General features: G+C 69.6%; 44 protein-coding genes (2 of these 44 cut by a window edge). 24 read left to right on the plus strand and 20 right to left on the minus strand.

Going from position 1 to position 57,671, the window contains the following annotated elements; all coding sequences use genetic code 11:
• The 3 genes from Q5H91_RS10055 to Q5H91_RS10065 form a co-directional block, all read right to left on the minus strand.
• A protein-coding gene (locus tag Q5H91_RS10055) for a glycoside hydrolase family 88/105 protein (RefSeq protein ID WP_305173263.1) crosses the window boundary here: on the minus strand, positions 1-408 show its 5' end (the start). The gene continues 723 nt to the left of window position 1, outside the view; 408 of the gene's 1,131 nt are visible here — the first part of the coding sequence; the start codon lies at positions 406-408; its stop codon lies off the left edge, out of view.
• Positions 405-1,685 (minus strand): MFS transporter, encoded by a 1,281-nt coding sequence (locus tag Q5H91_RS10060; RefSeq protein ID WP_305173264.1) that lies wholly within the window; start codon positions 1,683-1,685, stop codon positions 405-407. Before Q5H91_RS10060 ends, Q5H91_RS10055 begins: the two co-directional genes overlap by 4 nt.
• A 123-nt stretch (positions 1,686-1,808) precedes the next feature.
• A complete protein-coding gene (locus tag Q5H91_RS10065; protein ID WP_305173265.1) occupies positions 1,809-5,117 on the minus strand; it encodes a trifunctional glycoside hydrolase family 18/polysaccharide deacetylase/glycosyltransferase family 2 protein in 3,309 nt (1,102 codons plus the stop codon).
• A 182-nt stretch (positions 5,118-5,299) separates the two neighbouring features.
• Between Q5H91_RS10065 and Q5H91_RS10070 the strand changes: the two genes are divergently transcribed.
• The 3 genes from Q5H91_RS10070 (at position 5,300) to Q5H91_RS10080 (ending at position 9,721) form a co-directional block, all read left to right on the plus strand.
• Complete coding sequence (locus tag Q5H91_RS10070; RefSeq protein ID WP_305173266.1) at positions 5,300-5,821, plus strand: hypothetical protein; 522 nt, start codon at positions 5,300-5,302, stop codon at positions 5,819-5,821.
• Between the two features lie 2 nt (positions 5,822-5,823).
• Positions 5,824-6,918, plus strand: a complete 1,095-nt coding sequence (locus Q5H91_RS10075) for an AI-2E family transporter (protein ID WP_305173267.1) — start codon at positions 5,824-5,826, stop codon at positions 6,916-6,918.
• Positions 6,919-7,090: 172 nt separating this feature from the next.
• A complete protein-coding gene (locus Q5H91_RS10080) occupies positions 7,091-9,721 on the plus strand; it encodes a M1 family metallopeptidase (protein ID WP_305173268.1) in 2,631 nt (876 codons plus the stop codon).
• A gap of 4 nt (positions 9,722-9,725) precedes the next feature.
• On the opposite strand, the gene Q5H91_RS10085 is transcribed toward Q5H91_RS10080, so the two are convergent.
• Together Q5H91_RS10085 and Q5H91_RS10090 are read right to left on the minus strand one after the other, a co-directional pair.
• Positions 9,726-10,220 (minus strand): DUF5872 domain-containing protein, encoded by a 495-nt coding sequence (locus Q5H91_RS10085; protein WP_305173269.1) that lies wholly within the window; start codon positions 10,218-10,220, stop codon positions 9,726-9,728.
• A 104-nt stretch (positions 10,221-10,324) separates the two neighbouring features.
• On the minus strand, positions 10,325-11,059 hold the full coding sequence (locus Q5H91_RS10090; RefSeq protein ID WP_305173270.1) for a PEPxxWA-CTERM sorting domain-containing protein: 735 nt from the start codon (positions 11,057-11,059) through the stop codon (positions 10,325-10,327).
• A gap of 619 nt (positions 11,060-11,678) precedes the next feature.
• Here Q5H91_RS10090 and Q5H91_RS10095 point away from each other — a divergent pair.
• From Q5H91_RS10095 to Q5H91_RS10150, 12 genes are all read left to right on the plus strand, one after another.
• On the plus strand, positions 11,679-13,172 hold the full coding sequence (locus Q5H91_RS10095) for a carboxylesterase/lipase family protein (RefSeq protein ID WP_305173271.1): 1,494 nt from the start codon (positions 11,679-11,681) through the stop codon (positions 13,170-13,172).
• 14 nt (positions 13,173-13,186) lie between these two features.
• Positions 13,187-13,948: an SDR family NAD(P)-dependent oxidoreductase gene (locus Q5H91_RS10100; RefSeq protein WP_305173272.1), complete on the plus strand. Its 762-nt coding sequence runs from the start codon at positions 13,187-13,189 to the stop codon at positions 13,946-13,948.
• Between the two features lie 119 nt (positions 13,949-14,067).
• Positions 14,068-16,248, plus strand: coding sequence for a TonB-dependent receptor (locus Q5H91_RS10105; protein WP_305173273.1), 2,181 nt, complete (start codon positions 14,068-14,070; stop codon positions 16,246-16,248).
• A gap of 4 nt (positions 16,249-16,252) precedes the next feature.
• Entirely contained in the window at positions 16,253-17,653 is a 1,401-nt protein-coding gene (locus Q5H91_RS10110; RefSeq protein ID WP_305173274.1) for an FAD-binding oxidoreductase, read from the plus strand.
• Between the two features lie 254 nt (positions 17,654-17,907).
• A complete protein-coding gene (locus tag Q5H91_RS10115; protein WP_305173275.1) occupies positions 17,908-19,206 on the plus strand; it encodes an MFS transporter in 1,299 nt (432 codons plus the stop codon).
• Between the two features lie 71 nt (positions 19,207-19,277).
• Positions 19,278-20,024 (plus strand): helix-turn-helix transcriptional regulator, encoded by a 747-nt coding sequence (locus Q5H91_RS10120; protein WP_305173276.1) that lies wholly within the window; start codon positions 19,278-19,280, stop codon positions 20,022-20,024.
• The gene (locus Q5H91_RS10125) at positions 20,021-20,719 is read left to right on the plus strand and encodes a FadR/GntR family transcriptional regulator (protein ID WP_305173277.1); all 699 of its coding nucleotides are present in this window, start codon (positions 20,021-20,023) and stop codon (positions 20,717-20,719) included. Before Q5H91_RS10120 ends, Q5H91_RS10125 begins: the two co-directional genes overlap by 4 nt.
• Positions 20,720-21,089: 370 nt before the next feature.
• The gene (locus Q5H91_RS10130) at positions 21,090-24,290 is read left to right on the plus strand and encodes a TonB-dependent receptor (protein ID WP_305173278.1); all 3,201 of its coding nucleotides are present in this window, start codon (positions 21,090-21,092) and stop codon (positions 24,288-24,290) included.
• 102 nt (positions 24,291-24,392) lie between these two features.
• Positions 24,393-25,898, plus strand: coding sequence for a tryptophan halogenase family protein (locus Q5H91_RS10135; RefSeq protein ID WP_305173279.1), 1,506 nt, complete (start codon positions 24,393-24,395; stop codon positions 25,896-25,898).
• Positions 25,895-27,400, plus strand: a complete 1,506-nt coding sequence (locus Q5H91_RS10140) for a tryptophan halogenase family protein (RefSeq protein WP_305173280.1) — start codon at positions 25,895-25,897, stop codon at positions 27,398-27,400. The genes Q5H91_RS10135 and Q5H91_RS10140 overlap by 4 nt, the downstream gene beginning before the upstream one ends.
• Positions 27,397-28,440: a LacI family DNA-binding transcriptional regulator gene (locus Q5H91_RS10145; RefSeq protein WP_305173281.1), complete on the plus strand. Its 1,044-nt coding sequence runs from the start codon at positions 27,397-27,399 to the stop codon at positions 28,438-28,440. The genes Q5H91_RS10140 and Q5H91_RS10145 overlap by 4 nt, the downstream gene beginning before the upstream one ends.
• A complete protein-coding gene (locus Q5H91_RS10150; protein WP_305173282.1) occupies positions 28,437-29,636 on the plus strand; it encodes an MFS transporter in 1,200 nt (399 codons plus the stop codon). Before Q5H91_RS10145 ends, Q5H91_RS10150 begins: the two co-directional genes overlap by 4 nt.
• 184 nt (positions 29,637-29,820) lie before the next feature.
• Here Q5H91_RS10150 and Q5H91_RS10155 read toward each other — a convergent pair whose 3' ends face one another.
• The 7 genes from Q5H91_RS10155 to Q5H91_RS10185 all read right to left on the minus strand — a co-directional run bounded on the left by Q5H91_RS10155 (position 29,821) and on the right by Q5H91_RS10185 (position 38,633).
• Entirely contained in the window at positions 29,821-30,915 is a 1,095-nt protein-coding gene (locus Q5H91_RS10155; protein WP_305173283.1) for a LacI family DNA-binding transcriptional regulator, read from the minus strand.
• Positions 30,916-30,960: 45 nt separating this feature from the next.
• On the minus strand, positions 30,961-32,211 hold the full coding sequence (locus Q5H91_RS10160; protein WP_305173284.1) for an arsenic transporter: 1,251 nt from the start codon (positions 32,209-32,211) through the stop codon (positions 30,961-30,963).
• Complete coding sequence (locus tag Q5H91_RS10165; protein ID WP_305173285.1) at positions 32,208-33,341, minus strand: metallophosphoesterase family protein; 1,134 nt, start codon at positions 33,339-33,341, stop codon at positions 32,208-32,210. The genes Q5H91_RS10160 and Q5H91_RS10165 overlap by 4 nt, the downstream gene beginning before the upstream one ends.
• Positions 33,338-34,612 carry an MFS transporter gene (locus Q5H91_RS10170; protein ID WP_305173286.1) on the minus strand — a complete coding sequence of 425 codons (1,275 nt, stop codon included), beginning with the start codon at positions 34,610-34,612 and terminating at the stop codon, positions 33,338-33,340. The genes Q5H91_RS10165 and Q5H91_RS10170 overlap by 4 nt, the downstream gene beginning before the upstream one ends.
• A gap of 177 nt (positions 34,613-34,789) precedes the next feature.
• A complete protein-coding gene (locus Q5H91_RS10175) occupies positions 34,790-35,986 on the minus strand; it encodes an acetyltransferase domain-containing protein (RefSeq protein ID WP_305173287.1) in 1,197 nt (398 codons plus the stop codon).
• Positions 35,987-36,057: 71 nt separating this feature from the next.
• The gene (locus Q5H91_RS10180) at positions 36,058-36,906 is read right to left on the minus strand and encodes a copper resistance protein B (protein WP_305173288.1); all 849 of its coding nucleotides are present in this window, start codon (positions 36,904-36,906) and stop codon (positions 36,058-36,060) included.
• Positions 36,903-38,633 carry a copper resistance system multicopper oxidase gene (locus Q5H91_RS10185; protein ID WP_305173368.1) on the minus strand — a complete coding sequence of 577 codons (1,731 nt, stop codon included), beginning with the start codon at positions 38,631-38,633 and terminating at the stop codon, positions 36,903-36,905. Before Q5H91_RS10185 ends, Q5H91_RS10180 begins: the two co-directional genes overlap by 4 nt.
• Before the next feature lie 93 nt (positions 38,634-38,726).
• Here Q5H91_RS10185 and Q5H91_RS10190 point away from each other — a divergent pair, with 93 nt between their 5' ends.
• Positions 38,727-39,104 carry a copper resistance protein CopC gene (locus Q5H91_RS10190; RefSeq protein WP_305173289.1) on the plus strand — a complete coding sequence of 126 codons (378 nt, stop codon included), beginning with the start codon at positions 38,727-38,729 and terminating at the stop codon, positions 39,102-39,104.
• On the opposite strand, the gene Q5H91_RS10195 is transcribed toward Q5H91_RS10190, so the two are convergent.
• Positions 39,097-40,122, minus strand: coding sequence for an endonuclease/exonuclease/phosphatase family protein (locus Q5H91_RS10195; RefSeq protein WP_305173290.1), 1,026 nt, complete (start codon positions 40,120-40,122; stop codon positions 39,097-39,099). The two genes, Q5H91_RS10190 and Q5H91_RS10195, sit on opposite strands and share 8 nt — an antisense overlap.
• A gap of 317 nt (positions 40,123-40,439) precedes the next feature.
• Here Q5H91_RS10195 and Q5H91_RS10200 point away from each other — a divergent pair, with 317 nt between their 5' ends.
• Genes Q5H91_RS10200 through Q5H91_RS10210 form a run of 3 tightly spaced genes read left to right on the plus strand, consistent with a single transcriptional unit; the run spans position 40,440 to position 44,222 of the window.
• Complete coding sequence (locus tag Q5H91_RS10200; protein WP_305173291.1) at positions 40,440-40,979, plus strand: RNA polymerase sigma factor; 540 nt, start codon at positions 40,440-40,442, stop codon at positions 40,977-40,979.
• Positions 40,966-41,922: a FecR family protein gene (locus Q5H91_RS10205; protein ID WP_305173292.1), complete on the plus strand. Its 957-nt coding sequence runs from the start codon at positions 40,966-40,968 to the stop codon at positions 41,920-41,922. The genes Q5H91_RS10200 and Q5H91_RS10205 overlap by 14 nt, the downstream gene beginning before the upstream one ends.
• A gap of 26 nt (positions 41,923-41,948) precedes the next feature.
• Complete coding sequence (locus tag Q5H91_RS10210) at positions 41,949-44,222, plus strand: TonB-dependent receptor (RefSeq protein ID WP_305173293.1); 2,274 nt, start codon at positions 41,949-41,951, stop codon at positions 44,220-44,222.
• On the opposite strand, the gene Q5H91_RS10215 is transcribed toward Q5H91_RS10210, so the two are convergent.
• Genes Q5H91_RS10215 through Q5H91_RS10230 form a run of 4 tightly spaced genes read right to left on the minus strand, consistent with a single transcriptional unit; the run spans position 44,170 to position 48,222 of the window.
• Positions 44,170-45,618, minus strand: coding sequence for a glycosyltransferase 87 family protein (locus Q5H91_RS10215; RefSeq protein ID WP_305173294.1), 1,449 nt, complete (start codon positions 45,616-45,618; stop codon positions 44,170-44,172). The two genes, Q5H91_RS10210 and Q5H91_RS10215, sit on opposite strands and share 53 nt — an antisense overlap.
• Entirely contained in the window at positions 45,615-46,124 is a 510-nt protein-coding gene (locus Q5H91_RS10220) for a DUF2141 domain-containing protein (RefSeq protein WP_305173295.1), read from the minus strand. The genes Q5H91_RS10215 and Q5H91_RS10220 overlap by 4 nt, the downstream gene beginning before the upstream one ends.
• Positions 46,121-47,053, minus strand: coding sequence for a hypothetical protein (locus Q5H91_RS10225; RefSeq protein ID WP_305173296.1), 933 nt, complete (start codon positions 47,051-47,053; stop codon positions 46,121-46,123). Before Q5H91_RS10225 ends, Q5H91_RS10220 begins: the two co-directional genes overlap by 4 nt.
• On the minus strand, positions 47,050-48,222 hold the full coding sequence (locus Q5H91_RS10230; protein ID WP_305173297.1) for a glycosyltransferase: 1,173 nt from the start codon (positions 48,220-48,222) through the stop codon (positions 47,050-47,052). The genes Q5H91_RS10225 and Q5H91_RS10230 overlap by 4 nt, the downstream gene beginning before the upstream one ends.
• Before the next feature lie 116 nt (positions 48,223-48,338).
• Here Q5H91_RS10230 and Q5H91_RS10235 point away from each other — a divergent pair, with 116 nt between their 5' ends.
• From Q5H91_RS10235 to Q5H91_RS10245, 3 genes are read left to right on the plus strand one after another with little or no spacing between them, the layout of a single operon-like run.
• Complete coding sequence (locus Q5H91_RS10235) at positions 48,339-49,103, plus strand: DUF2334 domain-containing protein (RefSeq protein ID WP_305173298.1); 765 nt, start codon at positions 48,339-48,341, stop codon at positions 49,101-49,103.
• The gene (locus Q5H91_RS10240; RefSeq protein ID WP_305173299.1) at positions 49,100-50,251 is read left to right on the plus strand and encodes a glycosyltransferase; all 1,152 of its coding nucleotides are present in this window, start codon (positions 49,100-49,102) and stop codon (positions 50,249-50,251) included. The genes Q5H91_RS10235 and Q5H91_RS10240 overlap by 4 nt, the downstream gene beginning before the upstream one ends.
• Positions 50,241-50,450: a hypothetical protein gene (locus tag Q5H91_RS10245; protein WP_305173300.1), complete on the plus strand. Its 210-nt coding sequence runs from the start codon at positions 50,241-50,243 to the stop codon at positions 50,448-50,450. Before Q5H91_RS10240 ends, Q5H91_RS10245 begins: the two co-directional genes overlap by 11 nt.
• A 12-nt stretch (positions 50,451-50,462) precedes the next feature.
• On the opposite strand, the gene Q5H91_RS10250 is transcribed toward Q5H91_RS10245, so the two are convergent.
• Both Q5H91_RS10250 and Q5H91_RS10255 read right to left on the minus strand, forming a co-directional pair.
• Positions 50,463-51,425, minus strand: coding sequence for a glycoside hydrolase family protein (locus Q5H91_RS10250; protein ID WP_305173301.1), 963 nt, complete (start codon positions 51,423-51,425; stop codon positions 50,463-50,465).
• Positions 51,422-52,201 (minus strand): SDR family oxidoreductase, encoded by a 780-nt coding sequence (locus tag Q5H91_RS10255; protein ID WP_305173302.1) that lies wholly within the window; start codon positions 52,199-52,201, stop codon positions 51,422-51,424. The genes Q5H91_RS10250 and Q5H91_RS10255 overlap by 4 nt, the downstream gene beginning before the upstream one ends.
• Positions 52,202-52,357: 156 nt before the next feature.
• On the opposite strand from Q5H91_RS10255, the gene Q5H91_RS10260 reads away from it, so the two are divergent.
• Positions 52,358-53,023 carry an HAD family hydrolase gene (locus tag Q5H91_RS10260; protein WP_305173304.1) on the plus strand — a complete coding sequence of 222 codons (666 nt, stop codon included), beginning with the start codon at positions 52,358-52,360 and terminating at the stop codon, positions 53,021-53,023.
• Between the two features lie 9 nt (positions 53,024-53,032).
• Here Q5H91_RS10260 and pdxA read toward each other — a convergent pair whose 3' ends face one another.
• Positions 53,033-54,031 (minus strand): 4-hydroxythreonine-4-phosphate dehydrogenase PdxA, encoded by a 999-nt coding sequence (gene pdxA / locus Q5H91_RS10265; RefSeq protein ID WP_305173305.1) that lies wholly within the window; start codon positions 54,029-54,031, stop codon positions 53,033-53,035.
• A gap of 368 nt (positions 54,032-54,399) precedes the next feature.
• On the opposite strand from pdxA, the gene Q5H91_RS10270 reads away from it, so the two are divergent.
• Positions 54,400-57,671, plus strand: partial view of a hydantoinase B/oxoprolinase family protein gene (locus Q5H91_RS10270; RefSeq protein WP_305173306.1) — the 5' portion only. The gene runs 304 nt beyond the window's last position; 3,272 of the gene's 3,576 nt are visible here — the first part of the coding sequence; the start codon lies at positions 54,400-54,402; its stop codon lies beyond the right edge, outside the window.

Genomic DNA, 57,671 nt, shown 5'->3' on the forward strand with positions numbered 1-57,671 from the left:
GGCGAGGATCGCGTCGAAGCGCGCCTTGGTCGGCGCGCGTGCGGCGGCGCCGGCGCCGTGCTGCGCCGCCCAGAGATAGCTCTGGGTGATCGCCAGATCGTCAGCGAAATAGGTCTTGTCGCCCGGCCGCCACTGGTTGGCGCGGCCCATCGCGCGGATCGCCTCGCCGATCCGCGGCGGTGCGCCGGCATCGGCGAGCGCGGTCATGCCGACCCAGAACACCGCCTGCTCCCAGGCGCGTGGGTTGCGCGTCTCGCCGGTCGCCTTGGGCAGATGGTCGAAATCGGCGATGCGCTTTACCTGCCAGTCGGCCAGCCGCGTCGCCGCCTCGATCGGCGCGGCGGGCGTTTGCGCCGTCACGGTCGCGGGCGCCAGCAGCAGCGCAGCGGCAAGGGTGCGGAACTTCATCGTCCAGTCTCCGGCAGGGGGTCGAAGCCGCGGGCGACGGGCGCCAGCCGCGGGCTGATGAGGTGGATCGCGGCGAGCGCGAGCAGATACGCACCCCCCGCCACCGCGAAGATCGGCGCATAGCTGTTCGAGATGCCGAGCACATAGCCGACGAATTTGGCGATCAGCATGCCGCCGATCGCGCCGCAGGTGCCGCCGATCCCGACCACCGATCCCACCGCCGTGCGCGGGAACAGGTCGGACGGCAGCGTCAGCAGGTTGGCGGAAAAGGCCTGGTGCCCCGCCGTCGCCAGTCCGATCAGCAGCACCGCGATCCACAGCGAATCGATGTACTGCACCGTCACGATCGGCAGCACGACGAGCGCGCAGCCCAGCATCGTCAGCTTGCGCGCGGCGTTGGCGCTATAGCCGCGGCGGATCAGCCGCGACGACGCCCAGCCACCGATGACGCTACCGAAATCGGACATGACATAAATCACCACCAGCGGCGGCCCGAACGACTTCAGGTCGAGCCCGTATCGCTTGCCCAGGAAGTCGGGCAGCCAGAACAGGAACATCCACCAGATCGGGTCGGTCAGGAACTTCGGCACCGCATAGGCCCAGGTCTCGCGCACCGCGAACAGCCGCCGCCAGGGCAGGAAGCCGGCCGGCTGGACCGGATCGCTGCGGATCAGCGCCAGCTCGCCGGCGGTGACCGAGCCATGCTCCTCCGGGCGGCGATAGAGGATCAGCCACGCCGCCAGCCAGACGAAGCTGAACAGCCCGGTCGCCACGAACGCCGCGCGCCAGCCCCAGCCGATCGCGATCGCCGGCACCAGCAGCGGCGTGACGATCGCGCCGACATTCGCGCCCGCGTTGAAGATGCCGACCGCCAGCGCCCGCTCGCGCTGCGGGAACCACTCGGCCACCGCCTTCAGCCCGGCGGGAAAGTTGCCGGACTCACCGATGCCCAGTGCGAAGCGGACCAGTCCGAACTGACCGACCGTCGCCACCAGCCCGTGCGCCATGTGCGCGATCGTCCAGAAGGTGAAGGCGATCGCATAGCCCCAGCGCGCACCGATCGCGTCGATCAGCCGGCCGATGCCCAAGAACCCGATGGCATAGGCACACTGGAACCAGAACACGATGTCGGCATACTGCGCCTCGCTCCAGCCCAGATCGGCCTGCAGCACCGGCTTCAGCACGCCGATCATCTGCCGGTCGATATAGTTGATCGCGGTGGCGGCGAAGAGCAGGCCGCAGATCACCCAGCGATACCGCCCTACCCTCTCCGTCATCGACGCCCTCCACGATCCTGCTCGATCGGCAGTCGGGAGTTATCGTACAAGTTGGCCGCGATCGGTCAATCATAAAACCGGATTGGATGCGATACGCGGCGTCCTTATCATATCACCGCGTCGTCATGCCGCACTGCCGCTGCCGGTCTGGACGCTGCCGGTCCGCTCCAGCTTGCCCCAGCCGACGATCCAGCCGCCGATAGCCGAGGCGATCGCGCGCAGCACCACCCAGTACATGATCTGGCGATAGACCAGTCGCTGCGCGACCAGCAGATGCGCCGGGTAGCGCGCCTGATGCCGGTCGAGCCGGTACGCCACCCACCCGCACGCCACGTCGATCGCGGTGAAGGCCAGCCAGTATAGCCCCATTCGCCCGACATCGCCGCTGGTCTGTGCCCAGCCATGCTGCGCGATCCGCACCCCGGTGCCGATGATCGACAGCAGCAGCGCCAAGTCGATCAGCGGCGAGATCGCGGCAAAGGCGATCTGGAACAGCCATGCCTGCGGCAGGCCGATCCGGGCGAGCCCCGCAGGACGACCGGAGCGCAGGATGCCGCGGTGCTTCCACAGGCACTGCAGCGTGCCGAACGCCCAGCGGTAGCGCTGCTTGGCGAGCGCGCGGAACGTCTCGGGCGCCTCGGTCCAGGCGACGGCGCCGGGATCATAGGTCACCCGCCAGCCGGCGCGCTGGATCGCGATGGTCAGGTCCTGGTCCTCGGCCAGCGTATCCTCCGGATAGCCGCCGACCGCGTCGAGCGCGGCGCGCCGCCACGCACCCACCGCACCGGGCACCACCGTCATCGCCTCGAACCCGGCCAGCGCGCGCCGCTCCAGGTTCTGCGCGGTGATGTATTCGACCGCCTGCCAGCGGGTGACGAGGTTGACGCGGTTGCCGACCCGCGCGTCGCCCGCCACCGCGCCCAGCGCCGGGTCGGCGAACCAGCGCGCAAGCCGCGCGATCGTCGTCGGCTCGAACTGGGTATCGGCGTCGAGCGCGATGACGATCTCGCCCCTCGCCTGCAACAGCGCGCGATTGAGCGCCGCGGCCTTGCCGCCATTGACCAGCGTCAGCAGCGTGACGCGCGGGTCGCCGGCGAACCTCTCCGCGACGATCGCGCTGGTCCGGTCCCGCGACCCGTCATCGGCGACGATCACCTCCAGCCCCGGATAGTCGCTGGCGAGCACCCGTGCGACCGAGTCTGCGATCACCCGCTCCTCGTTATAGGCGGGGATGATGACCGAGACCGTCGGCGCGTGATCCGGCGGCGTCGGCCGCTGCCACCGTGCCTGCCACCAGGCGAGCCCCGCCAGCAGCACCGCCCGCGCGATGCCGAGCGCGATCGCCAGATAGAATAGCCAGGCCAGGACGCCGGCAACGATCGCCAGCACGACGAACACCGCGACGTCGGTCCGCACCGCCAGCAGGTCGCGCCCGGTGACGCGCGGCATCGCGACCGCAGGCGACACGCCGACCAGTTCCGACGCGGTGACGAAGCGATATCCGCGCGCGCGCAGCGCCCGGATGATCTGGGGCAGCGCCGCCACCGTCTGCGCCCGGTCGCCGCCACCGTCGTGGAGCAGGATGACGTTGCCCGAGCTGGTCGGCGTCGCCGCCTCGACCTGCGACACCACCTGGCTGACGATCGCGTCGGTGCCGGGCCGCTGCCAGTCGTTGGGATCGACGTGCAGGCCGACGACGGTGTAGCCCTGGTCCTGCGCCAGCAGCGCCGGCCCGATCTCGTCGGCCGTGGTCGGCTCGGCATCGCCGAAATAGGGGGCGCGGAACAGCGTGGTCGAGCGGCCGGTATAGGCCTCGATCAGCCGCTGCGTGGCGTTCAACTCCAGCCGCGTCGTATGCTCGCCGGTGTCGGCGAGGTTGGGATGGGTGTAGGTGTGGTTGCCGATCTCGTCCCCGTCGGCGACCATGCGGCGCAGCAGCTGCGGATGTTCCAGCGCATTCTCGCCGATCACGAAGAAGGTCGCGGGCACATGCGCCTGTTCGAGGATGTCGAGCATCGGGGGCGTCCAGTCGGGATCGGGCCCGTCGTCGAAGGTCAGCGCCACCGTCTTGGGCAGGGCGCCCGCGCGCTGGACGACATAGGGGGTCGGCAGCGCATGATAGTCTTCGCGCCGGATGATCCCCTGCCGGTCGAAACCGACCTGCCGCCGCCCTTCGGTGGGCTGGGCGGTGATGCGCAGGATCTCGCCATTGCCCTCGACATCGACGTTCAGCGGCGATCGCAGCACCGCCAGTTTCGGGATACCCGCCGGCGTGCGGAACGCGGCGAGATCGGCCCACAGGCCCGGATCCTCGCTGCCCATTCGCCACAGCGCGACATCGTCGAGGCCAAGGCGGCGCAACGCCACCAGCTGGTTCCAGCTCGTCGCCGCGTCGAGCATCCATATCTGATGCCGCACACCGCCATCCTGATAGGCGAAGCCGGCATTGCCGCTGGCGGGATCGAACAGGATCGGCGCCTGGCTGTCGTGCGCGGCGAGCCACGCATCCTCGATCGACAGCGCATCGGCACCGCCCTCGTGCCAGTCATAGGCATAGCTGCCCAGCGCCACGACCAGCCGGTCGCGCCCGACCTGCCGCACCGCATCCTCGACCACGCGCAGGAACCAGGGCTGCGAGGCGACCGGGCCGGCAGCGCCGCTCTCCCAATGCTCGTCATAGGCCATCAGGATAACCCGGTCGGTGACCCGCGCCAGCCGGGCGAGCGGCCAGTCGGCATCGCCGGCGGGCGCCGTCACCGCCAGCGTCGTGCCCTTCGGCATCGCGGCACGCAGCTGGGCGAGGAAGGATATGTAATTGCCGATCGCGTCGGCCGGCAGGTTCTCGAAATCCATGACCAGCCCGGCGTCGTGCTGCGTCTGCACCGCCTTCACCAGCCGGTCGATCAGCTGCCGGCGCGCGGCGCGATGGCCGACCAGCTGCGCGATGGTCGCGCCGTCCCAGCTGTCGTTGTTCAGGTTCTGCACCATCGGCAGCAGCCTGGGCGGGCGCGGCGTCTCGGCGAGCAACCGGTCGAGCTGGGGGTCGCGGGTCATCACCAGCCCGTCCTTGCCCCGCACGTCGAAGGTCGCGGGCACCAGCCAGTCGAGCGTGCCGACATGCTGGCGCAGCGAGGCGATGCCCGCATCGTCGCCAGGCACGTAGAAGCCGATCGTCAGCGGCGTGTTGGGCGCATCCGCCGTCCGGAGCGGCAACCAGCGGCGATGGTGCGCGGCCGCGCTGCTGCGCGGCGCGAACAGCTCGCCATGGCGCCGTGCGAAGGGCAGCGGCAGGCCGATCGCGCGCGGCGTCATCACCAGCGTCGTGGCAAAGGCGATCGCCGCCAGGACGATCGCCGCGATCAGGACCGCCACCGCGCGCCGGGCCCGAACGCCGCGCCGGCCGCTCGGATCGAAGAAAATGGGCTTGCTCACATCAACTCCCGTCCGGCGCTGTCGATACCGGATGCGTCGCTCCTAGGCGGCAATGCCCTGCGACGGGGTGTGCGACACATGAACTCTTCGTCATGTACCGCGAGGGCGGATCGAGGGATCGTCGCGACGGCTGCGACGTTCCCACCGGCACGGTCGCATCGGCGACGATTGGGGGAACGGACATGACAAAGGCTCCGCATCACGACGCGACGGCGATCGGCTCGCTCGCCGAGCTGGAGGCGATCCGCGACGACTGCCGCCGCATGGTGACCAAGCGCGCGCTGGTGTCCGCCGGCGCTGCGGTCGTGCCGATCCCCGGCGCCGACCTGGTCGCCGACATCGGCATCCTGACCAACCTGCTGCCCGCGATCAGCGAGCGGTTCGGCCTGCGCGAGGAGCAGGTGCGCAAGATGGATCCCGGCCGCGCGCAGCAGGTGCTGGTCCTCGCGTCCAGCCTGGGCAACACCTTTATCGGCCGCGCGGTAACCAAGCGGATGGTGGTCGCGGTACTGCGCCGGATGGGGGTGCGGCTCGCCGCCGGCTCCGCCGCCCGCTACGTCCCGCTGATCGGGTCGGCGGCGGCGGCGTCGATCAGCTTCGGCGCGATGAAGCTGGCCGGCAACGCGCATATCGAGGACTGCTACGCCACCGTGAAGGCGCTGCTGCCCGCCCCCGAGCGGCCCGCGCTGAAGCAGGGCGCCTGAACGTGGCATTGAACAGACAGCGGGTCGAGAATGGCGGCCTGATCCTCTTCCTCGTCCTCATCACGGTCGCGCTGACGCTGGTCGTGTCGAGCTTCATCGGTGCTCTGTTATGGGCGGTGCTGGGTGCGCTGCTGTTCCAGCCGCTGTTCCAGCGCCTGCTGCGGCACTGGCCGGGGCGGCGCAACCTGGCCGCGGCGGTGACCATCCTCATCATCACCGTCGCCGTCGTGCTGCCGGCGATGATCGTCGCCAGCATGGTCGTCGAGCAGGCGGCGGGCGTGTACCAGCAGATCCGCGCCGGCCAGATCAACTTCGCCGCCTATTTCCAGCAGGTCCACGACGCGCTGCCGAACCGGTTGCAGCAGCTGCTCGACAGTTCGGGCTTCGACAGTTTCGAGCGAGCGCAGGCGCAGATCACGCAGGCCGTGAGCAGCAGCGCGTCGACGCTGGCGCAGCGCGCCTTCTCGATCGGCGCCAATGCGGCGGCGTTCCTGCTGGCGTTCGGCGTCGGGCTCTATGTCCTCTATTTCCTGCTGCGCGACGGCGAGCGGATCGGCCCGGCGGTCGTCCGCGCGCTGCCGCTGGATGCGGGCGTGGCGCAGCGGCTGGCCGACAAGTTCGTCAGCGTGGTGCGCGCCACGATCAAGGGATCGGGCGTCGTCGCGATCGTGCAGGGCGCGCTGGGTGCGATCACCTTCTGGATCGTCGGGCTGCCCGCGGCGCTGCTCTGGGGCATGCTGATGGCGATCGCGGCGCTGCTGCCGGCGATCGGTCCGGCGATCATCTGGGCGCCGGTCGCCGTCTACCTGCTCGCCACCGGTGCGATCTGGCAGGCGGTGGTGGTGATCCTGTCAGGCGTGCTGGTGATCGGGCTGGCCGACAACATCCTGCGCCCGATCCTGGTCGGGCGCGACACCGGCATCCCCGACTGGCTGGTGCTGGTGACCACGCTCGGCGGCATCGACCTGATCGGGCTGAGCGGCATCGTCGTCGGTCCGCTGGCGGGGGCGCTGTTCATCACCGGCTGGCAGATCCTGACCGAGCAGCGGCACGACCATTCCTCCCCTGCAAGGGGAGGTGGCAGCCCGCAGGGCTGACGGAGGGGTGTCGCCGCCAGTTGGTCGGCGCGCCCCTCGCGGCCGGGGACACCCCTCCACCACCGGCTGCGCCGGCGGTCCCCCTCCCCTTGCAGGGGAGGATCGGTCAGCTACCCCCTTGTTGCGCAACACATTTGGCGGCAACTCAACCCCACACCGTCAAGGATCATCGATGCGCGCCTTCCTGTCCGCCGCCTGCCTCTCGCTTCTTTCCACCACTGCACTGGCCCAGACGACCGACCCCGCCGCCCCGCTCGGCAAGCTGTCCGACGCGGCGCGGCCGACCGGCTATCGCATCGACATGACGATCGATCCGAACCAGCCGCGCTTCTCCGGCCATGACGAGATCGACACCGTCGTGAAGGCGCCCACGCGCAAGCTCTACCTCCACGGCCGCGACCTGAAGGTGACGCGCGCGGTCGCGCTGGTCGGTGGCCGGCCGATCGCCGCAACCTGGACGCAGGTCGATCCGACCGGCGTCGTCCGGCTCGACTTCGCCGCGACGGTGCCAGCGGGTGCGGTGACGCTGGCGTTCGACTGGTCGGGCACCTTCGCCGACGGGCCGGCGGGGCTCTACCGCGTCAAGGTGGGCGACGCCTGGTACAGCTGGACCCAGTTCGAATCGATCGACGCGCGCGCCGCCTTCCCCTCGTTCGACGAACCCGGCTTCAAGACCCCCTTCACCATCAGCATCACCACCCGTCCCGGCCTGAAGACCATCAGCAACGCCCGCGAGACCGGCGTGGCGAAGGCGGGGAAGCTGGAACGCCATGTGTTCGAGGTGACCAAGCCGCTGCCGACCTATCTGGTCGCGATGGTCACCGGCCCCTTTGCCGAGGACAAGGGCACGGTGCCGGCGACCCCGCAACGCACGACGCCGCTGCCGCTCGGCACCGTCGCCACCGCCGGGCAGCGCGACCGGCTGGCCTATGCGACGCGCGAGACGCCGCGGATCGTGTCGCTGCTCGAGTCCTATTTCGGTCAGGGCTTCCCCTTCCCCAAGCTCGACCAGATCGCCTCGCCGGTGATGCCGGGTGCGATGGAGAATGCCGGCGCCGACATCTATGCCGACAACATCCTGCTGCTCGATCGCGGCGCCACCGTCGCGCAGCGGCAGGCGTTCGGCATGGTCGTCGCGCACGAACTGTCGCACCAGTGGTTCGGCGACCTCGTCACCCCCGCCTGGTGGGACGATCTGTGGCTGAACGAGAGCTTCGCCAACTGGATGGGCTTCCGCATCGGCAATGAGTGGCGGCCCGAGCTGAACATCGGCGTCGGTGCGCTGGCCGAGGGCTTTGACGCGATGGACATCGATTCGCTCGAGGTCGGCCGCGCCATCCACCAGCCGATCGCCACCAATGCCGAGATCGACAGCGCGTTCGATGGCATCACCTATGGCAAGGGCGGCCAGGTCGTGGCGATGATCGCCGCCTGGCTGGGCGACGAGAAGTTCCGTTCGGGCGTGCGCCTCCACATGCAGCGCCACGCCTATGGCAATGCGACGTCCGAGCAGTTCTTCGCCAGCCTGGCGGAGGGCGCGAAGGATCCCCGCGTCGTTCCGGCACTGAAGAGCTTCGTCGACCAGCAGGGCGTGCCGGTGGTCAGCGTCGTCCGCAACGGTGACCGGCTGACGCTCACCCAGTCGCGCTACGCCTTCCTCGGCAGCACGCCGAAGGCCGAGCGCTGGTCGGTGCCGGTCTGCGTCGGCGCGGTCGGCGGCACCGCACGCAGTTGCACGCTGCTCGACGGACCGAACGCGACGATCGCCAGCCCCGGCGCGGGCGCGATCGTCCCCAATGCGGGCGGCACCGGCTATTACCGGTTCGACCTGGCACCAGCCGACTGGAAGGCGCTGATCGCCGCCGGCGGGACGCTGCCGGCGGGCGATGCGCTCGCCACGATCGACAGCCTGTGGGCGCAGTTCCGCGCCGGCAAGGGACAGGCCGGCTGGCTGGTCGACGCCGCGCGCACGATGGCTGCAAACGCCTATCCGGTCGCCGCGGTCGGCAATGGCCAGCGGCTCGCGGGGCTGCGCGCGGAGGGCATGATCGGTGCGGATGCGCTGCCCGCATATCGTGCGCTGATGGCGCGGACCTATGCTCCGCGTCTCACTGCGCTCGGCTTCGATCCCGCCGACGGCGCACATGCCGACGACGCACCCGACCGGCAGAGCCTGCGCGAGGCACTGGTCGGGCTGGTGGCGGAGGAGGCGCAGGACCCGGCGGTGCGCGCCACGCTGGTAAAGGCGGCGCGCGCCTATCTGGGTGGCGACGTCCGGGCGCTGGATCAGGCGTATCTCGGCCAGGCGCTGCGCCTGCTGGTCGAGGAACAGGGGGTCGCGATGGCGAAGACGCTGTTCGACCGCGCCGTGACCAGTCAGGATTCGGTGTTCCGCAGCGCCGCGCTCTCCGCGGTGGCGAGCAGCGGCCGTCCCGACGTGGCCCGCTGGTTGCTGGCACTGACCGACGACCGGATGCGCTCGACCGAGCGGGTCGAGGCGGTCGTGACGCTGGCGCAGACCGGCGGGACCGCAGAGCTGGCGGGCAACTGGGTGCTGACCAACTATGATCGGATCGCCGCTGGCACCAACGGCGTGTTCCTGGCCGGCCGCCTGCCCCGCGTCTTCGCCGGCCAGTGCGACGCGGCCACCGCGCGCCGGGTCGAGGCGGTGCTCGGCCCCAAGGTGCGCGCCCAGAACGCCGCGGTCCTCGCCTTCGACCGGATGGTCGAGACCATCCGCCACTGCGGCGACCTGAAGGCCGCCCGCTCCGCCGAGGTGACCGCCGCGATCCGGGTAGGGTAGCGTCTCAGTCGCCAAGCGCCGCGAGCAGCTGCGCCTTGGTCATGGTCGAGCGGCCGGCGATACCCCGGCGGCGGGCCTGCTCGTACAACTCCTTGCGGGTGCGGTGGTCGCGGTACGGGCGGGTCTGAGCGGCGATGTCGGCGGGCTGGGCGGAGTGCTGCTTGCCCTTCCTGGTGTCGGCGCGCTTGCGGGCGGTGGTCCGCGCATAGTCTTCGTTGGACAGATGCTCGCGCGCGGCCTTGGGCAGATAGCGCTCATGCGTCTTGCCGCTGGGTGCGCCCGACTTCGTCCCCCAGTCCTCTTCGGTCCATTCGTGCAAGGAGTTGTGCGGATCCTTGCGCCCCTTGTAGCCGCCGCCGCGCTTCTTGTACTCGGCCACCGCGAGCTGCGCCTTGCGCGCGGACCATTCGCCCGGCTCGCCGCCCTTCGCCCCGGCGGTCACCTCGTCCTTCACCCTGGCCCAGAGATCGGGATCGTCGCGGGTCGCCGTGCTGCTCATGCGTCCGGAAACCGGATAGCGGGTCGTCCTGTTCCATCCGTTACGCAAGCGAAAGCCGCCCCCTCGCTGAAAGGGAGCGGCAATCACCTGCCGATGTGGCGATATCAGGCGATGGCGACGTTCGTGCTGCGACGGCGATAACGGGCGGTCGCGCCGACCATCGCGAAGCCGACGAGCATCATCGCCCAGGTGGCGGGCTCGGGCACGGCGGTCATCGCGACGTTGTCGAGGGTGGCGATCGGCGGCAGGCCGTTCGGCGTACCGATCGACAGGAACGACAGGACCTGGCTGGTGCTGGTCGCGGTGAAGGTGCGCGACACGGTGTTCCAGCCGGTGAAGCCGTGGCTGACATTGTTCAGGATGGTGGTGCTGAACGAGTCGTTGCCGAAGCCGACCAGCAGCTGCTCGGTCGTCGCGCCATCACGGCTCTGCAGCTGGCCCGCGCCCCACTCGAAGGTCAGCAGATACTGCTGGCCGATCGTCAGGCCGTTGATGACCTGCTGGACCGCACCGCGCGCCGTCGAGTCGCCGTCGAGCGCCAGGAAGTTGCCGCCCTGCGAGCTGGCATTGGCGGCCCACATCTTTTCCTTGTTGGTGTAGGCATAGGTGCCCGCGGCATTGCCGGTCGTGGCGTTGGCGGCGTTGAACAGCAGGTTGTAGCCACCGGTCGACGTCCAGCCCGCAACGGTGCCGGCGTTGCCGATCTGGAAGTTGCCGGTCGACGAGGTCGTCGTGGTCGACTCGAACCCGCCATTGGTGACCAGGTTCAGGTTCGCTGCCGAAGCAGGTGCAGCCGCAGCGACAGTCATGGCGGCGACGGCGAAAGCGATCTTCTTCATGTCATTTCCCCAGTTCAGCGACAATCCCGTGTTGACCCCATGTCTTCATCGATTGCCGAGCAAATGAAAACACTATTGGCCGATCACCACTCGATCTCTGGATCGTCCTCGTGTCCGGCTTGTCATCGAATTATGTCCGGGTCGGACGGCGGTCAATATTACCTGAACAGCCGTTCAGATTTACCACCGTATCTCATCATGAACAGCTTAATAGTTAAAGTAGATTTAACCATTCATCTCGATGAAAATGCGGAATAATCACAATCCAAAATGTTGATTACCATTCCGGATGCACCGGTTCATGAAACGAGATCGTCCCACAACGAAACTGTCCGACTTGGGTGTAAGATTTTCGCAAACTCCATGACCTTGAGTTGGAGAACACTGAAATAATTGATGTTTTTCTGCAAAAGGCGTTGTTTTGGCCTATCGAGCGCGGTTGGCGGCCAATTCGCCGCTGGCGTTGCCACGGCCCGGATCGCTGCCGTTTCGTGCCAAAACTGGATTCAGGGACTTGGCGATCTGGACGTCGACGGCGGCTCGCCGCGCATCGCAATCGTTCCGTCGGGCACAGTCATTGCGGTTCCGCTTGCGCGGACAGAGCGGGCATCATGCGTCCATGCCGATGCCGTCTTCCGATACAATCACCATTGCTGCCGGCACGGTTCAGGGCCTGCACGAAGGCGACCTGACCGTGTTTCGCGGCATCCCCTATGCCGCGCCACCCGTGGGCGAGCACCGCTTCGCGCCGCCGCAGCCGGTCCTGCCCTGGACGGGCATCCGTCCTGCGCACCACGCGGGCCCGAACGCGCCGCAGCGGACCCGCGCGGTGCCCGGGCTGGATGCCACGCCGCTGATCGGCCATGGCTGGTCGGCGGGCGACGACTATCTGACGCTGGATGTCTGGTGCCCGGCCGGCGCGCGCCAGGCGCTGCCTGTCATGGTCTTCATCCACGGCGGCGGCTTCGTGCTGGGTAGCAAGGACGCCGCGGTGCAGAGCGGCCAAACCTTCGCGCGTGACGGCATCCTCTATGTCGCGATCAACTATCGGCTGGGTGTCGACGGCTTCCTGCCGATCCCGGGCGTGCCGACCAATCTGGGCCTGCGCGACATGATCGCCGCGCTGCACTGGGTGCGCGAGAACATCGCGGCATTCGGCGGCGATCCGGCTAACGTCACCATCTTCGGCGAGAGCGCGGGCGCGATGGCGATCGCCGACCTGATCGCCTCGCCGCTGACCAAGGGACTGTTCCGGCGCGCGATCGTACAGAGCGGCCACGGCGCGATGACGCGCGAGGTGGGCGTCGCGCAGCGGCTGGTGAAGAAACTCGCCGACATGCTCGGCGTCACGCCCGACCGCGCCGGGTTCGAGCGTGTGCCGCCCGGCGAGCGGCTGCTCGATGCGCTGGAGAAGGTGTCGCTGCCCACCGCGCGGATCGACCTGCGCGGTGCCGATGGGCGCGAGCCGGTGTTCGGCATCAGCCGCTTCATTCCCGTCCACGGCGACGACGTGCTGCCTGTCGAGCCGCTCGCCGCGCTGCGCGCCGGTGCAGGCGCCGATGTCGAGCTGCTGATCGGCAGCAATCGCGAGGAGATGAACCTCTACCTCGTCCCCACCGGCGTGCGCGAGAAACTGGGCCGGCTGCTGTCCTGGTTCGTGCTGCGCAAGTCGCAGCCGCGCGCCTGGGCGGTGCTGAAAGCCTATGGCATGGGTAACGGGAAGAAGCCGGGTCATGCCCTTACCGATGCGATGTCGGACCTCGTATTCCGCTGGCCCGCGCGCCGCTTCGCCGAGGAACATCGTGGTCGCACCCATGTCTACGACTTCGAATGGGGTTCGCCGCGGTACGATGGCGGGCTGGGCGCATCGCATGGCATGGAGCTGCCCTTCGTGTTCGACAGCCTGGCGACCTGCACCGGCGAGGACGGGTTGTGCGGCACCGCCCCGCCGCAGGACCTGGCGACCCGCATCCATGCGCTCTGGGTCCGCTTCGCACGCGACGGTTCGTTGCCCTGGGCGCCGTTCGACCGCGAGACCCGCATCGTCCGCAACCTCGCCGCGGGCGACGCGGTGTACGAGCCGGTGATGCCGGCCGCCGCCTTCCTTCCCTGACCGGAGCGTCCATCATGTATCTCGACCGCCTGCGCCTCGACGGGCGCACCGCCTTCGTCACCGGCGGCGCGCAGGGCATCGGCCATGCCTGTGCCGACGCGCTCGCCGAAGCCGGCGCCCGCGTCATCATCGCCGACCGCGACGCCGCCGCGATCGGCACGGCGATCGAGTCGCTGCGCGCGAAGGGGCACACCGTCGTCGGGGTCGAGCTGGACGTCACCGACTCCGCCGCCGTCACGCGGGTCGCCGATGCGAGCGGCACCGTCGACATCCTCGTCAACAATGCCGGCATCGCCCGCAGCGAAACCGCGGCGGAGGATGTCGCCGACGAGCATTGGCTGAACGTCCTCGACGTCAATCTGAACGGCACCTTCTGGTGCGCGCGCGCCTTTGGCCGGCACATGCTGGCGGCGGGGCGCGGCAGCATCGTCAACATCGGCTCGATGTCGGGCTTCATCGTCAACCGCCCCCAGCCGCAGAGCTATTACAACGCGTCCAAGGCCGCCGTGCACCAGCTGACGAAGAGCCTCGCCGCCGAGTGGGCGCCGCGCGGCGTGCGGGTCAACGCGGTCGCCCCGACCTATATCGCGACGCCGCTCAACGCCTTTGCCGACAAGGAGGGCGAGATGTATCGCCGCTGGATCGACGGCACGCCGCAGGCGCGCCTGGGCGAGCCCGAAGAGGTCGCCTCCATCGTCCATTTCCTCAGCTCGGACGCCGCCAGCCTGATGACGGGCAGCATCGTGCTGGCCGATGGCGGCTATAGCTGCTGGTAGGTTCGGCCAAGTTTCCAAGCGGATTGGCATAGCCGCGCGACCTTTCCGATAGGTCCGGTTGCAGGCACAACCTCTCTGACAGGTGGGCGAAGACCCGCCGGCTGTTGAGAGGATCACCGATGCGCCTTCGCACCCTGCTTGCCGCTTCCACCGCACTCGTGCTCGCCCTGCCCGTAATGGCGCACGCGCAGGTCGCGAATACGCCCGATGCGACCGATACCGCCGCACCGAACCAAGCCGTCGGACCGGCGCCGCAGACCGGCGACCAGGATATCGTCGTCACCGCCCGCAAGCGCGCGGAGACGCTGCTCGACGTGCCGATCGCCGCCACCGCGATCAGCGGCAACACGTTGACAGAACGTGGCATCAACTCGGTGCGCGAGGCGGCGGCGCTGACCCCCGGCCTGAACATCGCCAGCGACGGCGCGGGCCGCGCCTTCGTCTCGATCCGCGGCGTCGGCGTGACCCTGGTCCAGTCGGTGCAGCCGGGCGTCGGCCTGTTTATCAACGGCATCTACCAGCCCAACACGTCCTACCTGAACAACCCGCTGCTCGACATCGACCGGATCGAGGTGCTGCGCGGGCCGCAGGGCACCCTCTATGGCAAGAACACGCTGGGCGGCGCGATCAACGTCATCACCCGCCAGCCGTCCAACGAAGTCGAGGCGCGCGGCAATTTCAGCTTCGCCGGCCCGGACGACAGCCTGCTCGCCTCCGCCTCGGTCAGCGGCCCGATCATCCGCGACGTGCTGCAGGTCCGGATCGCCGCCGGACACCGCCAGCAGGACGGCTTCGCGCGCAACACGCTGCTGAACATCAACGCCAGCCCGTTCAAGACCGACTCGCTGAACGGCACGATCCGCTTCGCGCCGGTCGGCGACGTGGTGCTGACCGTCAACGGCTATTACGACTGGGTGAAGGGCGCCAACACGCCCTATGCCCGCGTCACCGGCCCGACCGACTATTCGCGCTCGGTCCAGTTCAACGTGCCCTCGCGGATCGAGTATCGCTATCGTGGCGTGAATGCCCGGCTGGAGACGCCGATCGACGCGATCGGGTCGAAGTTCACGCTGGTCGGCTCCTATGACGCGCGCGACGGCCTGTCGCCCAACGCCGACGCCGATTTCGGCCCCGCCGACATCGCCCGCGCCAACGGCACCGACACGCTGCGCACGAAGACGGTGGAGGCGCGGCTCGATTCGGACATCACCGGCACGGTCAGCTCGCTGTTCGGCCTGTTCTACAGTCGCGAGGAGGCGACGGCGTTCGACCGTACGCGGATCATCCCCGCCAACCTGACCCGCCTGACCAACAGCGCGAACAAGGCGGATACCTATGCGGCCTTCGGCACGCTGTTCTGGAAGCCGACGACCGCGTGGGAAGTCGCGCTCGGCCTGCGCTACGATCACGAGAAGCGCAGCTCGGATGGCAGTGTCAGCATCACCGCCGGCGCGGTGACGCTGCCGACTACCTTCACCACCGCCCAGCTGAAGTCGAACCAGGTCGAGCCGCGCCTGTCGATTACCCGCCACTGGACCCCGCAGCTGATGACCTATGCCTCGGTCGCCCGCGGTTATCGTGGCGGCGGCTTCAACGCCCCGACCGCGCCGGTCCGCCAGTACAAGGGCGACTCGGCCTGGACCTATGAGGTCGGGTCCAAGTACATCTCGCCCAACCGCGCGTTCAGCCTGTCGGGCGATGTCTTCTACAACGACTATTCCAACTATATCGGCCTGAACTCGATCGCCCCGGCCGCCGGCGGCGGGCTGGTGACGGTCGACCTGAACACCGGCGACGTCGAGAGCTATGGCGCCGAGCTGGAGGCTACGATCCGACCAACCAGCAACTGGTCGATCAACGGCGGCGCCACCTATATGCACGCGCGGATCACCGACGCGTCACCCTATACCGCGGTGACCGGCCGGACCCTGTCGTCGGACCGGCTGACCTTCCAGCCCGATTTCACCGGCAACGTCTATACCGACTATACCATCCCGCTCGGCGGCACCGACACGCTGACCCTGACCGGCGGCGTCGTCGCAAAGGGCAAGCGGCTGGCCGCGACGCTCAACCAGACCACGCCGACCTTTCTGAAGGGCTATGCGCTGGTCAACGCCGCGATCACCTGGCGCAGCGGCCCGGTCGAGCTGGCGGTGTTCGCCAACAACCTGTTCCAGAAGGACTATTTCGACGCCTATATTGAAAAGACGACGTTGGCGCTCGCCGGCCTGCCCGCGTCGGACCTGGGCATCATCGGCGACCGCCGCCGCGTCGGCGTGCGCCTCGGCTTCCGGTTCTGATCCGATGCACGGCGCCCTGCCCCCGCCCCGCACGCCGCTCGACCCGGCGTTCCTCGAGCGACTGCGCGAGCGGTTCGGCCGCGACCTGCACCAGTCGGCGTCGATGCTGCACCAGCACGGCGCGAACGAGGCGCATTTCGACGTCGTCCTGCCCGACGCCGTTGTCTTCGCCCGCTCGACCGAGGACGTGGTCGACCTAGTCAAGCTGTGCGTCGCCGCCGGCGTGCCGATCGTGCCGTTCGGTGCCGGCACCTCGATCGAGGGCAATGCCGTGCCGGTCCGCGGCGGCGTCAGCGTCAACCTGGGCGAGATGAACCAGATCGTCGCGGTCAGCCCCGAGGATTTCGACTGCACCGTCCAGGCGGGCTGCCGCCGCGAGCAGCTGAACGAGCATCTGCGCGACACCGGCCTGTTCTTCCCGATCGATCCCGGTGCCAACGCGACGATCGGCGGCATGGCCTCCACCCGCGCGAGCGGCACCAACGCCGTCCGCTACGGCACGATGCGCGAGGCCGTCCTGAGCCTGAAGGTGGTGACGCCCGACGGCAAGGTCATCACCACGGCCCGCCGCGCCCGCAAGTCGGCCGCCGGATACGACCTGACCCGCCTCTACGTCGGCAGCGAGGGGACGCTGGGCATCATCACGGAAGTGACGTTGCGCCTGCATCCCATCCCCGAGACGATCTCGGCCGCGGTCTGCGGGTTCGAAACGCTGGAGGGGGCGGTCACCACCGTGGTCCAGTCGATCCAGTCGGGCGTGCCGCTGGCCCGGGTCGAGATCCTCGACGACATGCAGATCCGCGCGGTCAACGCCTGGTCGAAACTGGCGCTGCCCGAGGTGACGACCTTGTTCTTCGAATTCCACGGCTCGCCCGGCAGCGTCGCCGAGCAGGTCGAGATCGTCGGCATGCTGGCGGCCGAGAATGGCGGCGGGGAGTTCGCCTGGTCGAACCTGCCCGAGGAACGCGCCAAGCTGTGGAAGGCGCGGCACGAGGCCTACTACGCCGCCGTCGCGCTCCGCCCCGGCGCGGTCGGCTGGGCAACCGACGTGTGCGTGCCGATCAGCCGCCTGCCGGAGTGCATCACCGAGACGAAGCGCGACCTGGCCGCCGCCAGCCTGCCCGCGACGATCCTGGGCCATGTCGGCGACGGCAATTTCCACGTCATCTTCGCGATGGATCCCGACTCGGCCGAGGAGCAGGCCGAGGTACAGGCGATCAACGCCCGCCTGGTCGCCCGCGCGCTGGCGATGGACGGCACCTGCACCGGCGAGCACGGCATCGGCCTGGGCAAGCAGGATTGGCTGGTCGAGGAACTGGGCGACGCCGTCGACGTGATGCGCGTGCTGAAGCGCGCACTCGACCCGCGCGACCTGTTCAATCCAGGCAAAATCTTCGCGCTTTGAAAGGCTCGGTTACTGAAATCCGCGCTTCGTCATGCCGGGCTCGTCCCGGCATCCACCGGTCCGCAAAAACAACGGCGTGAGCGCACGCGGCGCGGTGGATGCCGGGACGAGCCCGGCATGACGACGAGAGGGGCACTGGCCAAGAACTTCCACGCCAATCGCCTTCGGGAAGGGACTGATCCTGGATCGGTCTGGCCCCACGCCCACCCCGCCCATGCCACTCCGGCACTACGCGACGAAAGATGAGGACGCCGATGCCCGACACCGCAGCGACACCCGAGCGTCCCTTCACTCGCTCGCTTGGCCCGCTCCTGATCCTCGCTCTCGCCATGCTGCTGGGCTTCGCGATGATGCAGTCGTTCGGCACGGTGCAGGAGGGCGCCAAGGCGGAAATGGGCCTCAGCGACTATACGCTCAGCCTGATCCAGGGGTTGAGCGCGGCGCTGCCGCTGGCACTGTTCTCGATCCCGATCGGCATCCTCGTCGACCGACACAATCGCGTCCGGATCATGATCGCGCTGGTCGCCACCTTCGTCGCCGGTACCTGGCTGACGGCGTTCGCGACGGGGCCGTGGCTGCTCTTCGTCGCGCGGATGCTGGCCGGGGTCGGCACGACCGGCGCGCTGACCGCGGCGCTGTCGCTGTGCGCCGACCTGTGCGCCCCCGCCCAGCGCGGACGGGCGCTGCTGATCGTCGGGCTGGGCAAGTCGCTGGGCCAGGCGGCGGCGTTCGGGCTGGTCGGCCTGTTCTTCGGCTGGTTCGTCGGCAATCCCGGCCTGCTCGGCGGGCTGGCGCCGTGGCGCGGTTCGCACGCCCTGCTCGCGGCGGTCGGCACGGTGGCGATGCTGCCGCTGTTCCTGCTGCGCGAGCCGGCCCGTCACGAGGTCGCGGCAAGTACGCACGCGCCGTTCCGCATCATCGTCGCCGAACTGTGGGGCCGCCGCGGCTTCCTGCTGCCGCTATTCCTCGGCCAGGTCAGCGTCATCATGGCCGACGCCGCCGGAACGATCTGGGCGGCGCCGGTGCTGTCGCGCAGCTTCGCGCTGCAGCCGCAGGACTTCGCGGCATGGATGGCGCCGCTCATGTTCATCGCCGGCACCGCCGGTGCGGCCGTCGGCGGCCTGTCCGCCGATCTGGGTCAGAAGAGCGCGCGCCGCGGCGGCTTGCTGATCGGCGCGATCATCGCCGCTGCGATCGGCGTTCCCGCCGCGCTGTTCCCGGTCGCCCCGTCGGTGCCGATGTTCGCGATCGCCTTCGGGACGCTGATCCTGGCGGGCTCGCTGACCGGTGCCGTCACGTCGGTGGCGCTGACCGTGTTCATCCCCAACGAGCTTCGCGGCCTGTGCATCGGTGCCTTCCTGGCGGTTGCCGGACTGATCGGGTTCGGACTTGCACCGCCGCTGGTCGCCGCGGTCAGCGGCCTGCTGGGCGGCGAGCAGCACCTGGCGGGCGGCCTGGCGATCGTCGGCGTGGCGACCAGCATCGTCTCGCTCATCGCGTTCATCGTCGCGATGCGCCGCGCGCCAATTTCGGCAACGGCGGAACCTATCTGAAAGCTATTGCATCACCTATCGGATAGGTGCATGATCCTCCTCAGACCCGACAACAGGGCGCAGGAGCGAGGATGATGAAGACGCGGCTCGAGGTTTCGCCGGAAATGCTCGCCTTTGTGGGGCAAGGGGCGCTGCCGGGCGGTGAGTGGCCGAAGGACTCGGTGGCCTTCGCCTATCGCCTCGCCCCTGCCAGCTTCGCCTTCCATCCCGATCCAGACGCGGACGATCTGGCGGACGGCGATATCGTCTTCGTCGTGGCGGTGGACGCATGCATCCGTATCTTCGGCGTGGTGCCGATGGTCGCCGCGACCTGGCACATCCCCATCGAGATGCGCGGCATCGCGCTGGCCGTGCAGGAATGCCGGCTGCCGGGCATGGCCGGCACCACGCTGCGCGTCGCCAAGAGCATCGAGCTGCTCTGCATCACCTTCGAGAAGCTGGGCGATGACAGCCTGATCCCCGCCGACGGCGCCGGCACCCTGTCTGCCGCGGAGGCGCAGCGGATCGCCGACGCCCGCCGCCTGATCGACGAGCGCTGGCACGAGAAGCTGACGCTCGACTCGATCTCCCGCGCCTGCGGACTGAACCGTGCCAAGCTGACCCGCGGCTTCCGCTCGATGTTCGCGATGAGCGTCGCCGACGCGATCGCCGACCGGCGGCTGGGCGGCGCGCGCGACCTGCTGCTGGCCACCGACCTGCCCGTCTCGTCGATCGGCTATCGCTGCGGCTATCTGAACAATGCCAGCTTCACCCGCGCCTTCTCGCGCCGCTTCGGCCAGGCGCCGACCCAGTTCCGCAACCGGCAGCTGGCGGCATGAGCACCGCCATATCGGGCTCGCTGGTCGAGCAGGCGGTCCGCCGCATCCGCAACCATATCCGCGAGCAGGACCTGAAGGTCGGCGACACGCTGCCCGGCGAAGGCCAGTTCGCCAGCGACCTGGGCGTCAGCCGCGCGGTGATGCGCGAGGCGTTCGGTGCCTTGGCCGCGCTGCGCCTGATCGACGTCGGCAATGGCCGCAAGGCGCGGGTCGGTGCGATCGACGGCTCGGTCATGGCCGCCTCGATCGATCACGCCGTCGCCACCGCACAGGTCACCACCGCGCAGGTGTGGGACGTCCGCCGCACGCTGGAGCTGCGCACCGCCGCCCTCGCCGCGGAGAATCGCAGCGACGAGGATGCGCGCGCCATCGCCGACCACGCCGCCTGCATGGCGCAGGACGGCAACGATCTCGACAAGCTGATCGGCCACGACATCGCCTTTCACCAGGCGGTGGCACGCGCGGGCGGCAACGCGCTGTTCCATCAGATCGTGCGCTCGTTCGAGCAGCTGATGCGCATCGCCGTGCCGACCGCCTGGCAGACGCGCGAGACGCCTCTCCAACGTGACGCGGTTTTCGCCGTGCACCGAAACCTCGCCACCGCCATCGCCGATCGCGACGCGGCCGCCGCAGCGACGCTGATGGAAGCGCATTTCGACAAGTCGATCAGCGACATATTCGACGGCTCGCGCTAGCCGCCCTCCCCCACGTCCGACCCGACCGTTCTGCCACAGGAGTGTGGCCGATCCGCCGCGCGCGTGCGGTTTTGGTATTGTGAACGATCTCAAAAGATGCTTATCAGAACCCAAGCAGTGGAAATGACTGCGAATGGGAGGATGAGGATGATGACCGAGCAGGTCAGGCGTCACCGTCACGTGGCGCGCCGGGCAACCCGATCGAGAATGACCGGCTGATCGCGCGCTGCTGCTGACGGCGCGTCACGTCGCGCGTCGCCACCAGGATTTTCACGGCTGTCGACACGGGCGGTGCGGAGACGCGCCGACGCGGGCGCATGCGTGCGCTCTCCCGATAAGAACGAAGAATTACAGGAGAGGAACAGGGGACATGCACATTCGATCGACCATCGCCGCGCTGCTGGCGTCGAGCACGCTCGTCGCGCCGGCCATGGCGCAGACCGACGTGACCGCGCAGAACACGGTGACGCCGCCGTCGACCACCGAACCGGCGGTGGACGCGGGCGCGCCCAACGATGCCGGGTCCGGCGACGAGATCGTCGTCACCGGCATCCGCGCCAGCCAGGCCAAGTCGGTCGACATCAAGCGTCAGGCGGCGGCGATCGTCGATGCGATCAGCGCCGAGGATATCGGCAAGCTGCCCGACGTCACCATCGTCGACTCGCTCCAGCGCATCTCCGGCGTCCAGATCCAGCGGTCGGCCGGCGAAGGCGCCACCGTCAACATCCGCGGCCTGCCGCAGGTGGTGACGCTGCTGAACGGCGAGCAGTATCTGTCGCCCGCCAATCTGGGCAGCGCACAGCCCAACCTGAACGACATTCCCGCCCAGCTGATGAGCGGCGTGGTGGTGTTCAAGTCGCAGGACGTGCGCAACGCGCAGTCGGGTATTTCCGGCACGATCGACCTGCGCACCCGCCGCCCGTTCGACTTCAAGAACGGCCTGACCGTCTCGGGTCAGGGCGAATATTCGACCGGTCGCGACACCCGCGACGATAACTATCTGGCGAGCGGCCTGGTCAGCTATCGCACCGGGCGCCTGGGCGTGCTGGCGACCGCGGCGTACAGTGAGGTGACGCTGGGCAACAACTATGCCGGCATCTCGGGCGGCACCTTCGGCAATAACGAGTGGGGCGGCAACGAGGCCGCCAACTGGATCGCGCCGCACGGCTACGACACCTTCCACCGCGAGGTGGAGCGCCAGCGGCTCGGCATCTCGGGCGCGGTGCAGTGGGAGATCGACGACGGCGTGACCCTGACCGGCGAGGGCTTCTACACCCGCTTCGTCGAGCATAACCGCGCCGCGGGCATGAACATCTCGAACCGCTGGACCGGCGTGAACTGGACCCAGCCGCTGGTTTCCACTGACTCCGGTCAGGTCAATGCCGGCAACGGCAAGCCCTGGCTCGACGTCGACCAGTATAATCTCGATGCCTGGTGGGTGAACTCCTTCTCGGTCAACCGCTCGATCAAGTCGGAGTCCAAGAACTTCAACCTCGAGCTGAAGTGGGACAAGGGCGGCCCCTTCACCTTCACCGCGCGCGGCGTCTACGCGGATGCGAATTACCTCAACACCAACGGTCAGGTGCAGGGCGACCTGTCGAACTGGCGCGCGTCGACCACCGACGGCAGCGTCGACCACACCTTCACGCTGTTCCGCAACGCCGCAGACCCGACCCGCGGCACCTTCTATCCGGCGAACATCGCGTCGCGCTTCCCGGCGTCGCGCTATACGAACAACGTCGTCGGCAGCAACGGTGGTCGCTACGTCGATCCCAACCCGCTCGGCTATGCCCGCGATCCGCAGCTGACGCTCGACATCTCGGGCCGCAACGCCGTCTGGTCCGGCTTCGACCGACCGATCGGCGGCGGGCTGGGCGCCAATTCGACGCTGCGCGACTATATGTCGAACCTCGACAGCTATACGGTCGGTGCCTACTCGTCAGAGGGCAACAACCGGAACCGGTCGAACCTCTACGCCTTCCGCCTCGACGGTGCGTATGATTTCGAGAAGGACGGCGACAAGCTGTTCGGCCTGCTGAAGCGCGTCGACGTCGGCGGGCGCGGCAGCCGGCGGCGGACCTCGATCTCGGTCTATCACCTGTTCTCGAACTTCTACGCCGGCAACGGCGCGTCGAACCCGAATGGCTGCCCGGTCCAGTGGAAGGCGATCGACGTCGTCATGGACAACCCGCAATGCTCCGCGGGCGAGCAGGTCGCCAATCCGTTGTTCAACCCGGCGCTGCCGGTCAGCGCGAGCAATCCGCAGACCGTATTCCAGGGCTACACCGTCAACCGCCCGACCCGGCTGGCCGAGAACAACAACACCTATTTCCTGACCGACTTCGGTTCGGTGACGAAGGGCTTCCCGGGCGTGTGGGTCGCCGACCCGCGCGACTTCGACGATCCCGTCGCCTTCCAGGAGCGGGTGTTCGGCAACGCCTTCCCGGTCATCATCCCCGGCTCGTCCTACGACGTCGATTTTTACGAGCAGTCGGCCTATGCCAACACCGTGCTGGAAACCGGCCCGGTCACGGCCAATGTCGGGCTGAAGGTCGTCCGCACCAAGATCCGCGTCCGCCAGAACCTGACCGGCGCGACCGTGGCCTATGGCGACACCAACATCGACACCGGCGATTTCTTCGCGGGCAACGAATATACCGATTGGCTGCCGACGGTGAACGTCCAGTGGAACGTCACCGACCGGCTGAAGCTGCGCGCGGCCTTCGCCAAGACGATGATCCCGCTCGACCTGGGCAATTACGGCGGCGGCCTGTCGATCTCGACGGCGGACTCCTCCGGCCCGACCGCGGCCAACCCCAACGCCTCGCCGATCGGCGTGCGCCAGGTGACGGGCGCCTCGTCTAGCGGCAACCCCGACCTGAACCCGTGGCGGTCGAACAACTATGACGCGGCGATCGAATATTATCTCGGCCGGGCGACGCTGTTGAACGTCGGCGTGTTCAAGCTCGACATCAACAGCTTCGTCACCACCCAGACGCTGAACGACGGCCGCTTCGCCGACGGCGACGGCGTGATCCGCCGCGACGTGCCGTTCACCCGGCCGATCCAGGGCGACGGCGGCTCCCTGCAGGGTGTCGAGGCAGGCGCCAAGGTCGCCTTTGCCGACCTGATCGACGGTGGCGGGCTGTTCCGCAACTTCGGTATCGATGCGAACTACACCTTCTCGGACAGTTCGCAGCGTGACCGCAGCATCGACGGCAAGAAGCTGCCCTTCTACGACAATTCGCGTCACCAGGTGAATGCCGCGCTATGGTATCAGGACGCCCGGTTGCAGGCGCGTATCGCCTATAATTATCGCACGCCGCGCCTGTCGGGCGTCTATGGCGGCGGCGGTGGCGGGTCGATCCCGATCTATCAGGATACCGCGCAGTACGTGGACGTGAACGTCACGTACAACTTCAACGACAATATTTCGATCTACGCCAACGGCTCGAACATCCTTGGCGAGATCGAGAAATATTACTATCAGTTCGACTCCAATTCGAAGCAGTTCAACAGCCGCAACGAGTTCGAGCCGCGCTACTCGCTGGGCGTGCGCGCCAAGTTCTGACAAGCCCCTCCCCTGATCGGCGGCGCGCCGGATGGCCGCCGCCGATCCTTTTTCTTCCTGATATTCCCGCGGGCGGCCGGGCCCGCTATCCGGGCAGGCATCATGGCCGACGACATATCCTCCCCCATCCGGTCGGTCGTGATCGCCGGTGGCGGCACGGCGGGCTGGATGGCCGCCGCCGCGCTCGCCCGTCATTTCGGCAAGGCGGGCGTCGCGTTCACGCTGGTTGAATCGAGCGACATCGGCACGATCGGCGTCGGCGAGGCGACCATCCCGACCATCCGCCGCTTCATCGCCGCGCTCGGCCTGTCCGAGGCCGAGGTGATGCGCGAGACCGAGGCGACCGCCAAGCTCGGCATCCTGTTCGAGGGGTGGGACGCACCCAACGGCCGCTTCCTCCACCCGTTCGGCATGTACGGCCAGGACGCCGGCGACATCGGCTTCCACCATCTCTGGTGGCGGGCGCGGCAGCAGGGGGACGCGACCCCGATCGACGCCTATTCGCTGGGCGCGCAGCTGGCACGGCAAGGCCGCATGGCCCTGCCCCGCACCCCTGCGCCGACGCCGCTCGCCACCTATGACTGGGCCTTCCACCTCGACGCCGGCCGCTTCGCCGCGCTGCTGCGCCGCTATGCCGAGGCGTCAGGCGTCACCCGCATCGACGCGCAGATCGCAACGGTGGAGCGCGGCGACCGCGGCGTCGCCGCGCTCCACCTGCACGACGGGCGGCGGATCGCCGGCGACCTGTTCGTCGACTGCACCGGTTTCCGCTCGCTGTTGCTCGGCGAGGCGATGGCGATCGGGTTCGAGGACTGGCGCCAATGGCTGCCCTGCGACGCCGCGATCGCGGTGCAGAGCGAGGCCGGCAGCGGCGACCCGCCGCCCTATACCCGCGCCATCGCGCATGGCGCCGGCTGGCGCTGGCAGATCCCGCTCCGCCACCGCGCCGGTAACGGCATCGTCTATGCCGAAGGGACGCTGAGCGAGGACGAGGCGACCGCGCGCCTGCTCGCCGACCTGCCGGGCAAGCCGCTGACCGAGCCGCGCCGCATCCCGTTCCGCTCGGGCCGGCGCACCCGCGCCTGGGCCGGCAACGTCGTCGCGCTAGGCCTCGCCGCCGGCTTCCTTGAGCCGCTGGAGTCCACCTCGATCGCGCTGATCGAGACCGGGATCGAGCGGCTGCGCCGCCTGTTCCCCGCCGGTTCCGACATGGCCGCGCTCGCCGACGAGTTCAACGACGCCACCGCCGACGAGTGGGAGCGGGTGCGCGACTTCATCATCCTCCACTACAAGCTGACCGGCCGGCGCGACACCGGCTTCTGGCGCGACTGCGCGGCGATGGACGTGCCCGCCACGCTCGCACGCAAGCTCGCGCTGTGGGATGCGCGGGGCGAGTTCGTCCGCTATCGGTGGGAGATGTTCCACCCATCGAGCTGGCTGGCCCTCTACGCCGGCTTCGATCGCCGGCCCGCCGCGCTCGATCCGGCGCTTGCCGCCCTCCCGGCGGAGCAGACCGCCGCCGCCATGGCGCGGATGCGGGCCGGGGTGGCGCAGGCGGTGGCGGCGGCGCCCGGCCACGCCGATTTCCTGCGGTCGCTCGACCGATGAGCATGCGGGCCGGGCCGCTCGCCCGCATCTGCATCGTCGGCGGCGGCACCGCCGGCTGGATCGCGGCGGCGCTGATCGCCCACCACTATCCGCAGATCGCGGTCGAACTGGTCGAGTCCGACGATATCGGCACGATCGGCGTGGGCGAGAGCACCATTCCGCCCTTCCTCCAGCTGCTCGCCCGCCTCGGCGTCAGCGAGAGCGACTTCATCCGCGACTGCCAGGCCAGCTACAAGCTCGGCATCGAGTTTCGCGACTGGCAACGTCCCGGCACCGCCTATTTCCACCCGTTCGGCGATCTCGGCACGCCGGACACCACCGACTTCTACCAGCTGTGGCTACGCGCCCGGGCCGAGGGGTTAGACCTGCCGCTCCAGGATTTCGCCCCGGCCAACGTCATGGCCCAGGCCGGGCGCTTCACCCTGCCCTTCGCCGCACGCCAGACGCCGGTCGGCACCGCCGCCTATGCGCTCCACGTCGATGCGAAGCGGGTCGCCGCCTTCCTTCGCCGGTACGCAGAGGCACGCGGCGTCGTCCGGACCGAGGGGCTGGTCGACGATGTCGCAGTCGATCCGGGCGGCTTCGTCCAGGCGATCCGGCTGCGCACGGGTGAGCAGATTACGGCCGACCTGTTCCTCGACTGCACCGGGTTTCGCGCGCTGCTGGCGGGCAAGGCGCTGGGGGGCGGCTATCGCGACTGGTCGCACTGGCTGCTGTGCGACCGCGCGGTGGCGGTGCAGACCGCCAATGCCGGCCCGCCGCCGCCCTTCACCCTTGCGCAGGCGCAGCCCGCCGGCTGGCGCTGGCGCATCCCGCTCCAGCATCGCACCGGCAACGGCCACGTCTTCTCCTCCGCGCACATGAGCGACGACGAAGCGACCGCGCTGCTGCTGGCGCAGGTCGAGGGCGAACCGGTCACCGCCCCGGTGACGGTCCCCTTCCGCACCGGCGTCCGCGAGGCGCCGTGGCAGGGCAATGTCGTGGCGATCGGCCTGGCCCAGGGGTTTATCGAGCCGCTGGAATCGACCGCGATCCACCTCGTCTATCGCGCGGTCGACTATCTGTTCCGCTTCCTGCCGGCGCGCGACTGCGCGGCCGAGCTGGCCGGCGAGTTCAATCGCCGCATGATCGCCGATTACGAGGAGATCCGCGACTTCGTCGTGCTCCACTATTGCCTGACCGAGCGGCGCGACACGCCCTTCTGGACGGCGTGCGCGACGATGGAACTGCCCGACAGCCTGGCGCGCCGCATCGCGCTGTTCCGCGTCAACGGCACCGTGCCGGACGGCACCGACGAACTGTTCCGCGCCGTCAGCTGGCAGGCGGTGATAAGCGGCATGGGCGTGACCCCGCGCGGCTGGCACCCGGCGATGGATCGCGCCGCCGCCCCCACGCTGGCCCCCGACCTGACCCGCGCCGCCGCGACGCTGGCGCGCTTCGTCGATACCCTGCCCACCCATGCGCGCTTCATCGCCGACCATGTACGGGCACCGGCACCGTGAGCCGGCAGGCCGTCACCATCCGCCACGTCGCGGCAGAGGCGGGCGTGTCGCTGCAGACCGTATCGCGCGTCATCAACAACGAGCCGAACGTCCGCGACGCGGTGCGCGCGCGGGTCAACGCCGCGGTCGAGCGGCTGGGCTATATCCCCTCGATCGCCGCGCGGCGGCTGGGTGGCGCGCGCTCCTATCTGATCCTCGCCCTCAACGACCGCGACCGGACGATCGAGGGCTGGCGCCTGGGCGAGGGTAACGACTGGGTCGACCAGATGCTCTATGGCGGGATGCTGACCTGCGCGCAGCACGGTTACCGCATGATCTTCGAACTGGTCGACACCCATGCCGAGCATGTCGAGCGCGCGGTGCTGGCCGCCCTTGCCGCGCTTCGTCCCGACGGCGTGGTCCTGACCCCGCCGCACAGCGACAATCCGGCGATCACCCGATTGCTGGAAGAACGCGGCGTCCCGTTCGCCCGGATCGGATCGGGCGAGACCGGCGCGGGCTTCGCGATCGGCATGGACGAGGCGGCGGCCGGTCGCGCGGCGACCGAACATCTGCTGGCGCTCGGCCATCGGCGGATCGGCTTCGTCTCGGGAGACCCGGAATACCGGCTCAGCGTAGACCGGCGCGACGGCTATCGTCAGGCGCTCGCCGCTGGCGGCGTAGCCGCCGATCCGGCGCTGGAGCAGCAGGGCGATTTCAGCTTCGCCTCCGGCGTGATCGCGGCAGAGGCGCTGCTCGACCTGCCCTCACCTGCGACCGCGATCGTCGCCTCCAGCGACCAGATGACGCTGGCCGCGCTCCACGTCGCCTATCACCGGGGCCTGCGCGTGCCGGCCGATCTGGCGCTGGTCAGCTTCGACGACACGCCGGTCGTCCGCTTCGCCATGCCGCCGCTGACCGCCGTGACCCAGCCGATCGCGGCGATGGCTTCGGCCGCCGCCGAACTGCTGATCCGCGCCTCGGCCGGCGAGGCGATCGATCCCGAACCGCGCATCCTCCCTTTCGCGCTCAACGTGCGGGCGTCTACCGTGGGGGGATGACCCCACGCCCGATCTCGAACCCGCTCAACCGTTTCCTCATCCTCTTCGCCCTGGCCTATGCCGGCGGCGTCGCGCTCTATGGCCCCTTCCTGTCGCTGCTGCTGCCGCTGCGCGTGACGGAGATCGCCGGGGCGGCACGGCTGGGGCTGCTGGTGACGATCACCATGGCCGGCGCGGTGGCGGCGAGCGCGTCGAACATCCTGTTCGGCTGGCTCAGCGACCGGGAGCGGCAGCGGCGTGGCGACCGGCGCGGCTGGATGACGGCGGGGCTGGTCCTGACGCTGGTCAGCTATGCCGGCATCGCCGCCGCGACCGGCCCGGCCACATTGCTGGTGGCGGTGGTCGCGTATCAGCTGGTCCTCAACGCGCTGCTGGCGCCGCTGATGGCATCGATGGCCGATACCGTTCCCGACGAGCAGAAGGGGCTGGCCGGCGGGTTGCTCGCGCTGGCGCAGCCGGTGGCGGCGGTCAGCGGTGCGGTGGTGCTGGACCTGCCGGTGTCGCCGGTCGCGCGGCTGGCGATCATCGCGGTGGTGCCGGTGATCCTGATCGTGCCGCTGCTGCTGACCCGGCCGCCCGCCATCGCGGCTCCGGTCGCCGCTGCGCCGAAACCGGCGAAGCGCCGATCGCGGATCGACATGACGCTGATCTGGACGTCGCGGCTGCTGATCCAGATCGCCTGCAACGTGATGTTCGCCTTTGCCCTGTTCCTGCTCGGCGGCATCCTGCACCTGCCGATCTCCGACGCCTTCGCCGCCCGCGTCGGCCGGATCACGGCGGTCGCGCTGTTCGCCGCGCTGCCGATCTCGCTGCTGGTCGGCGCGGTGTCCGACCGGTTGCGGTTGCGCAAGCACATGCTGCTGCTGACGGCGGTGCTCGCCGCGGCCAGCCTGCTGACGGTCGCGGCGGCGGGCGACGGGTGGATCGCGATGCTCGGCTATGCCGCGTTCATCGGCGTGGCGACCAGCTTTCTCGGGCTGCACTCGGCCTATACGATGCAGATGCTGCCCTCGCCGCGCCATCACGGGCGCGACCTGGGGCTCATCAACCTCGCCAACACCATCCCGGCGCTGCTCGGGCCGCTATTGACCTGGGGCATGGCGCGGACGACCAGCTATGGCAGCGTGCTGGCGATGCTGGCCGCGCTGACGCTGCTCGCCGGGCTGCTGATCCTGCCGACCCGCGAAGACGGTTAGAGCGTTACCGTATCAGGTGGGATCATCGGCACGGAGGTGATTTCGACGTCGTGCAAGGCGTGGGGAGGGAGCGATGCCGCAGCATCGTAACCGACGAACAACGCAGCACCACGTCGAAAGCGGCCCGCCGCGCAGCGGTCGCCCACAGGGCGAGGACGGTGGTTCAACCTGATACGGTAACGCTCTAGGACTGGGTTTCCGGCAACCCGTGCGTCGGGCGGCGGCGGGGGGCGGCGTCCGACTGGCGGCGGATCAGCTCATATTCGAATACCCGGTGGCGCCGGTCCGCGGCCAGCCCGCCGGGCGTCGACACCTGTTCCAGCAGCATCGACACCGCCTCCTTGGTCATGTCGACCAGCGGCTGGCGGATCGTCGTCAGCTGCGGCCAGATCGCGGTGGCGAGTACCGTGTCGTCGAACCCGCACACCGCCACGTCGGCCGGCACGTCCAGGCCAAGGCGATGGGCGACCGCGATAACCGCGGCGGCCATGTCGTCGTTGCACGCGAAGACGGCGGTCGGCGGCTGGTCGCTTGCGAACAACCGCTCGGCCGCCTCCAGCCCCGACGGGTAGGTGAAATCGCCCTCCATCACCATCCCCGGATCGCTCGCGATCCCGGCAGAGGCGAGTGCGCGGCGATAGCCGTCCAGGCGCTGGACGCTCGCCGAAGAGCGCGCCGCGCCACCGACGAACGCGATGCGCCGATGGCCCAGCGACAGCAGATGCCGGGTCATCGCCTCCGCCGCGCGGTCGTCGTCGATATGCACCGCCAGCGTCCGTGCATCGGGCATGCTGGCGGTCAGCGCCACCATCGGTATCTTCGCGCCGTCCAGCAGCGCGATCACGCGCGCATCCTCACCCAGTGGCGGCGGCAGGATGACGCCGTCGACCTTTGCCGCGATCAGGTTGGCCGTTCCGATCAGCGGATCGCCGCTGGCGTCCGCGTCCTCCATCAGGATCTGAACATGATTGCGACTTGCCGCACTCATGCAACCCATCAGCACCGCACTCAGGAACCCCGCGCCCAGGTCGTTGAGCAGCAGGCCGAAACGGATCTCGCGCGATCCCGCCAGCCGCCGGGCGGCGGCATTGGGGACGTAACGCAGCGCGTCGACTGCCCGCATCACCGCGCTGCGCGTCTCCTCGCGCACCCGCCATGGTTCGTTCAGCGCGCGCGACACGGTCATGGCCGACACCCCCGCGCGCTGCGCGACATCGGCGACCGTGGGCGTGCCCGAAGCGCGGGACGGCCGCTTAACGAAGGAGCGCGATGAAGACATCGTTCAGGGTGTTAGCGCTCGCGCCGCACTTGCGAAAGGGGCGCGCTATCCCAGCAGCAGCCGCGTGCCGAGCGCCGCTGCCAATGCGGGGATCATGGTGACGCTGCCCACCTTCAGGAACCGCCAGAACCCGACATCCTCGCCCTCGCGCCGGATCGCCTGCAGCCACAGGATCGTCGCCAGGCTGCCGGTGATCGACAGGTTGGGGCCCAAGTCGACGCCGATCAGCAGCGCGTCGACGATCAGCCGCGGCGGCTGCGCCTGGGCAACGGCGGTGCTGGCGACCAGCCCGGCCGGCAGGTTGTTCATCAGGTTCGACGCGAAGGCCAGGATCGTACCCGCCGCCGCTGCGCCCTGTACCGGCTCGGCCGCCGCGCGGGCCAGCGCGTCGGCGACGTGGCGGATCACGCCGGTGCGGTCCAGCGCCTCGACCAGCACGAACAGCCCGGCGACCAGCGGCAGCACGCTCCACGACACACCCCGCGCCAAAGTCACCGGCGAGCGGCGCGCCATCGCGCACACGCCCAGCGTCGTGACCAGCCCGGCGATGCAGGTCGGCAAGCCGAGCGGCTGGTCATAGGCGGACATCACGATCAGCAGCACCGCCGTCGCGACGATCCCCGCAAATGCCGCCTTGCCCCCGGTCGACAACGGCGCTCGGGTGACGTCGCACGCGCATGTCCCCGTCAGCCGCGCCCGCTCTACCCAGCGCAGCGCCAGAAAGGTGACGCCGATCGCCGCCACCGAAGGCAGCGCGAACGAGCCGAACCACGCACCCAGCGGCGGCATCTTGCCGCCATAGAGGACGAGGTTGGCGGGATTGGAGATCGGCAGCACAAAGCTGGCCGCATTGGCGATCAGCGCGCAGGCGAACAGCAGCGGCAGCGGATCGGCCTTCGCCTTCCGCGCGGCGGCGTAGACGGCGGGGGTCAGCACCACCGCGGTCGCGTCGTTGGACAGGAAGGTCGTCGTGACGATACCCGTCGCATAGACCAGCGCGAACAGCCGCCGGGTCGAGCCGCCGGCATGGTTCGCCGCGGTCGCGGCCACCCAGTCGAACAGCCCTTCCTCGCGCGCGGTTTCACTCAGCAGCATCATGCCGATCAGGAACAGGTAGACGTCGGTGCCCTTGCCGATCGCGGTCAGCGCGGCCGACACGGGCATCAGCCCCAGCACCAGCAGCAGCACGGCCCCTGCCACCGCCCACAGCGCCTCCGGCCAGCGGAACGGACGCGCGATCACGCCCGCCGTCGCGGCGGCACAGATCCCCCATGTGACCCCGGTCGCCAGGATCACCAGCCACAGCCATTCTTGTTGGGACCAAGCTGCGTGCCGAGGATCCGCCGCGACGGCCACGCGCCGATCGCGTGCACCGCATTGCCGGGCGCAACGGGTCGAACACGCTTCGGCCGATCCTTGCCGAAGCCGCGCACCAGCACGTCGATCGTGTCGCTCGCCGCCCCGCTGCGCACGGTCAGCGCGTGCAGCCCTGGCTCGCCCACGACAATGGTCGTGTGCCAGGTGGCGGCCATGTCCTCCACCCGCCTCATCGGCCAGCGCTCGCCGCCGACCTCGGCCACCGGCGCCTCCTCGACCGGGCCGAGCAGCCGCGCCACCACGTCGACCGCACCGGGCGCGGGAACATGGCGGGGATCGTGGATACGGGTGGCGAGCCGCATATCGGCAGGCGACAGGATCTGGACGTGCGGCCAGCCGGGCGCGCCTTGACCGATCGGGCGAAATGTCCAGCTCGGCACGCGGTCATGAACGCTGACGATCGCATAGCCGGCCTCTCCGCCATCCTCCTCGATCTGCGCGGTCGACCGGGTGGCGCCATAGACGGTGCGACCGTCGTTCAGCAATTCATTGTAGTGGGTATGGCCGGTGTCGACGAACGCGACCCCGGCATCGGCGAACAGGGTCGCCAGCGCCTCGCCGCCAGCGCTCAGGTCGGACGGATAGGCATGCATGAACACCAGCGGCGTGACGCCCGCGTCGTCTGCCTCCGCCAGCGCTGCCTCGATCCGGCGGCGCTGGCCGGCGCCGATGCGGAAATCGGGACCACCGGTGCCGGCGCTGACCATGTCGAGAAACAGGCAGCGATGCCCCGCGATCACCCGGTCGAACGGGCGCATCGCCTCCGGCAGGCCGGCGCGATAGGCGGCGAGCGTACCGTCCTCGAAATCGTGATCGCCCGGAATGGCGAAGACCGGCAGCGCCAGCGGCGCCAGCGCAGCACGGATACGGCGATACTGCTCCGCCGTCGCGTGATTGGCGTTGTCGCCGGGCAGGTAGACGAAGTCGATGCCCTCCCTGACCGCAGCGAGATCGTCGACGATCCGCTCCAGTCGCGCGATCCCCTGCCAATCGTCCGCTTCGTCGGCATGGAGGTCGCCGATATGGACCCAGCTGATCGTGCCGCTCATGCCGGCTGCTCCTCATGCGTTCCGGCGCAGGCAGGCCGCAGCGTCCCTGCGAAACCGACCCACAACGCCACGCTGGCGATCGCGAAGCTGCCGAGCACGTAGAAGGCGGTCTGATAGCCCAGCACCTGTGCCAGCCACCCGCCGATCGCCGGGCTGAGCGAGGCGCCGACGCCCTGCACCGTCATCACCGCCCCCTGCCCCACATTCACCCGCCCCGTACCGTTCAGCAGGCAGGCGACCAGCCCCGGCACCGCGACGCTCTGCAAGCCGGCGCCGATGCCGTCGAGCGCCTGCACCGGCCACACGCCCCAATGCTCGATGAAGGTGCCCGCCAGGAAACCCCGCAGCGGCAGCGCCGCGAACGAGATCAGCAGCACCAGCCAATACCCCTTTCCTGCCGCCATCCGCATCGCGACCAGCGCGGCCAGGATCATCACCGCCTGGGCGACCACCACGGTCGTCGCGGTGAACAGCGCCGCATTGCCCTTCCCCGCGCCGACCACCGCCAGTCCATAGAGCGGCAGCATCGCGCCATTGCCAAGGTGGAAACAGGCAAGCGAAGCGGCCAGGATCAGCATCGGCCGGTTCTGGACCAGTGCCCTGAACCCTTCCGCCTTGCCGCCCTCCGCCTTGTCGTCCTGCCCCTTCTCCAATCCACGCGCCGCCTGATGGTCGATCGCGCGCTCCGGAATCAGCAGCACGCAGGTGATCGCCAGCACCCCGAACACTGCGGCGAGATAGAAGATCGCCGGCATCCCGAACCGCCAGCCGAGCCACCCCGAAAGGCCGGCACCGATCATGTTGCCGGCATGGTTCCACGCCTGGTTGCGGCCGTTCTGGGCATTGAACCCCCGCTGACGGACGATGCCCAGCGTCATGCCGGTCACCGCCGGGCCGATCGCGGCGCCGGCGATCGCGGTCGCGACCTGGCTGACCGTCACCACCCATCCCGACTGCGACAGGAGGATCAGGAACGAGGCCATGACCGTGCAGATGCCGGTCACGACGACCACCAGCCGCTTCTTCTCGGTGTGGTCGATGAAGGCGCCGGCCGGCACCGTCATCATCATGCCGGCAACTCCGCCGGCGGTCATCACCGTACCGATCGGGCCGGATGTCCAGCCGCGCTGTTGCAGGAACACGCCCAGGAACGGGCCGATGCCGGCCTGCATGTCGGCCATGAAGAAGTTCAGGGCCTGCAACGCGGTTGTCGCGCGCCGCTTGTCCGCATCGGTGCGCGGCAGCGAACCCGGTATCGCCTGCGTGACCATGAACGACGTCCTGTTGTTGCGCGCTGCTGAACAAGAGGAAATCGATTTCGCCCCAATGCCGCGCGGGGACGGGGTGGTATTTGACGACGCAGGCGCGGCATCGCCGTGTATTCACACCATTATTTCACCGGATGAAATTTTCGTCATCGCCAAGTACGACGACAAGGCAGGTACGGCTCACAGATATTTGAGCCACCAGATGTCCCTGCGCCGCGACTTCAGGCGAGAGAACCAGCGGGTCGGGAAATATAGTGGCACGAGCAGGATCAGATAGCAGATCCAGACCGAAGCGAAGCTGTCGAAGCCGTACATCGTGCCCTGGTTTGGCCCGACCACCGCCAACGCGATCAGGTACGTCACCCGCAGGACATAGAGGTGGAGCAGATAGAAGAACATCGGCGCACCACCCAGTACCGACAGCCAGTGCGAGATGCGGCCGCCCTCCAGCCGCTCGAACTGGGCCAGCAGGATCAGCCCCAGCCCCAGCGTGGGCAGAAGATAGAGCAATGAGGGCGGATATTTGGTCAGCGCCAGAAAGCTCATGACCGTGCGCAGTCCGTCGTCCGGCACCACGAACCACGGTCTGTCGCCGTAACCGTTCAGCGCGCGCAACACGATGAAGCCGATGACCATTGCGCTGCCCAGCAGCATCAGCCGCTGTCGCCGCGCCTCGCCTTCCAGCGCGAACCATGGCCCCAGCGCATGGCCCAGCGCAATGACGCCGATCCACGGCAGCACCGGATAGGTGGTCTTGACCGTCAAGCCGGCAAATTCGAACACGGCGCGCTGGTGCACCATCGCCCATGGCGCGAAGCCTGTGTCACCGGGCGCCAGTACGATGCCGTCGAGCAGGTTGTGCCCCGCGACGATCGCGATACCGATCGTCAGGACGGCGGGGCGCGGCAGGTGAATCAGCCCGGCCAGCGCCACCATGCTGATCCCGATCGCCCAAATGACCTGCAGCCACAGCGTCTGCGGCGGGAACTGCGCCGACCAGGCGAAGCCGACGAACGTCACCTCCAGCACCATCAGGAACAGGCCCCGCTTCAGCAGGAATGCGCTCACCTCTGCCCTGCTGTGCCTGCGGCCGTACAGCCAGGCGGACAGCCCGGTCAGCCCGACGAAGACGGGCGCACAGATCATGCTGGTCAGCCGCGAGAAGAACAGCGCCGGCATCACCGTCCGCGCGTCGACCGGGTCTGCGACCTGCATGTGTACGAAGAACGTCTCGCGCACATGATCCAGCAGCATGATGACCATCACCAGACCGCGCAGCGCGTCGATGCTCGACAGGCGCGCGCCTGCGACGGCGCGGGCGACGGCCGGCTCCGCTATCGATGTCGCTCGGGGTTCGCCGCTCGCCAGGCTGGCCATGTCACTTCCTCAAAATACTACGGCGCGCTTTAGAACGGCGGCCGCGCGACCGCGAGTTTCCAAACCGGCTCTCAGAACCAGAACCGCACCCCCGCCACCACGCTCGTGCCCGAAGCGCGCTCGTCCAGCGCGCGGGCGAAGCGGGCGGCATCGCCGAAGCGGCGCTCGGCGTGGATACCGATATAGGGCGCGAACTCACGCCGGATCTCGTAGCGCAGCCGCACGCCGACCTCCGCCTGCGACAGGCCGGCACCGACCGCCAGCGCCGGAATGTCCTGCGCCGCCAGCGTCACCTCGATCGCGGGTTGCAGGATCAGCCGCTGGGTGATGCGCTGGTCGTAGCTCGCCTCCAGCCGCGCCTGCACCTCGCCCCGCGTCGACACGAACGCCTGCGCGCTGACGTCGAACCAATAGGGGGCGAGTCCGTCGATGCCGAATACCGCGTGGGTCCGATCGGCCCCGTCGCGAAAATCCTGTCGCACCCCGGTTTCCAGGTTGAACCACGGCCCGATCGCGTGGCGATAGAGCGCCTGCACCTCCGCCTCCTCCAGCGGACCGCCGATCTCGCCTTCGCCCTCGGTCGCGATGGCGAAACGGTCGATATCGCCGCCGATCCAGCCCTCGCCTTCCCAGGCATAACCGTCGCGGCCGCGCACCGCGCGATATTCCAGCCGGTCGAGCATCAGCTGCGAATAGCGGCCGCCGCCATGCTCGCGGATCATCCCCGCCCGCGCCTGCGCCATCGCGTCGGGATCCCAGACGGTGTCGGCGGCATGGTCGCGCGGGATCGGCGGCGGCGTGCCCTGCGGGATCGCCTGATCCGCAGGGGCGTCGGCCGCCGCCTGCTCCGCCGGCGCATGGTGCATGTGCGCGTGATCCTGCGTCGTCGCAGCCAGCATCATGAGCGCCGCGAGGTTCATGCCCCCGTGCCCTCTTCGTGGCGGACGGTCACCACCCGCATCATCCCGGCGTGCATGTGCATCAGCATGTGGCAGTGGAATGCCCAGTCGCCCAGTGCGTCGGCGGTCAGGTCGAACGCCACCTTGCCGCCGGGCAGCACGTTCACCGTATGCTTGCGCGGATCATGCGCGCCGGCACCGGTGACCAGCTCGAAGAAGTGACCGTGCAGGTGGATCGGGTGCGGCATCATCGTGTCGTTGATAAGTGTAACGCGGACCCGCTCGCCGTGGCGAAAGGCGATCGGCTGCGCCCCGTCCGACAGTTTAATCCCATCGAACGACCACATATACCGTTCCATGTTGGCGGTCAGATGGATGTCGAGCGAACGTGTCGGCGTTCGGGCGTCGGGATTGGGCGTCAGCGACCGCAGCTCGGCATAGGTCAGGACGCGGTGGTCGACCTCCTCCAGCCCGGTCGGCCGGTCGGCGGTGCGGTCGGCGGGCATGGGTGACAGGGTAGCGACGCCCGGCCCCATCTTCACCTGCGGCGCGACCGCGGGATCGAGCATCTTCATCGAGTGGCCGCCGCTGGAGGCCGGCTGCGACAGGTCGATGACCCCGTTCCGCCCCATATCCATGCCGCCCATGTCCGTGCCCATATCGCGCATCGTCAGCAGCGGTCGCTGGCGTAGCGCGGGGATGTCCGCCGCCATCCCCGCACGCGGCGCCAGCGTGGCGCGGACCAGCCCGGACCGGTCGATCGCCTCCGCCACCAGAGCATAGGCGCGCGGCTCGGCTGGACGGACGACGACGTCATAGGTTTCGGCGATGCCGATCTGGAACTCGTCGGTTTCGACCGGCTGGACGTGCTGGCCGTCGCACTGCACCACTGTCATCGCCAGCCCGGGCAGGCGGACGTTGAAATTGGTCATCGCAGAGGCGTTGACGATGCGCAGCCGCACCCGCTCGCCCGGTGCGAACAGCCCCGTCCAGTTCTCCGCCGTGCCATGGCCGTTGACGAGGTAGCTATAGGTGCTGCCGGTCACGTCCGACACGTCGGTCGGGTCCATCCGCATTTGCCCCCAGTCGATCCGCTCCTTCAGCGGCTGGCCCCTGCCCGCGAGCAGCCCGGCAAGCGTCTGGCGCTGCATGTTGAAATAGCCGCCCTCCTGCTTCAGCCGCTTCATCTGGAGATGCGGGTGGAGCGGGCTCCAGTCCGACAGGACGACGACATATTCGCGCTCTGCCGCGACCGGGTCGGTGCCGGCGGGATCGATCACGATCGGGCCATAGAGCCCCATCGCCTCCTGCATCCCCGAGTGGCTGTGATACCAGTAGGTGCCCGACTGGCGGACCGGGAAGTCGTAGACGAAGGTCTCGCCCGGCCGGATGCCCGGGAAGCTGATGCCGGGCACGCCGTCCATCTGGAACGGCACGATCAGCCCGTGCCAGTGGATCGAGCTGTCCTCCTTCAGGGTGTTGGTCACCGCCAGCCTGACCCGCTGGCCCTCGCGCAGCCGGATCAGCGGCGCGGGCAGCGTACCGTTGACCGTGACCGCGTGGGCGGAGCGCCCACCGGTCGAGAAGTGGGACGTTCCGATAGTCAGGGCGATCGACTCGCCGCTCAGCACGCCGGGGCTGGCGGCCAGACCCATGTGACCGCTCTGCGCCCAGGCGGGCAGCGTGCGGGCCAAGGCCAGCGCGCCGGCGCCGCGGATCAGGGTACGGCGATCGATCGGGGTCGTCATCGGCATGATGCGGGCTATATGCGCATCATGCCGGCCCGTCGAAAGGTGCCACACGCCGCCCGCGATTTCGCGATCGGCCAACGGAGTAAGCGTATGATCCGCCGCCTGCCGATGTTCGCGCTTTTCGCGCTCACCGTCCTGCCGTTCGCCGCAAACGCGCAGCCGCGCGTTGTCACTGCCGTTCCTGCGGCTGACGCGACCGTCGCGAAACCGACCCGGATCGCGCTGACCTTCGCCGAACCCGTCGCGCCTGAAGCTGCCATCGAGCTGGTGATGACATCTATGCCCGGCATGGCCGATCACGCGCCGATGCCGATCAGGGGTTTCCGCACCGCCCTGTCCCCCGATCGCCGGACGCTGACGGCCACCCTGCCCCGCGCGCTGCCCGCCGGTCGCTACGACCTCAGCTGGCGTGCGAGCGATGCCGACGGCAAGGCGACCACCGGCCGCTACGCGTTCACCGTCAGGTAGAAGCCCGCGTCACGGCCCGATCGCGCGCCGCCGTGATCGATGCACCGCCGGTCAGCGCGCGCAGGCCATAGCGTACCACCACGCCGATATGGTCGGACAGCATCGTGCCGTCGCGATCGCGACCGAACGGCGTCAGCTCGATCGGCCGGACCGCATAGAAAGCGGAGGGGCGATAGAGTAGCCAGTCCTTGCGCCGCTGCAGCGAGGCACGCAGGTCGTTCAGGCCCGCCGCCGCCACCCGCACGCCATTGGCCGCCGCGATGCCGAGCCGTCCGCTCGCTGCCACGAACCGGGTGCGGAAATCGGCGTTGCGGCGGGGGTCCTGCCCCACGTTGAAGTCGCCCGCGGTCAGCATCACCGTATCGGGTCGCGCCAGCGACTGCTCGAACCCGGCGAGCTGCTCCAGCTGCCGGCGATAGGCATAGCGATGCCGCGCCCGCGGCACGCCAGAGGCGCAGGCGGAGTTCAGATGCGTGTCGATCACCGTCACCGGCCCCGCCCCCGGCACCGCGATCAGGGCCGCCAGCGCCCCCTTGTTGGCGAGGCAGTCATAGCCCGCACACACCGAATAGGCCATGCGCCGCACCGCCAGGATCGGATTGTCAGAGAAGATCACCAACCCGCTATCCACACGCTTGCCCAACCGCTCCCCCGCGAAAATGCTGCCATCGTCCATGAACCGGCGGTCACTCGCGGTCTGCGCGGGCGGCGACTGGTCGCGCGCCGGCCCCACCGCCATGTAGCGATAGCCGGCCGCCTGCCCGATCGCCTTGGCATCGTCGCCGAACGCCTCCTGCAGGGCAACCACCGCCGGCTGGCGCCCGGCCCGACGGAGGGCACGCAGCTGCGCTGCGATGGCCGCCATCGCCTCCGGGCGGCCCGAGGCGAGCGGCCAGGGCAGGCCGTCGACATTGTAGGTCATGACCGACAAGCCCGCGGGCGTCGCGGCGGCCGGCATTGCCACCGTCGTCGCGGCCATTGCCACCAGCCCTGCCCCGATCCACCGTCCGATCATCATCATAGCTCCTAGACGGGCCAAGGACGCCGCCGATGGTCCGGACCCACACCGGTCGTCGGCAGGTGCGGGTCCGGACCATCGGCGACGTCTTGGCAGGGAGAGCCGGTTCCATCGGGGACGACCGGCAACACCGGGGGAGGCGTGTGGAAGTTCATGATGATCGCAGCCGCCCTCGTGCCGTCGCTCTCGCCCGTCCCACCGGGCGAGCGGCGCGTGCCGCCGGTCGCACGCTGATGGCATCGACCTGCGCCCGGCTTCGCACTATGGGGGCGGCGCCAGTCCCGCAGTCCCGCGGGTCGACCATGGCGGAGGTTCGCTTGATCGACGCGCACCCGCTCGCGCAGGCCTTTCTGGCTCATCGTGCCGTCCTACTGCGCTATCTCCAGGCGCGTGGCGCGCGCGACGAGGCCGAGGATCTGCTCCAAGATCTGTGGCTGAAGCTCGGCGAAGGTGCCGATGCGACCATCGCCGACCACCGCGCCTATCTGTTCCGCATGGCGCACAACCTGATGCTCGACCGCGTCCGCTCCGCCCAGCGCCGCCGGCATCGCGAGGACGAATATGGCGGCGACCGCGGCACAGTGGACGAGGCGCCGGCCGGCATCGCGCCGCTGATCGCGCGCGAGCGGCTGGACCAGGTCGAGCGGGTGCTGACCGGCCTCGGCGAGCGGACCGACCGGATCTTCCGCATGCACCGGATGGAGGAACTGCCCCAGCGTAGTATCGCGGAACGATTGGACATTTCGCTCAGCGCGGTCGAGAAGCATCTCCAGAAAGCCTATCGGGCGCTCGCCGCGTACCGCCTGGGCGAGCAGAGTGGGGAACCGGCGATCAGGACCATCCATGCCGACCGCTGACGCCCTCTCGCCGCTGGACGCCGACGCGCTCGACTGGGTGCGGCGCGTCCACGATCCCGAATTTGCCGACTGGGACGCGCATCTGGCGTGGCTGGAGGAGGATGCGGCTCATGCCGACGCATTCGACCGGATGCAGCTGCTGGTCGACGCGGCGACGGCGGACCTTGCTCCTTCGCCCGCGCCGGAGCCGGTCTTCGCTAACGACAACGCACCCGACCCGCAGCGCGGCTGGACGCGGCGCTGGTGGCTGGGCGGTGGCGTGGCGGTCGCGGCGACGGCGCTTGCGGTCCTCACCACGACGCTGGGCGGTGGACCGGTCGAACAGATCGTCCAGACCGCCAGCGGTGAGCAGCGCACCGTCGCCCTTGCCGACGGGACGACGATCGCGATGAACGGCGGCACCAGCATCCGCTTCGCCGGCCCCGCCGCGCGCGAGGTCGCGGTCGAGCGCGGCGAGGCGTTCTTCACCGTCCATCACGATACCGACCATCCCTTCGTCGTCCGGATCGGCGACGATGCGGTCCGCGACATCGGCACCGCCTTCAACGTCGCCCGGTCCAACACCGACCTGCGCGTCGCGGTGCGCGAGGGGGAGGTGGTGTACGACGCAGGCCGGTCGCAGGTGCGGCTGCCGGCCGGACGCCGGCTGACCGCGTACAAGGGCACTGCCGCCGTGTCGTCGGTCGATCCGGCGGCGGTCGGCGGCTGGCGCAGCGGGCGGCTGGTGTACCGCGACGCCACCCTGGCGGAGGTCGCGGCGGACCTGTCGCGCGCGATTGGGGAGCCGGTCGTCGCCTCGCCCGACAGCGACCTGACGCGGTTCACCGGGGTAATCCTGGTCAAGGGCGATCGCCGCCGGATGTTCGACCGCGTCGAGGCGGTGACCGGCGCACGCGCGACGCACGATGCCACGGGCTGGCGACTGGCCGTGCCGGCGCGGTGAGGCTTGCCGGGGCGGTAATTCTGGCGATGGTGGCAACGCCGTGCGCGGCAAAGCCTGCCCGCATCAGCATTCCCGCCGGTCCGCTGCACGAGGCGATCGTGCAGTTCGGCATCCAGGCGGGGGTGACGGTCGGCCTGTCGGATCAGACGCTCGCCGGCATTCGCGTGCGCGGCGTGGGCGGGCGACTGAAGCCGGCCGACGCGCTGAAACGCATGCTGCGCGGCAGCGCCGCCACCTTCGTACAGGGTGACCCGACCACCTTCCGCATCGTCCGCCGCGTTGCAAGTGGCGGCGCTGCGCAGGCGGACCTTGTCGTTCCGGGCGCGATCGAGAGCAACGCCGACATCGTCGTGCGCGCGACCAAGCGCGAGGTCTCGCTGGCCGACTATGCCGGCAGCATCGCGGTGGCGGACACCGCGACGCTACGTCCTAACCAGCTCGCCCGCGGGTCCGATGCGCTGGTCGAGCTGCTGCCGATCCTGTCCTCCACCCACCTCGGTCCGGGCCGCAACAAGCTGTTCATCCGCGGCATCGCTGATTCCAGCTTCAGCGGGCCGACCCAGGCGACGGTCGGCCAGTATCTGGGCGACGTCCGCCTGAACTACAGTGCGCCCGACCCGAACCTGGCGCTGTACGATGTTGCCTCGGTCGAGATCCTCGAGGGGCCGCAGGGCACGCTCTATGGCGCGGGATCGCTCGGTGGCATCTTTCGCCTCGTTCCCAATCCCCCCTCAATGACCGTGGCGTCGCAGTCGATCCAGGGCGGGGTCGCGACGACGCGCCATGGTGCCGCCAGCGCCGACATCGCCGCGGTCGCCGACCTGCCGATCGTCCAAGGTCGCCTCGGGATCAGGGCGGTCGGCTATCTGAACGGCGAAGGCGGCTATATCGACGATCCGCAACGCCGCCTGTCGAACGTCAACGACACGCTGACCCGCGGCGGCCGCGTCACGGTGCGGTTCCGGCCCACGGACAGCTGGACGATCGACGTCGGCGGTGTGGTGCAGGACATCGCCAGCCGTGACGGCCAATATGCCGAGCGGGGACTCGGGCCGCTTCGGCACGCCAGCGCCATCGCCCAGCCCTTCGACAACGACTATGCGCTCGCCAGCCTGACCGTGCAGCACGACACCGGCGCGTCGACGCTGACCTCCGTATCGTCAGCGGTGTCGCACGACCGGGTGACGACGTTCGACGCCTCGGCCGGCGGCGGTCCGCGGGTCTATCACGAGGCGGAGCGGATCATGCTGCTCAGCAACGAGACGCGGCTGGCACGGCGGACCAGCAATGGCGGCTGGCTGATCGGGCTGGAAGTGTTGCAGAGCGACGACCGCTCGTCGCGCACGCTCGGCGTACCGGGCGAACCGCCAGACCTGGCCGGCACCCGCAACGTGGTGAGCGAGGGGTCGATCTTCGGCGAGTTCACCCGTTCGCTGACCGATGCCCTGTCGATCACCGGCGGCGCACGCTTCGTGTTCAGCCGGCTGGTCGCCCAGGCGCGCGCCGACCCGATCGACGAGGATCGGGAACCGGGCCGTCACTCGGCATCGGTGCTGCCGTCGATCGGGTTGCTGTGGAGCCCGCATCCCTGGCTGTCGATCTTCACCCGCTATCAGGAAGGCTCGCGGCCGGGCGGGTTGACCGCCGGCGACGTTACCGCGCGGTTCAAGTCGGACACGGTATCTTCGGTCGAGGCCGGCGTGCGGCTGGGCACGCCGGCCGACACATTCTCGGGCAACGCCACCGTGTCGCGAGTTCGATGGAAGGACATCCAGGCCGATCTGGTCGGCACCACCGGGCTGCCGTTCATCGCCAATGTCGGCTCGGGCTATGTCGTCGGGTTCGAGGCGCAGGGCGCCTGGCGCCTGTCACGCGACCTGGTGCTTGACGGTGCCGCCTTCCTGAACAGCAGCGGACTGGAGAGGCCGGCGAGCGGCTTCGGCGACAATCGCGGCGATTCGCTGCCCAATGTCGCGGCGATGAATTTTCGCGGCGGCTTCCGGGCGAACCTGCCGGTGGGGCGCAGGAGCGTCGAGCTGTCGGGCTCGATCCGCTATGTCGGCCGCTCGCGCCTGGGTGTCGGCGAGCTGCTCGACCTTGGTCAGGGCCGCTATGTCGACACCGCGCTCGGCGCGTCGGTGCCGGTCGGCAGGATCGCCCTCTCGCTCGACGCCACCAACCTGTTCGACGAGCGGGGTAACACCTTCGCGCTCGGCAATCCCTTTACGGTAACCGACCGGCGTCAGATCACTCCGCTGCGCCCGCGGACGATCCGGCTGGGCGCCCGCGTGGCGTTCTGACCAGCAGGGTCAGCGCGCTGTCCGGCAGGGCGATGGCGGTCCCGCCGAACGCCCGCGCCAGCGCCGCGTCGAGCGTCGCGTCGCCCGCCGTCGCCGGTCCCTCCCCGCCGATCAATACCGCCTCTGCCTGCACCCGTCGCCCGCGCGCGATCAGGTGCAAGGCGCGCTCCCGTGCCGGGGGCAGCAGGCCGGCGCTGCGATAGTAAAAGGGTCCGGTCGCGAACCGGGCGTCGGGCAGGCGTCCGGTCGCGGCCAGAAACTGGGGAGAGAGCGTCGCAACGGGGCCGGTCACCCCGGCGGCATCCATCGCCCGCCGCGCCGCATCCGCCTGTCGCATCGCCGGCAGCAGGTGGAGCGCCCCCGGCGTCAGCGTCGTCGCCACGCCCGCACCGATGCCGAGCATGGCGAAGAATGCCATCGTGCGCCGCGTACCCCCGCCCGGCGGCCGCTGCCAGATGATCGCGAGGCGGATGAACAGCGGCGGCAGCACGGGAAGCAGATACTGCCGCCAGGTGGGCGACGGCAGCAGCGCCGCGACGATCGCGCCGAGCAACAGCATGTCGAGCGCGTTCGGCCGCCGCCGCCGCCACGCGTCGCGCGCCACGATCGCCACCGCCGGCAGCGCCGCGCCGAGCGCCAGGAACTTCAGCGTGTCGACCAGCTTGGCGGCGAGCGACATCTTCCACGGCCGGTCGGCATAGAATTGCGCGGGCGCGTGGGCGGGAAAGTCGAGCGTGCCGAACATGAACCCGGCCGGCGACAGCCACCACGTCCAGGCGACGAACACCGCCACGGGCAGCGCACCCGCGAGCAGCAGGATCGGCCGCTCGCGCCGGTCGGCCAGCGCATAGACGCCCAGCATTCCCGCCGGCACGGCGTAGGAGATCTTGGCCGCTGCCGCGAGCGCGAGCAGCGCGCCGGTCGCCACCGCCCGCCAGCCCTGCCGCTCGCGTCCAGCCACCAGCGCCGTCGCGATCGCAAAACAGGCGACCGGCAGCGCGTCGTTGCGAGCCACCGCGACCGAGAAGAGCAGGATGTCGCAACTCGCGAACAAGGCCGCCACCGTGACCGCGACCCGCGCGTCCGCTCCCGCCGCGCGGGCGCCCCGCAGGACCGCTGCCACCGCCGTCACGCCGAGCAGCGCGTTGACGATGCGCAAGCCCGGCCAGGTCCACAGCCCTGCGACCCAGACGACCGGCGCGAACAGGAAGGGCTGCAGCGGCGTCTGCAGATAGGCGTAATCGCGATACGGCAGCCGCCCCGCCGCGGTCAGCATGGCGGCCGCGACATACTGGCTCTCGTCGTGATCGACCGGCCGCAACAGGGTGAGCGCGACGAAGCCGATGGCGACGCTCGCCAGCAGCAGCGTCGCACCGCCAATGCGCGCCCGTGTCACCGATGCAGCGGACCGAAGGAGATCAGGCCGGTGCGATAGTTCATCACCACCGTCGTCGGCGTCGGCGAGGAGCCGATCGTCACCATCGCCGCCGCCGACTTCGGCTTGCCATAGCCCAGTTTCGGATTGCTGCCGAAGCCGATGCCGTCGCGCAGCAGGCTGAAGCCGCGCTTGCCGGTACGCGCGTGGATCACCGCCAGCGAGTAGGTGCCGGGCGCCGGCGCGCGGATGCACAGCCGCACCGGATCGGCCGGGATCGGCTCCACGATCGTCCGGCGGAACGTCTTGCCGGCCGAGACGAGGACATTGTCATCCTCCAGAAAGTCCTTGTCGTTCGCCGGATAGAGTTCCCCGCGCAGCAGCCCGGCGCGATCCTTCAGCCCCTCTACCGTCACGATCAGTTCCGGCCCGTGCTCGCCTGCATGGCACTGCGCCTCGGCCACGCCCAGCCGCGGGGTGGAGGGAATCGTCGCCTGGGCAGCGGCCGCGAGCAGCAGGGCGATCACCGCGCCCGCTCCGTCGCGAGTTCATACGCGGCCAGCACCACGCCCAGCAGCAGGTGGGTCGCCAGCCAGATCGCCGCGATCATCGTCATCACCGCGGTCACGCCCGACGCGTTGCCGACGGTGAACGCGACGAGCCCGGCAAAAACGATGTCCTTGTTCGGCAGCAGCGGCAGGCGCGAGACGAGCAGCCGCAGCGTCGCCAGTGCCAGCCACCAGGTCAGGGGGGCAGAGGGCAGCACGCTCGCCCACAGCAGCGCCGCCGCCACCGTCGTCGCGACGATGCGGACGAAATGGATGACGGCGATGCGGATCAGTTCGGGTTGGCGCAGGGTGAACAGCCGCTTGCGCAGCAGGAAGGCGGTGACCGACGGGATCGTCATGCACGCCGCCGACACCGCCACCAGCCGCGTGTCGAAGCCGAACGGCGTGCCCGCGAACAGCCGCCACGTCGCCATTGCCAGCACCAGGGTACACAGGTTGGCGACCAGTGCAGACAGGATCGCAACGTCCTTGATTGCCCCGAACGGCGCGCCGACCATCGTCGCATGCCGCCGCGCCCAGCCATAGAAGTACAGCTCGCCGGAGTACCCCAGCACGATCTCGTTGCTGATCCGCTTGCGCAGGAGCGCGACGAAGCCGCGCGCGGGCAGCTGCCACAGCCGGCGGAAGATGATCCACTCGCTGGCGGGGGTGATGAGATAGCCGCCGACGAACAGCAGCCAGAACCCGGCGGAGCGCGGCACCATGCGTACCAGCTGCGCGAAATCGACCGATCGCAGCTGCCACAGCGCGGCGAGCAGGATCGCGATCGAAATCGCCGGCGACAGCCAGCGGGTCAGCACCCCCTTGTTGAGGGCGACGGGGACGAGCGGCACGGCCGTCGTCGACGGGGGTTGCGACCCGTCATTGGCGATGAAGCGGGGAATCACGAGTACGCGTGCTCCTGGCAGGGGATCGCGCGCGCGCGCTCACGCGCTGCACGGCGGAAGATGGGCAGGTAGGCGGAGGCAGCGGCATCGACCGCGTGCTCGCGCGCGAAGGCAAGCTGGGCGACCGGGTCGCAGGTGTCGGGGGTCAGATGCGCGATGGCATCGGCCAGCGCATCGACATCACGCGGCGACACCAGCACCCCGCGCCGCTCGGCCAGCATGCCGGCCATGCTGGCGCAGCAGTCGGTCGCGACGACCGGCAGGCCCGCCGCCATCGCCTCCAGCACCACCGCCGGCACGCCCTCATAGTCGGACGAGAGCAGCAACGCGTCGGCGCGGAGCAACCAGCCCGACACGTCCTCCGCATGACCCGCCAGCATCGCCCGGCCGGACAGTCCCAGCGTCTCGATCAGCGCCGCCAGCCGGTTCCGCTCGCGCCCAGCGCCGACGATCACCAGCCGGTCGTCTCTGCGCCGGCCGCGCGCGAAGGCGCGGAGCAACAGCGGCAGGTTCTTCTGCGGTTCCAGCCGGCCGATCGCGACCAGCATCCGCCCGCCCTTGGTACGGACCGACCGCGGGCCGGCGAGCCGGTCGAGCGCCGCGGCGTCGAATAGCGGGCTGGGGATCGTAGCCACCCGCCCGGACGACACGCCGAGCGCGCGCTGCGCCTCGCGCGTCATCGCCGGCGTCATGCCGACAAAGCCGTCGATCGCCCGGCCCTGCATCCGGCTCCACAGGTCGTGCAGCCGCCGGACGGGCGCCGGCAGGTCGCTGCGCGCCAGGCTGTTGCTGATCTTCGAAACCACCGGCGGGCAGCGCCGTCCGAGCAGCAGTTTCAGCACCACTGCGATGATCGAGTAGGTGTTGCCGGCGCAGAACAGCACGTCAGGCCGCTCGCGCAGTATCACCCGCGGCAGCCAGGCGAGCATCCACAGCGTCTCCCACAGCCGCGGAGATACGGCCGGCCGAGGCGCGATGACCATGTCGAGATCGCCCGCGCCGCCCCGCCAACCATCGTCGCGGCCAAGGGCGACCGTCACCCGCGCACTGGCGCCCCAGGCCCGGCAGAGGCGCAGCGCCGTCCGCTCGACCCCGCCAAGCTCCACCGCGTGCAGGTAGCAGAGAATGTGCAAAGGCCGCTCTCCGGCCTGGCTGCTGCGCGGCATCATGCGGACAGGACGCCGCCGTAACCACCGACCCGCACTGCGGAAAAACTTTCTTTCGAGCGGCTGGTGCGGGATGCGACCGGCCGTAGCGTCGTTGATGCGTAGCCCTACGGAGTGACATGACGATGACGAAGGCGCCGCAGCGGCGGCTGGTGGTATCGATCCACGACGTGTCGCCGACGTTCGAACAGCCGGTCGACCGGCTCGTCGACCTGATCCACCCGATCCTGGGTGGACAGAAATTCGCCATGCTGGTGGTGCCCGATCACTGGGGCGCAGCGCCGCTGCACCGCGCGCCGGCCTTTGCGCGGCGGCTGCGCGACTGGGCGGACGCGGGGGTGGAGATGTTCCTGCACGGCTGGTTCCACCGCGACGACAGCGAGCATCGCTCGGCCATAACCGCGCTCCGCGCCCGCACGATGACCGCGCGCGAGGGCGAGTTCCTGGGGCTGGACGCGAGCGAGGCGGAGCGGCGGATGCGCGAGGGGCGCGACATGGTGCAGGACGCGATCGGCCGGCCGGTCGCCGGCTTCATCGCCCCCGCCTGGCTCTATGGCGCCGGCGCGCATGCGGCGCTCCGCGCACTCGATTTCCCGCTGGCCGAGGATCACATGCGGGTGTGGCAGCCGCGCAGCGGGGCGGTGCTGGCGCGCGGCCCAGTCGTTACCTGGGCCAGTCGCACACGGGCGCGGACCGCCAGCTCGCTGGCGGTAGCCGCGGCGGCGCGGGTCCTGCCGCCGGTGCTGCCGACGATGCGCGTCGCGGTCCATCCGGGCGATGTCACCAAGCCGTCGCTGATCCGCAGTATAGACCGGACGCTGCGCACCCTGGTGCGCCATCGCACACCGGCACGCTATACCGATCTGCTGGGAGCTGCAGCGTGAAGATCGTCGATGTCTGCGCCTTCTACACCCCGCGCGGCGGCGGGGTGCGTACCTATATCGACCAGAAACTGGTCGCCGGCGCCCGCGCCGGTCACGAGATCGTGGTGATCGCCCCCGGCGAGCGAGACGGCATCGAGCGGCGCGGCGACGGCGCGTCGATCCGCTGGCTGCGTGCGCCGCGCTTCCCGCTCGACGGCAATTACCGCTTCTTCTCCGACCGCGCGGCGCTGCACGCGGCGCTGGATCAGGAAAAGCCCGACATCCTGGAGGTATCGTCGCCGTGGCGCAGCGCGTCGATGGTCGCCGACTGGCGGGGACGGGCGCGGCGTTCGCTGATCGCGCACGCCGATCCGCTGTCCGCCTATGCCTATCGCTGGTTCGGCCCGGTCGCGTCGCACCGGACGATCGACCGCGCGTTTGACTGGTACTGGCGCCACCTGCGCCGGCTCGACCAGCGGTTCGACCATGTCGTCAGCGCCAGCGAGAGCCTCAGTCGCCGCCTGCGCGAAGGCGGCCTTGCCAAGGTATCGACCAACCCGATGGGGATCGAACCCGGCCGCTTCACCCCGAACCGCCGCGATCCGGCGCTGCGTCGACAGATGCTGGCACTGTGCGGCCTGCCCGAGGACGCGCTGCTGCTGATCGGTGTCGGACGCCATGCGCCGGAGAAACGGTGGGAAATGGTGGTCGATGCGGTGGCGATGGCCAGCGCCGCCGCGCCGCTCGGCCTGGTCCTGATCGGCGGCGGCGATCCCCGCCGGGCGCTGCGCGCCGCGGTCGGCGGCAACCCGCATGTCCGGCTGGTCGAGCCGGTCCGCGACCGTGATGCGCTCGCCCGCACCATGGCGAGCGCCGACGCGCTGATCCATGGCTGCGAGGCCGAGACCTATTGCTTCGTTGTCGCCGAGGCGATCGCATCGGGCCTGCCCGTCATCGCCCCGGACGAGGGGGGCGCCGGCGATCTCGCCCGCGCGGGCGGCGGACGGGTCTACCGCGCCGGCAGCGCGCCGGACGCGGCGGCGGCGATCCGCGACGTCGCCGATGGATGGGCGCGGCCGATCGGCGCGGCGCCACGCACGATGGAGGATCACTTCGCCGACCTTTTCACCCTTTATGCCGAGGGACACAGGAGCCGTCATGCCGCATGAGGCCGCCCTGCTGCGCGAGATGCCGGTCGCCGTCGAGGCGCCCCCGCCACCCCTGCCGCTCGCGCGGCGCCCGGCCCGATCCGCCTGGGCGATGCCGAGCTTCTATCTGGTGCCGCTGCTCTGCGCCTGCCTGTTCGTCGCGGTGTGGCTCGTCCGGCTCGCCATCGCTCTCCACGGCAGGATGCGCGCGCACCGCTGATCCGGGAGCCGATCAGCTGCGACGGATACGCGCGCGGGCGAGCCGACGGTCCTCCAGCGAGTAATAGAGCCAGACGGCCCCCCGATCGACCACCACCGATGCGGCAAAGGCGATGTCGGTCGCGGTACGGTCGTCCACCGGCGGCGGCGTGACCAACGGCTCGATCCCGCGCGCCACCACGGTGCGGCAGTCGCGATCGAACGCGATCCAGCCGATCCGCCAGCGCGCATCGCGGGTCGCCCCGTTGTAGAACATCACCGGCATGTCGGGATCGTCGGTCAGCAGCGGCCCGGTCGACAGGTGCCAGTCGTCCCAGCTCGCCTCGCGCGGCATGAAGGGGGTCGGCTGCTCTTCCCACGGCCCGACCTCGCCCTGCCCGATCGCGAGACCGACGCGCGACGCCTCGTCGGCGGCATATTCGTAGAACAGCCGCCAGCGACCGTCGACCGTCCGTTCGACCGTCGCCTCCTTGGTATTCCCCTCCGACTTGGACGAGGCAAGGACGACGCCGCTCTTTTCCAGCCGGTCGATCGAGGGACCGGCGGCATAGGACAGTTCGCCGTGCGCCCGGTCGGCGCGCACGCCGGTGTAATAGACGACATAGCTGCCGTCGTCGTGGCGCAGCACGGTCGGATCCTCGACCCCGCCGGCGTCGTGCTCGCCCGGCCCGGCCGCAATCGAGGGTGCGTCGAGCATGACGAAGTGGCGTCCGTCGTCGCTCCACCCGCCCCAGATCACCCCGGTGTCCGCCGGGTCACCGCCGGCCTGGCCGCCCGGTCGCGGCACCGCGCGGACGAGCAGGCCGAAGCGCCCGTCCGGCTCCTGCCAGACATAGGGGCTCATCAGGTCGCGCTCCATGATCCCGGGCGGCCCCGCCAGCGTGACACCCTCGATCGCCTGGACGTTGAAGTCGAGCGTCAGGGTCGCGCTCTCCACCTTGTCCTTGACGCCGGTGTCGGCGATGTCGTCGCTCATGCGCCCAGCGCCTGCATCAGCGACAGGCCGCCGTCGATCACCAGCCGCGCACCGGTGATGTAGCGCGCCTTGTCGGAGGCGAGGAACACCGCCAGGTCGGCGACCTCGGACGCCTCGCCGGCGCGGCCGATCGGGATATTCTTCTCCAGCGCGGCGCGATAGACGGCGTCCTCCTGCGCACGCTGGTTCATCGGTGTCAGGATCATGCCCGGCTCGATCGCGTTGACGCGGATGCCGCGCGGGGCCTCCTCGATCGCCAGCGTCTCGACCAGGTTGGTCAGCCCGCCTTTCGCCGCGCAATAGTCCGCCCCGCCGGCGCGCACCGCATAGGCGTGGATCGACGAGATGTGGACGATCACCGCAGCGCCGCTGTCCGCGCCGCCGCCCCCGCCCCGCCCGGTCACGAACCGGCGCGAGGTCAGGAACGCGCCGGTCAGGTCGGTGCCAATCGTCCGCTGCCAGGTGTCCAGCGTCATCGACCGGATCGGCGTACCGCTCATGTTCACGCCGGCCGAGTTGACCAGAATGTCGGCTGGCCCCCAGGCGGCCTCCACCGCGTCGAACGCCGCTGCGACCGAGGCTTCCTCGTCGACATGCGCCTGCACGGTCATCGCCTCGCCGCCCGCCTTGCGCACCGTGTCGGCGCTCGCCTCGGCCGCGGCCATGTCGGCATAGTAGCAGACGGCGACCCGGTCGCCCTCAGCCCCGAACGCCGCGGCGCAGGCGGCGCCGATACCCGACTCCGCCCCCGTCACCATCACGACCCGTCTCGTCATGTCCCCTCCGCACCGGTTTGCCTGGGTCGATGAACGTCGTGCGCCGCCGAACGGCTCCATGACATTATCGTAGGGTTTGCCGGGCGGGTCGGCAACGAACAGGCCCGCCAGACGCTGTCGACGGACTTCCACGCGCGCGTTCGGCAGAGGTTTTCCATGCACATCAAGGCGGTATTGTTCGACATCGACGGCACACTGGTCGACTCCAACGAGCAGCACGTCACCGTGTGGGACGCAGTCCTGCGGCAGGAAGGCAAGGCGTGCGCGCGCCGGACGATCCACGACCAGATCGGCAAGGGCGCCGACATGCTGATCCCCACGCTGGTCCCCGATGCCGACGACGCGCTGTGCGATCGGCTGGCCGAGGCCCATGGCACGATGTTCAAGGAGAGGTTCCTCGACGGGGTGCGCCCCTTTGCCAAGGCGCGCGACCTGCTCGCCCGGGTGCACGCCGCGGGGCAGCGGGTCGTCCTCGCCTCCTCGGCATCGGCGGAGGAGCTGGATCATTATCTCGAACTGCTGGGCGCCCGCGATCTGGTCGCGGCCACGACCAGCGCCGACGATGTCGGCAATACCAAGCCCGCGCCCGATATCTTCGCGACCGCCCTCGACAAGGTCGCGCCGCTGACCTCCGCAGAGGTCATGGTGGTCGGCGACACGCCCTATGACATGGAGGCGGCGGCACGCTGCGGCATCGCGGCGATCGCGGTCAGGTCCGGCGGGTTCGACGATGCAGCGCTCACGGAGGCTGGGGCGCGGTACATCTACGACGATGTCGCTGCGCTCTATGCGGACTATGAACGGTCGCCGCTCGTGCGCTGATCGCCCGGATCAGCCTGCGGGCGTCGGAACCCTCATGCGCATGGCATAGTCGAACGCCGTCTCGATACTGGTCGGATCGGCAAGGCCCCGCCCAGCAATGTCGAACGCGGTGCCGTGATCGGGACTGGTCCGCACGAAGGGAAGGCCGAGCGTCACGTTCACCCCCTTCTCGATCCCCATATATTTGACCGGGATCAGGCCCTGGTCGTGATACTGGGCGACGACGATGTCGAACCGGCCCTTGCGTGCCTGCATGAACACGGTGTCGCCCGGCCATGGTCCGGACGCGTCGATCCCCTCCGCCCGCGCCGCCTCGATCGCCGGGCGGATGATGCGGATCTCCTCGTCACCGAACAGCCCGTCCTCGCCGGCATGGGGGTTCAGCCCGGCGACCGCGATGCGCGGGTGCGGGATACCCAGCGCTACCCCGGCTGCCTGTGCCAGGCGCAGCGCCGACATCTGCGCCGCGAAATCGGCACGCCGGATCGCGTCGGCCAGCGAGCAGTGGATCGTCACCAGCACGGTGCGGATCTCCTCGTTCGCCAGCATCATGGCGACGGTGCAGCCGCCGGCGTGATCCGCCAGCATCTCGGTATGCCCCGGATAGCGGATGCCCGCGGCCGACAGCGCCGCCTTGTTGATCGGCGCGGTGACGATACCGCGCACCCGGCCGCGCTTCGCCAGGTCGATCGCAGCGACGATCGCGTCATAGGCCGCCTGCCCCCCGGCGGCCGACACCTGCCCGACCGGCGGCAGCGTCGCCAGCCGCGAGCTGGCCAGCACGGGCAGCGCGCCGTTCCCGATCTCCACCTCGCCCGGCTCGCCGATCACCCGGACCTGCGCCTGGCCGTCGACGGCGCGCAGGGCCGCGGCCATCACGCCGGGATCGCCGACAACGATCCAGTGCCGCCGGTCGGGTCGGCGCACGAACATGCGAGCCACGATCTCCGGCCCGATCCCGCAAGGGTCGCCCATCGTCACGGCGAGCGGCGCATCGGCCAAGGTCATGGCCGCGCCATGCCAGAAAACATCGGATCCCGATACGGATGTCGATGGATCGCGACCGGCAGCGCCGCCGCCATCCTCACCCGGCCCGCCGCAGACCCCATTGATCGTAGGCATAGCGGCAAGCACCCAGCTGGAAGTGCCGATCGTCCAGCCGCTCCGCTTCTGCGCCCCTGGCGACGCCGCGCGCCATCCAGCCGGGCACCGACACCTGCCCGATCAGTCTTGGTCAGCTTGATCCCAATCACCCTCGCAGACTCCCCCGCATCCGCGGGGATCGCCCTCGTTTGCCACAGTCCGAAAACACGTCCGCACACGCGCTCGAACGCGACCAATCGACAAGGTCCGGGCCCCCTGCGATAGCCCACCACATGGCTCTCTCGACCAACGACCACTTCCCCCTCAGCCGGATCGCCATCGATCGGGGTGGGACGTTTACCGATGTGGTGGCGGAGCGTGCGGACGGGTCGATCGAGACGATCAAGCTGCTCTCGGTCGATCCCGGCCGCTACGACGATGCCGCGGTCGAGGCGGTGCGGCGGCTGACCGGTGTGCGGGACGGCGATCTGCCGCCGATCGATGTCCGGATCGGTACCACCGTGGCGACGAACGCGCTGCTCGAGCATCGCGGCGAACCGACGCTACTTGCGATCACGCGCGGGTTCGGCGATGCGCTGGCGATCGGATATCAGGAGCGGCCCGACATCTTCGCGCGCGATATCCGCAAGAACCCGCCGCTGCCCGCCCGCGTAGTGGAGATCGACGAGCGCGTCGACGTCGATGGGCGGACGGTCCGCGCGCTCGACCTGGTGGCAGCGGAGGCCGCACTGCGCAGCGCGCATGACGACGGTCTCCGCAGCATCGCCACCGTCCTGATGCACAGCTGGCGATATCCCGCGCACGAGCAGGCCCTCGCCGAACTCGCCGCACGGATCGGCTTTACCCAGATCTCGGTCAGTCACCGCGTCTCGCCACTGATCCGACTGGTCGCGCGCGGCGATACGACGACGGCGGACGCCTATCTGTCGCCGGTGCTGCGCCGCTATGTCGACGGACTGGAGGCGGCGTTCGGTGGCGAGCGGGTGCCGCTCTTCATGCAGTCCTCGGGCGGGCTGGCCGAGGCGCGCGGCGTCAGCGGCAAGGACGCGCTGCTCTCCGGCCCGGCCGGCGGGATCGTCGGCATGGCCGCCGCCGCGAAGGCGGCCGGGGTCGACCGGGTGATCGGGTTCGACATGGGCGGCACCTCGACCGACGTGTCGCTGTGGGCAGGCCGTTTCGAACGGCGGCAGGAGGCGGTGATCGGCGGCGTGCGCGTGTCGGCGCCGATGCTGCGGATCGACACGGTCGCCGCGGGCGGCGGATCGATCTGCCGCTTCGATGGCGGTCGCTTCGTGGTGGGCCCCGAGTCCGCCGGTGCCGATCCAGGGCCGGCCTGCTATCGCCGGGGCGGTCCGCTGACGGTGACCGACTGCAACCTGCTGCTCGGCAAGATCGTCCCCGGCCATTTCCCGGCCGTGTTCGGGCCGGACCGCGACCAGCCGCTCGACCGCGATGCCGCGGTGGCCCGGCTCGACGCGCTGCTGGATACGGTCGAGGCCGCAACCGGAACCCGCCCCGATCCGCTCGCCGCCGCAGAGGGTCTGGTCGCGATCGCGGTTGCCAACATGGCCGGTGCGATCAAGGCGGTGTCGGTCGCGCGCGGGCACGATCCGGCGAGCTATGCCCTGATGAGCTTCGGCGGCGCGGGCGGCCAGCACGCCTGCCTGGTCGCCGACGCGCTCGGCATGACGGAGGTGCTGGTCCACCCGATGGCGGGCGTGCTGTCCGCATGGGGGATCGCGCTGGCAGACCGTCGCGCGGTGCGGCAGCGGACGATCGGCCTGCCGCTGGACGATGCGGACTGGCGCGCTGCGCTGGGCGATCTGGCGGACGAGGCGCGGCGCGAGCTTGATGCCGATGCGGTGATCGAGGCGACCGCGACACTGCGGTACGCGCGCACCGACCAGGGCATCGACGTCCGCGTCGAGGATGGTGCGGCGATGGCGGCGGCGTTCGCGGCGGCGCACCGCGACCGTTTCGGGTTCGAGAGCGACGACGCGCTGATCGTGGAGCGATTGCAGGTCGAGGCGGTGCTCGCCACCGCGCCGCTCGCACAGATTCCCGTGGCTGCCACCGCCAGCACCGCCGAGCGGATCGAGGTAGCGATGGACGGTACGCTCCATCAGGCACCGCTCCACCGCCGCGATGCGCTGGGTGCGGGTAGCTGCGTGGGCGGGCCGGCACTGATCGTCGATGCGACCTCGACGGTCGCGGTCGAGCCGGACTGGTCTGCCGTCGTCCTCGGCGACGGCACGCTGCGGCTGACCCGATCGGCGCCGCGCCTTGTCGATGCCGGCAACGACACGGAAGTCGACCCGATCCGCCTCGCCATCTTTGCCGGGCTGTTCATGGGCCTGGCCGAGGAGATGGGTTCCGCGCTCCAGCGCAGCGCCGCCTCGGTCAATATCCGTGAGCGGCTGGATTTCTCCTGCGCGATCTTCGACGCGGGCGGCCACCTGATTGCCAATGCGCCGCACATCCCGGTGCATCTCGGCTCGATGGGCGACTGCGTCCGCCACCTGATCGCCAGTCGGTCCACGGACGGGCGCGGGATGCGGCCGGGCGACGCCTATGCCGTCAACGATCCCTATCGCGGCGGCACCCACCTGCCCGACATCACCGTCGTCCAGCCGGTGTTCGCAAGCCGGGATACCCCCGCCTTCTTCGTCGCGGCGCGCGGTCACCACGCCGATGTCGGCGGCACCAGCCCCGGCTCGATGCCCGCCGACAGCCGCACCATCCATGACGAGGGGGTGGTGTTCGACGACGTTCTGGTCCTTGCCGAGGGGCGGCTGCGCGATGCCGAGTTGCGCGCGCTGTTCGGCGGCGGAGCCTATCCCGCCCGCAACATCGACCAGAACATCGCCGACCTCGCCGCCCAGCTCGCCGCCTGCGCGCGCGGGGTCGCGGGGCTGGAGCGGCTGGCCGGGGAACAGGGGCTGGCCGTCGTTTCCGCCTATATGGAGCATGTCCAGGCCCATGCCGAAATGCTCGCCCGCCGCGTCATCCGCGACCTCGGCGACGGCGACTTCGCCTATCCGACCGATGATGGCGCGGTGGTGCGGGTTGCTGTGTGGGTCGACGCGCCGACGGGCGCGCTGACCGTCGATTTCACCGGCACCAGCGATCAGCGCCCCGGCAACACCAACGCACCGCTGGCGGTGACGCGGGCGGCCGTGCTGTATGTACTGCGCACGCTGGTCACGTCGGACACGCCGCTGAACGACGGGTTCCTGCGCCCCGTGACGCTGATCGTGCCGGAGGGATCGATGCTCAACCCGCGCTTCCCCGCCGCCGTCGTCGCCGGCAATGTCGAGACCAGCCAGGTCATCACCGACGCGTTGATGGGCGCGCTGGGCGCGATGGCGGCGAGCCAAGGGACGATGAACAACTTCACCTTCGGCGACGACAGCCGCCAATATTACGAGACGATCGCCGGCGGTGCCGGTGCGGGGCCCGGTTTCGCCGGGGCAAGCGCGGTGCAGACGCACATGACCAACAGCCGGCTGACCGATCCGGAGGTGCTGGAGACGCGCTTTCCCGT

It is taken from the genome of Sphingomonas aurea (genome assembly GCF_030678875.1).
Taxonomy (GTDB): Bacteria; Pseudomonadota; Alphaproteobacteria; order Sphingomonadales; family Sphingomonadaceae; genus Sphingomonas; species Sphingomonas aurea.

Bases quoted from the DNA above. Each gene is read 5' to 3' on its own strand.
- Q5H91_RS10060 (WP_305173264.1), bottom strand. From the start codon at position 1,685: ATGACGGAGAGGGTAGGGCGGTATCGCTGGGTGATCTGCGGCCTGCTC.
- Q5H91_RS10070 (WP_305173266.1), top strand. From the start codon at position 5,300: ATGACAAAGGCTCCGCATCACGACGCGACGGCGATCGGCTCGCTCGCC.
- Q5H91_RS10080 (WP_305173268.1), top strand. From the start codon at position 7,091: ATGCGCGCCTTCCTGTCCGCCGCCTGCCTCTCGCTTCTTTCCACCACT.
- Q5H91_RS10085 (WP_305173269.1), bottom strand. From the start codon at position 10,220: ATGAGCAGCACGGCGACCCGCGACGATCCCGATCTCTGGGCCAGGGTG.
- Q5H91_RS10090 (WP_305173270.1), bottom strand. From the start codon at position 11,059: ATGAAGAAGATCGCTTTCGCCGTCGCCGCCATGACTGTCGCTGCGGCT.
- Q5H91_RS10095 (WP_305173271.1), top strand. From the start codon at position 11,679: ATGCCGATGCCGTCTTCCGATACAATCACCATTGCTGCCGGCACGGTT.
- Q5H91_RS10100 (WP_305173272.1), top strand. From the start codon at position 13,187: ATGTATCTCGACCGCCTGCGCCTCGACGGGCGCACCGCCTTCGTCACC.
- Q5H91_RS10105 (WP_305173273.1), top strand. From the start codon at position 14,068: ATGCGCCTTCGCACCCTGCTTGCCGCTTCCACCGCACTCGTGCTCGCC.
- Q5H91_RS10110 (WP_305173274.1), top strand. From the start codon at position 16,253: ATGCACGGCGCCCTGCCCCCGCCCCGCACGCCGCTCGACCCGGCGTTC.
- Q5H91_RS10115 (WP_305173275.1), top strand. From the start codon at position 17,908: ATGCCCGACACCGCAGCGACACCCGAGCGTCCCTTCACTCGCTCGCTT.
- Q5H91_RS10120 (WP_305173276.1), top strand. From the start codon at position 19,278: ATGATGAAGACGCGGCTCGAGGTTTCGCCGGAAATGCTCGCCTTTGTG.
- Q5H91_RS10125 (WP_305173277.1), top strand. From the start codon at position 20,021: ATGAGCACCGCCATATCGGGCTCGCTGGTCGAGCAGGCGGTCCGCCGC.
- Q5H91_RS10130 (WP_305173278.1), top strand. From the start codon at position 21,090: ATGCACATTCGATCGACCATCGCCGCGCTGCTGGCGTCGAGCACGCTC.
- Q5H91_RS10135 (WP_305173279.1), top strand. From the start codon at position 24,393: ATGGCCGACGACATATCCTCCCCCATCCGGTCGGTCGTGATCGCCGGT.
- Q5H91_RS10140 (WP_305173280.1), top strand. From the start codon at position 25,895: ATGAGCATGCGGGCCGGGCCGCTCGCCCGCATCTGCATCGTCGGCGGC.
- Q5H91_RS10150 (WP_305173282.1), top strand. From the start codon at position 28,437: ATGACCCCACGCCCGATCTCGAACCCGCTCAACCGTTTCCTCATCCTC.
- Q5H91_RS10155 (WP_305173283.1), bottom strand. From the start codon at position 30,915: ATGTCTTCATCGCGCTCCTTCGTTAAGCGGCCGTCCCGCGCTTCGGGC.
- Q5H91_RS10165 (WP_305173285.1), bottom strand. From the start codon at position 33,341: ATGAGCGGCACGATCAGCTGGGTCCATATCGGCGACCTCCATGCCGAC.
- Q5H91_RS10170 (WP_305173286.1), bottom strand. From the start codon at position 34,612: ATGGTCACGCAGGCGATACCGGGTTCGCTGCCGCGCACCGATGCGGAC.
- Q5H91_RS10175 (WP_305173287.1), bottom strand. From the start codon at position 35,986: ATGGCCAGCCTGGCGAGCGGCGAACCCCGAGCGACATCGATAGCGGAG.
- Q5H91_RS10180 (WP_305173288.1), bottom strand. From the start codon at position 36,906: ATGAACCTCGCGGCGCTCATGATGCTGGCTGCGACGACGCAGGATCAC.
- Q5H91_RS10185 (WP_305173368.1), bottom strand. From the start codon at position 38,633: ATGACGACCCCGATCGATCGCCGTACCCTGATCCGCGGCGCCGGCGCG.
- Q5H91_RS10190 (WP_305173289.1), top strand. From the start codon at position 38,727: ATGATCCGCCGCCTGCCGATGTTCGCGCTTTTCGCGCTCACCGTCCTG.
- Q5H91_RS10195 (WP_305173290.1), bottom strand. From the start codon at position 40,122: ATGATGATCGGACGGTGGATCGGGGCAGGGCTGGTGGCAATGGCCGCG.
- Q5H91_RS10205 (WP_305173292.1), top strand. From the start codon at position 40,966: ATGCCGACCGCTGACGCCCTCTCGCCGCTGGACGCCGACGCGCTCGAC.
- Q5H91_RS10210 (WP_305173293.1), top strand. From the start codon at position 41,949: ATGGTGGCAACGCCGTGCGCGGCAAAGCCTGCCCGCATCAGCATTCCC.
- Q5H91_RS10230 (WP_305173297.1), bottom strand. From the start codon at position 48,222: ATGATGCCGCGCAGCAGCCAGGCCGGAGAGCGGCCTTTGCACATTCTC.
- Q5H91_RS10235 (WP_305173298.1), top strand. From the start codon at position 48,339: ATGACGATGACGAAGGCGCCGCAGCGGCGGCTGGTGGTATCGATCCAC.
- Q5H91_RS10245 (WP_305173300.1), top strand. From the start codon at position 50,241: ATGCCGCATGAGGCCGCCCTGCTGCGCGAGATGCCGGTCGCCGTCGAG.
- Q5H91_RS10250 (WP_305173301.1), bottom strand. From the start codon at position 51,425: ATGAGCGACGACATCGCCGACACCGGCGTCAAGGACAAGGTGGAGAGC.
- Q5H91_RS10255 (WP_305173302.1), bottom strand. From the start codon at position 52,201: ATGACGAGACGGGTCGTGATGGTGACGGGGGCGGAGTCGGGTATCGGC.
- Q5H91_RS10260 (WP_305173304.1), top strand. From the start codon at position 52,358: ATGCACATCAAGGCGGTATTGTTCGACATCGACGGCACACTGGTCGAC.
- pdxA (WP_305173305.1), bottom strand. From the start codon at position 54,031: ATGACCTTGGCCGATGCGCCGCTCGCCGTGACGATGGGCGACCCTTGC.